The sequence below is a fragment of the Pseudomonas atacamensis genome (assembly GCF_017167965.1).
Lineage (GTDB): Bacteria > Pseudomonadota > Gammaproteobacteria > Pseudomonadales > Pseudomonadaceae > Aquipseudomonas > Aquipseudomonas atacamensis.
The window spans coordinates 169114-226784 of the sequence record NZ_CP070503.1 but is presented as its reverse complement, the minus strand read 5'-3'; the positions used below and the strand labels follow the sequence as shown (position 1 = coordinate 226784).

The window sequence follows — 57671 nt, the reverse complement described above, 5'->3', positions numbered from 1 at the left end:
CCGACCTTGGCGGTCGAACCCAGCGGCAGGCCGGCCACGGCACGCAGGTGGTTTTCGAACTGGCTGCACTCGGCACCTTCGGTGGTCCAGTGCCCGGAGTTGTGCACGCGCGGGGCGATTTCGTTGGCTTTCAGGCCACCGTCGACTTCGAAGAACTCGAAAGCCATCACGCCGACGTAGTCGAGGTGCTTGAGCACACGGCTGGAATAATCTTCGGCTAGCGCCTGCAACGGGTGATCGGTGCTGGCCACCGACAGCTTGAGGATGCCGCTGTCGTGGGTGTTGTGCACCAGCGGATAGAACTTCGTTTCACCATCGCGGGCACGCACGGCGATCAGCGACACTTCGCCGGTGAATGGCACGAAGCCCTCCAGCAGGCAGGCAACGCTGCCCAGTTCGGCGAACGTACCGGCAACATCTTCCGGCTTGCGCAGGACTTTCTGGCCCTTGCCGTCATAACCCAGGGTGCGGGTTTTCAGCACGGCCGGCAGACCGATGGAAGCGACGGCGGCGTCCAGGTCGGCTTGCGACTGGATGTCGGCGAAGGCCGGGGTCGGAATGCCGAGGTCTTTGAACATGCTCTTTTCGAACCAGCGGTCACGAGCAATGCGCAGGGCTTCGGCGCTCGGGTAGACCGGCACGAATTGCGAAAGAAACGCCACGGTTTCGGCCGGGACGCTTTCGAATTCGAAGGTCACCAGATCGACTTCATCGGCCAGTTGGCGCAGATGATCCTGATCGCCGTAATCGGCCCGCAGGTGTTCGCCCAACGCAGCGGCGCAAGCGTCCGGCGCAGGGTCGAGAAAAGCGAAGTTCATGCCCAGCGGAGTGCCCGCCAGAGCCAACATGCGACCCAACTGGCCGCCACCGATTACACCGATCTTCATCTCAACAACCTCAGGCAATACGTGGGTCTGGATTGTCCAGGACGCTGTCTGTCTGCTCGGCACGGAAGGTTTTCAGTACCGCATGAAATTGCGGGTGCTTGGCGCCGAGGATGCTCGCCGAGAGCAGGGCGGCGTTGATTGCGCCGGCCTTGCCGATGGCCAGGGTGGCGACCGGAATGCCCGCCGGCATCTGCACGATCGACAGCAGCGAATCGACGCCCGAGAGCATGGCCGACTGCACCGGCACGCCCAGCACCGGCAGGTGGGTCTTGGCCGCACACATGCCTGGCAAGTGGGCGGCGCCACCGGCACCGGCGATGATCACCTCGATGCCGCGGCTTTCAGCCTCTTCGGCGTACTGGAACAGCAGATCCGGGGTGCGGTGGGCGGAAACCACCTTGACCTCGTACGGGATGCCGAGCTTTTCCAGCATATCGGCGGTGTGGCTAAGGGTGGACCAATCGGACTTGGAGCCCATGATCACGCCAACCAGTGCACTCATCGTCGCGCCTCTTCTCTCTGGAGCGCCCGCAGGCGCATCATAAAACAACAAGCCACGCAGGTTGCGTGGCTTGATTGTGCGAAAAATGGCCGGACGTGCCGGCCGAAGGCCGCGCAGTATACCGCAAAGAAAGCAATAAACAGCCCCCGAAACGACCATCTGTCAAATGAGCGAAACGCCCGGTTTTATTGACCTTGAGGTCAGCGAAAGAACAGCGCAAAAATCCCCCTGTGGGAGCGAGCCTGCTCGCGAAAGCGTTGTGTCAGACGATACCTCAGGGCCTGACACTGCGCATTCGCGAGCAGGCTCGCTCCCACATTCGATCTTCATCAGCTTCAAGCGCTTTGTGCGGCGCCGCCTTCAAGCTTGCGCCACAGCAACCGCACGTTGGCCTTGCGCACCAGGGCGCAGCGGTACAGGCGGATCTCCAGCGGCACATGCCACTGCGGGCCGCCGCACACCACCAGTTCACCGCGAGCCAGTTCGGCGCGCACACTCAATTGCGGCACCCAGGCGATGCCGAGGCCTTCCAGCGCCATGCTTTTCAGGCTGTCGGCCATCGCGGTTTCGTAGATCGTGGTGAAGCGCAACTGGCGCTGGCGCAACAATCCATTCACCGAACGCCCAAGAAACGCACCGGCGCTGTACGCCAGCAACGGCACGCTCGCCTCGCCTTCCAGATCGAACAGCGGTTTGCCATCCAGATCTGCCGCGCACACCGGCAGCATTTCGGTCTGGCCCAAATGCAGCGACGGGAAGATTTCCGGGTCCATCTGCATCGCCGAATCCGGGTCGTAGAACGCCAGCATCAGATCGCAGCCACCTTCACGCAAAGCGTGCACGGCGTCGCCAACGTTGGTCGCCACCAGCCGCGTGGCGATGTTCAGCCCTTCGTTGCGCAACTGGGCGATCCAGCGCGGGAAAAAGCCCAGCGCCAGCGAGTGTGCCGCCGCCACCTGCATCACCTCGCCCTGCCCGCCTTCCAGATGATGCAGATGGCGCAGCACTTCGCCGAGCTGTTCGACCACGGTGCGCGCGGTCACCAGAAACAACTGCCCCGCCGCCGTCAGTTCGACCGGCGTGCGCGAGCGATTTACCAAGGTCAGCCCCAGCGCCGCTTCGAGGCTGCGGATCCGCCGGCTGAACGCCGGCTGGGTCACGAAGCGCCGTTCGGCCGCCTGCGAGAAGCTGCGGGTGGCGGCCAGGGCACTGAAGTCCTCGAGCCATTTGCTTTCCAGATTCATCACGTCCTCCCGGACACGCACCAAAACAGGTCACACGTCTACCGCACAGGCGGCGTCACACGGGCATTATGCCGAATGTGCATAGGGCAGTGCTGAACAGCATTGGCCCAAAAATCCCCACAAGCCTAGCATTCGCAGCGTTCCGGCACAGACCGGGTCCTTATCGAGATGATTTCTATCATGTCCTCCGCTGCATCTTTCCGCACAGAAACCGACCTGCTTGGCGCCCTCGAAGTACCGGCCCATGCCTATTACGGCATCCAGACCCTGCGAGCGGTGAACAATTTCCGCCTCTCGGGCGTTCCGATTTCGCATTACCCGAAACTGGTTGTGGGCCTGGCGATGGTCAAACAGGCCGCCGCTGACGCCAACCGCGAGCTGGGTCACCTGAGCGAAGCCAAGCACGCTGCCATCAGCGAAGCCTGTGCCCGATTGATCCGCGGCGATTACCACGAAGAGTTCGTGGTCGACATGATTCAAGGTGGCGCCGGCACCTCCACCAACATGAACGCCAACGAAGTGATCGCCAACATTGCTCTGGAAGCGATGGGCCACGAGAAAGGCGAGTACCAGTACCTGCACCCGAACGACGACGTGAACATGGCGCAGTCGACCAACGACGCCTACCCGACGGCGATCCGCCTGGGTCTGCTGCTGGGTCACGACGCGCTGCTGGCCAGCCTCGACAGCCTGATTCAGGCGTTCGCGGCCAAGGGTAAAGAGTTCGACCACGTCCTGAAAATGGGCCGTACCCAGCTGCAAGACGCCGTGCCGATGACCCTCGGCCAGGAATTCCGCGCGTTCGCCACCACCATGGGCGAAGACCTCGCGCGTCTGAAGACGCTGGCCCCGGAGCTGCTGACCGAAGTCAACCTGGGCGGCACCGCGATCGGCACCGGCATCAACGCCGACCCGCGCTATCAGGCACTGGCTGTTCAACGTCTGGCTTTGATCAGCGGCCAACCGCTGGTACCGGCCGCCGACCTGATCGAAGCGACCTCCGACATGGGCGCCTTCGTGCTGTTCTCAGGCATGCTCAAGCGCACTGCGGTCAAGCTGTCGAAGATCTGCAACGACCTGCGCCTGCTGTCCAGCGGCCCACGCACCGGCATCAATGAAATCAACCTGCCGGCGCGTCAGCCAGGCAGCTCGATCATGCCCGGCAAGGTCAACCCGGTGATCCCGGAAGCCGTGAACCAGGTCGCGTTCCAGGTCATCGGTAACGACTTGGCGCTGACCATGGCAGCCGAAGGCGGCCAGCTGCAACTGAACGTGATGGAGCCGCTGATCGCTTTCAAGATCCTCGATTCGATCCGCCTGCTGCAACGCGCCATGGACATGCTGCGCGAGCACTGCATCGTCGGCATCACCGCCAACGAAGCGCGCTGCCGCGAACTGGTCGAGCATTCGATCGGTCTGGTCACCGCACTGAACCCGTACATCGGCTACAAAAACGCCACCCGCATCGCCCGTATCGCCCTTGAAAGCGGCCGCGGCGTGCTGGAACTGGTGCGCGAAGAAGGTCTGCTCGACGAAGCCATGCTCGCCGACATCCTGCGCCCGGAAAACATGATTGCCCCGCGTCTGGTTCCGCTCAAAGCCTGAGCCGACGCGAACTTGTAGCACCGCTCACCAGGTCGAGGGACTAGACACCTCTCACCTTTTGAGGGCTTGGGGATTTTGTCCCCGAGCCCTTTTTTTTAACTGTTTGATCCTGAAACCCGAACGTAGAGGACTGAACAATATGCAGGTGAGCCCTTGTGGCGAGGGGATTTATCCCCGCTGGGCTGCGAAGCGGCCCCGATAGCAACAATAAGGATGTACCAGAAACACCGCGTGCAATGGTTTACGACTGCTTCGCAGCCGAACGGGGATAAATCCCCTCGCCACAAACGCCAAGTGTTTCAAAGCTTCGTTTCGTCGCTTGCACCACTACCGTGCAGACGGGCGCGCCACTGATCGGTATAGTGCCGCCCCTCTTCGCGTGAGCGGTCGTCGGTAACGAGGCCATAACCCATGCGAAACCCGAACTAATAACAAAACCCGCGATATGGATCCGGGACGAAACCTTCGCCTCACCCGTCGTGCCGCGTGCGTGCCGGTGTAACACGATGTTTCTCCGATCCAGCATTTGCACCCACAAAAAACAGCGAGGATAAATCCATGCTCGAAGTCATCAACGACTTCCTCTCAGGGAAAGTACTGATCGTGCTCATTGTCGGGCTCGGTAGCTACTTCACGATTCGCTCGCGTTTCGTTCAACTGCGTCATTTCTTCCACATGTTCGCGGTGTTCCGCGACAGCCTCAAAGGCAGCGCCGGGCAACTCAGCTCGTTCCAGGCCTTGATGCTCAGCCTCGCCGGCCGCGTCGGTGCAGGCAACATTGCCGGTGTCGGCATCGCCGTGACCCTCGGTGGTCCGGGTGCGGTGTTCTGGATGTGGGTGACCGCACTGGTCGGTATGTCCAGCAGCTTCTTCGAGTGCACCCTGGCCCAGGTCTACAAGCGCGCCGATGGCGACGGCCTGTACCGTGGTGGCCCGGCGTATTACATCCAGCACGGGCTCAAGCTCAAGGGCATGGCGATAGTCTTCTCCGTTCTGCTGCTGGTCACCTACGGCTTCGCCTTCATCGGCCTGCAGTCCTACACCGTGACCCACTCGCTGCAGAACGCCTTTGACTTCAACCCGCAACACACCGGTATCGTCCTCGCGGTGCTGCTGGCCATCACCTTTATCGGCGGGATCAAGCGCATCGCTTCGGTCTCCGACCTGCTGGTACCGATCAAGACCCTGGCCTACATCGGCGTGACCCTGTACGTGATCGGCACCCAGATCGAACACGTACCGGCCATGCTGGAAACCATCTTCAAGAGCGCCTTCGGCCTCGACCCGGCCTTTGCCGGTCTGCTCGGCAGCGCCATTGTCATGGGCGTGAAGCGTGGCGTGTTCGCCAACGAAGCGGGCCTGGGCAGTGCGCCGAACGTCGCCGCTGTGGCCGCCGTCAAGCACCCGGGCGCGCAGGGCGTGGTCCAGGCTTTCAGCGTGTTCCTCGACACCTTCGTGATCTGCACCTGCACCGCGCTGCTGATCCTGCTGTCGGGCTTCTACACCCCGGGCTTCGAAGGTGACGGCATCGTCCTGACCCAGAACTCGCTGGCTGCCGTGGTCGGTGACTGGGGTCGCATGTTCGTCAGCGTCGCGCTGTCGCTGTTCGTCTTCACCTGCATCCTCTACAACTACTACCTGGGCGAGAACAGCTTGCAGTTCCTCAGCCGCAACCGCGCCCTGCTGATGCTGTTCCGCGGCCTGGTGCTGGCGCTGGTGGTGTGGGGTTCGATGCAGGACCTGACGACAGTGTTCGCCTTCGCCGACATCACCATGACCTGTCTGGCCTTCGTCAACCTGGTGGCCCTGGCCATGCTGTTCAAGGTCGGCCTGCGGGTGATGCGCGACTACGATGAGCAGCGTCGCGCCGGCGTCAAACAGCCAGTGTTTGATTCGAGCAAATTCGCCGACCTGGATCTGGATCGCAACGCCTGGCCGGTGAACCCGCCAGCAGCGGCGGGCCAGACTGAAACTGCGCCGCAAGGCGTACCTGCAGCGCAACGCTGACAGGTGAATGACGGGCGCATCCCCTGCGCCCGTCAGTTATTGTGATGCAATAACCTGCAGGAGCGAGCCTGCTCGCTCCTGCAAGGCCCTCATCGTTTCGGAGAATCCTATGAGCTCGTCGACCTATCCCGCCGCTCAACACGTCATGGTGCTCTACACCGGTGGCACCATCGGCATGCAGGCCAGCGCCAACGGGCTGGCCCCGGCGTCCGGTTTCGAAGCGCGGATGCGCGACTATCTGCACAGCCAGCCTGAGCTGGTAGTGCCGCAGTGGCAGTTTCGGGAAATGTCGCCGCTGATCGACAGCGCCAACATGACCCCGGCCTACTGGCAGCAACTGCGCGAAGCGGTGGTCGATGCCGTGGACGTGCAAGGCTGCGACAGCGTGCTGATTCTGCACGGCACCGACACGCTGGCGTACAGCGCGGCGGCGATGAGTTTTCAGTTGCTCGGCCTGCATGCCCGCGTGTGTTTCACCGGCTCGATGTTGCCGGCGGGCGTGACCGACAGCGATGCCTGGGAAAACCTCGGCGGCGCGCTGGTCGCCCTCGGCCAGGGCCTGGCGCCGGGCGTGCATTTGTACTTCCACGGTGAACTGCTGGCGCCGACCCGCTGCGCGAAAGTGCGCAGCTTCGGCCGCCATCCGTTCAAACGCCTGGAGCGTCAGGGCGGTGGTGTGAAGGCGCCGTCGATCCCAGTCGCGCTGAACTACAACCAGCCGAAGCAACTGGCGAAAGTCGCGGTGTTGCCGCTGTTTCCCGGGATCAGTGCCGAGGTTCTCGACGGTCTGCTCGACAGCGGCATTCAAGGTCTGGTGCTGGAATGCTACGGCAGCGGGACCGGGCCGAGCGACAATCCAGAGTTCCTCGCCAGCCTTGGCCGCGCACGGGATAACGGCGTGGTGGTGGCTGCAGTGACGCAATGCCATGAAGGTGGGGTCGAGCTGGATATCTACGAGGCTGGCAGCCGCTTGCGTGGGGTCGGCGTGTTGTCCGGTGGCGGCATGACGCGCGAGGCGGCGTTCGGCAAGTTGCATGGTTTGCTGGGGGCCGGGCTGGAAACGGCGGAAGTGCGACGATTGATCGAACTGGATCTCTGCGGCGAACTGAGCTGATCTGTCACAACGCAAATCCCCCTGTGGGAGCGAGCCTGCTCGCGAAAGCCATGACACATTCGGCATTCGTGTGCCTGACACACCGCTTTCGCGAGCAGGCTCGCTCCCACCAGGGATTTTTGTACGGCATATAAATTGCTGCGTTCCAGCCACCTCCAGGCTGGAAGATCCCATGCTCCACTCCCACCTCACCACCCTCAACGCGGTCTCGCTGATCCTCAACACGTTCAAGGCCGAAGGCCTGTCGAGCGAGGCGCTGCTGGCTGGCAGCGGCATCGTGGCGGCCGATCTGCAGCGTGCCGATACGCGCATCACCACCCATCAAGAGATGCAGGTCTGCACCAACGCGGTCGCGCTCAAACGTGACATCGGCCTTGAGTTGGGCCGGCGCATGCACGTGTCCTGTTACGGCATGCTCGGTTACGCCCTGCTGACCTGTGCCACCTTCGGTGACGCTTTGCGTCTGGCGATCCGTTATCCGGCGCTGCTGGGCACGTTGTTCGAACTGAGCCTGGAAGACGATGGCGAGCAGGTGTGGTTCGTCGCTGCTGATTACCGTGAAAGCCCGGCGATGGCGGTGTTCAACGCCGAATTCTGTCTGGTGTCACTGAAAGTCATCTGCGACGACTTGCTCGGCCATCCGCTGCCGCTGCGCGCCACGCGCTTCGAACATGCAGCGCCGGACTATCGCGACAGCTACGCCGAACCCTTCGACTCGCCGCTGCACTTTTCGGCCAAGGACAACGCCTTCGCCTTCGACCGCCACTGGCTCGAGCAGCCGCTGCCGCTGGCCGACGCGATCACCCATCAGGCGATGGCAGAGCGCTGCCGCAAACAGAATCTGGAGTTCACCGGACGCCAGGCCTGGCTGGGGCGGATTCGGCAGTTGCTCAGCGCACAATTGAATGCCGCGCCGGGACTGGAAGGTCTGGCACAGCAGATGAAGTGCTCACCGCGCACCCTGCGTCGGCATTTGAAAGACATGGGCAGCAGCTATCAGGAACTGCTCGATGAACTGCGCTTCGAACGGGCCAAGCAGATGTTGTGTGAGGATCAGCTGCCGATCTATCGGATCGCCGAGACGCTGGGCTTCAGCGAGACCGCGAGTTTCCGCCATGCGTTTGTGCGCTGGAGCGGCGTGGCGCCGAGTCAGTTCAGACCGCATTGATGGCTGCTCCAGGCATGAGCCTGCATGAACAAGGGGCGAATTTCGGTCAGAGGTTTTGGCCATATCTATCCCCTTTTGGCCGCTCCCGACGTTCTCCGATTCAACTTGCGCCGCAACACTGAAGACCACCGAATCAGCCTTGCGGAGAACAACAAATGCTGACGATCTACTCAGACGATCACCACTTGCACCATGGCCGCTGCGAACTCATCGATGGCCAGCTCAAGCCGTGCTTCGAGATGCCGTCGCGTGCCGACCATGTGCTGCAACGCGTGCACAAGCAAAACCTCGGTGCGGTCGAAGCGCCGAAGGATTTCGGCCTGGAGCCGATCGCGCGCATTCACAGCCGCGGCTATCTGGAGTTTTTCAAAGGTGCATGGCAGCGCTGGACCGAGTTCAACACTGACGGCGACTTGCTGCCTTACACCTGGCCGGCGCGCACCCTGCGTGCGATCAAACCGACCAGCCTGCATGGCCAGCTCGGTTATTACAGCTTCGACGGCGGCGCGCCGATTACCGCCGGCACCTGGCAAGCGGCCTACAGCGCAGCGCAAGTGGCCCTTACCGCGCAGGCTGAAATCCAGCGTGGCGCACGCGCGGCCTTCGCCCTGTGCCGTCCGCCGGGACATCACGCCGCCAGCGACTTGATGGGCGGTTATTGCTACCTCAACAACGCCGCCATCGCCGCTCAGGCCTTTCTCGATCAGGGCCACAAGAAAGTCGCGATTCTTGACGTCGACTACCACCATGGCAACGGCACTCAGTCGATTTTCTACGAACGCAGCGATGTCCTGTTCACTTCGATCCACGGCCACCCGGAAGCGGAGTTTCCGTTCTTCCTCGGCTATGACGACGAGCGCGGCGAAGGTGCCGGTGAAGGTTTCAATTTCAACTATCCACTGCCGGCCGGTTCCGGCTGGGATGTGTGGAGCGCGGCGCTGGATCAGGCCTGCGACGAGATCGCTCGCTATGGCGCCGACATCATCGTCGTCTCCCTCGGCGTCGACACGTTCAAGGACGACCCGATCTCGCAGTTCAAACTCGACAGCCCGGATTATCTGGCCATGGGCAAACGCATCGCCGCCCTCGGCAAGCCGACCCTGTTCGTCATGGAAGGTGGCTACGCGGTGGAGGAAATCGGCATCAACGCGGTGAACGTGCTGGAAGGTTTTGAACAATGAAAAAGCGACTGATCGCCTCGGCGCTGTGCGCGGCTCTGCTCAGCGCTGGCGCCTACGCCGAAGAACGCACGCTGCGCGTCTATAACTGGTTCGACTACATCACGCCCAAGGCGCTGGACGACTTCAAGGTACAGAACAGCCAGACCAAACTGATCTACGACATCTTCGACACCAACGAAGCGCTCGAGGCCAAGCTGCTCACCGGCAACTCCGGCTATGACGTGGTGGTGCCGTCCAACGTGTTCCTCGCCAAGCAGATCGAGGCCGGGGTGTTCCAGCCGCTGGATCGCAGCAAACTGCCGAACTGGAATCACCTTGATCCGAAACTGATGAAGCTGATCGAGGCCAACGACCCGGGGAACAAGTTCGCCGTGCCATACATGTACGGCACCATCCTGATTGGTTTCAACCCGGCCAGGATCAAGGCGGCCCTGGGCGACAACGCGCCCGTGGACAGTTGGGACCTGATCTTCAAAGAGGAAAACATCAGCAAGCTCAAGCAGTGCGGCGTCGCCCTGCTCGACTCGCCGTCGGAGATTCTGCCGCTGGCTCTGCAACACCTCGGCCTCGACCCCAACAGCGAGAAGCCGGCGGATTACGCCAAGGCCGAAGCGCTGCTGATGAAGATCCGCCCTTACGTGACGTATTTCCATTCCTCCAAGTACATGGCTGACATTGCCAACGGCGACATCTGCGTGGCCGTCGGTTATTCCGGCAGCTTCTCGCAAGCGGCCAACCGCGCCAAGGAAGCGAAAAACGGCGTGGTGGTCGATATGCGTTTGCCGAAAGAAGGCGCGCCGATCTGGTTCGACATGCTCGCCATTCCCAAGGGCGCGAAGAACACCGAGGACGCCTACACCTTCATCAACTATCTGCTGCAACCGGCGGTGATTGCTCCGGTCAGCGACTTTGTCGGTTATCCAAACCCGAACAAGGACGCCACCGGCCTGGTCGATCCAGCCATTCGCAACAACCCGAACCTGTATCCGACCGATGCGGCAATGAGCACGCTCTACACCTTGCAGCCGCTGCCTCGGGATGCCGAGCGTGCACGTACGCGAGCCTGGACGAAAATCAAGTCCGGGACCTGAAACCGGCTCGTTTGCCGAAGACCCGCCGAGGCGGGTCTTTTTTTGCCTGGCAGCTTTATCTACCGCACGGGTCGCTGTCGCGCCTTTTAACTTGCCCTGCTCCGCCGCCCTCGCGGCGTCCCGACAGAGCAGGAAACCAACATGACCGCCATTCCCAAAGCCAGTGCCGTCGATATCGTGACTCAGCTGGTTACCGGCCCCTCGCTGCAAGAAGTCGCATCAAAAACGCTGCGCGAAGCCCTCAAGACGTTGTATCCGAATCTCGACATAGACCCGCGTCTGGCGATGGTCGTGCAACCCACCTGGGCCATTGTGGAGGGTCGAGTAGTACCCGACGGGTATCAGGCTGGATCGCTGACCAACGCCCTGGTGCGGCTCGGCCTGTCCGGTACCACGGTGACGTACCTCGATGGTGAGCATTACCTGACCCTGCAACCCGGCGTGCCAGCCCCTGCGCATCTGCCGGTGAAGATCGATGCGATCGGCCTGTTGCTCAACGAACTGGCACCGCTGCTGTTCATCGCCTACAAGGAACAGCACGTCGACTACTGGGACGAGTTCACCTATCCCGGGCAACCGCGCTGGCAGCAATTGTCCGAGGCACTGCGCAACCTGTGGAACGTCGATGCCAGCGTCGGCTGGGATGCCGATGAAATCGCCATGGCCCAGGCGATTTTCAAACAGCCCGACCCGCAACAACGCCTGGCCCCCGCCCCGTACTCGGCAAAGGCATATCTGATTGATCTCGATCGGGGGAACGCCGACACGCAAAGCCACTTGACCCTGCTCGACGCCGCAGTGTTGGTCGGCAGCATCGCAGACCGTACGTTGATTCTCACCCACGCGATTACTCAGGGCTTTCAGCGTTTCGATTCACTGGAGGAACTCGGCGAGGCTCTGTTGCGGATATATGGCGCAAGCGCCTCGGGCGAAGATCTCAAGTGGCGGCTGGTCGAACCCCAGGGCAATTTCTTCGACCAGCAGGCCTGCACCCTGATTTCCCTGGAAGCGGATGCCTTGGGCAAAATCAGTTTTTTTCAGGACTCCCCTGATAAACGCGTCTATCCGCATACCGGCACGGCCGGCAAACCGGCACAACCGACACCGCGCCTCGAAGCGCACTTCGAGCGTTTACAGCCGATGCTTCCGGACTGGCTGAACGACGCCTTGCCCATCGATCAGACACGTTACAGCCGGCACCTGCTGGACCTGACGACGCTGCAGCACGAGAACAACGGCAAATCCTTTCAGAATGAAATCACCAGCCTGCAGGCGTTCACTCGGGCAGCGCTGATCAAACAGATTCTCAAGGAGCAGCCCGACGCCAAAGACCTGGACATCGACAACATCGAAATCACCATCACCAGTCTCGTGGTCTGGGGCACGTTTGTGTTGCCGGGAAATACTCAGACTCAGACATGGACGCTGACCGAGCTTGCCCTGCAAAACCTCGCCGGCCTGCCCTTGGGCAACAAGACTGTGCGGTACAAGGATGGCAGCCCCGTACCCGAGTGGATGAGCGCGACTTTTCTGGAGAAGCTGGTCAGCACGGTCGACATCGGCAAGACCTACCCGGCGCATCTCAAGGCCGTACTGATAGACGACTCAGTGCAAGCGTCACGGTTGGAAAGGCTGTATACCAGTCAGCTACGCGTCGAGCTGCCATTGCTGGCGTTGCAGCACAAGATCCAGGGCAGAGCCGGCATTGACGAATCGGGTTATCGATACGTGGTTGCCGCATTGGCCACGACTGACGCAGAACGCTACGTCGATGGCGAGGAAATCGTCATTCGCCCATTGGCGTTCGTGGCCCATCGCAGTCGCTCCACCGCAGACACTGTCGACAACATGTATGTCATAGGCCCGCGCGATGCCGACAAAGGGCCGTGCGTGCTGTATCGACCGTTGTTCGACAAGGCTCTGCTGCAATATCCGGGATTTGCCAATCTGCTCTTTGCGATCCAGCATTCGCGACATCTGCGCGATTCGGTACTGGCCTGGTTGCCGGACGATGTGCGCTTCAATTACAGCCAGTTCGTCTTCACCGCCAGGCTGCCGTCGGTTTGGACGATCCCGCAACTGATGATCAACCCGACCACAGCACTGGACATGTCCGGCGCGGTCGCGCTGGGCACTCAGGTGATCGCCAGCGATGTCCTCGCCACCCTGCACGAACGCAACGTCAAGGCGCTTGTCACTCAAGCCGACCGGCAATCGGTCTCCGATGCAGAAGCACGCTGGGCCTCGCTGAAACAGGGTGGATGGGTGATGCTCAATGCCGCACTGCCGTTTCTGGGCCGCAGCGTAGGTACAGCGGCGTGGATCTGGCAGATCATGGATGATCTGCAGGAAATCACCGACGGCGCCAACGAGCAATCGGCGAAAGTCGCCTGGACGGCCATCGCCGATATCCTTCTGGCGCTGGGCATGGTGCTCGCCCATCGTGCGGCAATCGGTGATGCGCCATCGACGCCCGTGGCCACGACGCTCGAAGAGGACACAGCGACGAGCAAACCTGCCGCCAGAATCGTCAAAGCGCTGCGCCAGCCGGACATCACCGGCCCGCAATTGACCGAAGCCCATGGCACATCGATCGACAGCATCACGGCGCTGAAACGATCCCCGTTGGCCCTCGCCAAGCTGTTGGATACGTTCAAGGTCGGCAAGCCCAAAGGGCTTGGCGCTGCCACCAGAGAGGGTGCGCAGCGAGGCCTCTACGCCCACGCAGACAAATGGTACGCCCGCGTCGGTGAACGCTGGTTCGAAGTCGCGCGCAACGCGCATGGCGATGTGCACATTGTCGATACGCGTCAGCCCACCCGACCTGCCGGACCCAGGCTGGCCTATACCGCCAACGGCCAGTGGGTAATCGATCTGCGCTTGCGTCTGCGCGGCGGCGGATTGGAAGAAGGTCGCCAAGCCGCGCAAGGCATAAGAACCAAGGAGGTGGCCGTATTGGCCGAGCAGATTACTGCGTTCGATTTGACGATGGAGAGCAAAGGGAGCCGTCTCGATGCAGACCGCAACAGCCTGCACGATGCCCCTGCGCAGGCACGCGAGCAAGCGCTTGCGCAGTACCTTGCCACGCTCGATTCACAGCACAACGAATATGCCGCAAACATTAAGCTGATCAAGAAACTCAACTGCAAGCAATCCATTCCCAACTACCGCACGGTAATGCCGGAGCGGTTGGACATGCAGTTGTTTCTGGGACAGGAGTGGCTGAGTAATAACGCTTCGGATTACCAGCAGCGGGTACTGGCGGTGCAGGCGATACTCGACGACGAACTGCGCAGCGAATCGCAGGCAGCCACCTCTGCGTTCGAACAGTTGAACGATGTCACTCAAACCATTATCGAGAAAATGGAGTCGGCTGAAGCCTGCATGAAGGAGCTCACCAGGCTGGGACCGGATGGCTTTGATGTAAAGCAGAAATACAACATCAGCCTTGCGCCCTACCCGCTGGATGATCTGAAGACTTTGCAGATCAGTCTCGGCCAGTACACCTGCATCAAGCCCGGCGATTCCACCGCTCATGTCGAGGCACAACAAGCGCTGGCCGGTCTGTTCGAAGATGCTGCGCTGAACGTTCAGAGTTCACGGGACCTGAGCGCCGATGAAAGCCTCAGTGATCTGCGCATACGCATCGACGCCCTGAGCCAGGTGAGCGAACAGTTTGCTTCCGTGGACAAGCGATTCGATGACCTGGCGAGTGAATATTCCGAACACATACACACGGAGCGACTCAAGCAGTTGCAGGCGCGAGTGGCCGCATTCAAGGAAAGCGCCGACAATCGACTCGCCGATCTGTTGCGCTACCGGCATTTACTGGTGCCGCAAGCCGGTCCGTCGAGACCTTCCACGTCATCTTCGAATCGGCAGATCATCAAGACGCGCAACAAGGGCATCCTGGTCGGCGAACGGAAAAAAAGCCTCGACGGCAAAGACACCGATCTGGTCGAGGTCAGTACAGCACTGACGAGAGTCATCGCGACATTCAAGGAGGAGTCGCCAGGTATCTGGGTCGAACAGAATGCACGGCCGGCACCGTCGCCAAAAGCCCGGCCCAACCTCAACAACAGCATCAGCGCAGGGCAGGCCTTGATCGACGGGCTGGCGGCGTTCCATCGGCGCATCGAGGCGCGCCTCAAACGCGGCTCGCGCATTCCGGTGGAAGTCGAAGAGGAATACCACAACCACGCCGCCCTGTTGCGCAAGGCCGGTGCCGCCATCGATGAAGCGTTGACGGCGAGTAACCTCACCGCTGCTCTGCATGAACCGTCCGAGACGCTCAACCACAAGCTCGACGCTGCGGCTACGACGCTGGAGGAAAAGGGCACCAGCACACGAATCCGTCTGGTCAAGCAACAACTACCAACAGCCGCCGGGGTCGAGTGGCTCAAGGACAAGGGCGAAGTGAACATTTCGAAAACCCTGACCCGACGGCGCCTGAGGCGCCATAAGAATGACTTCCTTGACGAGTATCAGATTCGTGATACGCATACCGACAAGGTCCTCTGCTATGCGCATTTCCATTACAGCAGCGCCGACGCGCCCGATGGCGCATTTTTGCGTGGACACATGAAGACAGTTGCCCAGCACCGCCTGGGAGGCACCTCTGAAATAACCGATGTGGATAATCAGAGGCTGATCGAAATCCATCGCAGCGAAATTTCCAGTCGCAGCGCCGAAACGCTGTTCTTCAATCTCGCCAAGCCTGCCGCAGACGCGACAGCGCCGCTTTGATTGCTGGCTCTGGTACAGCAGCGAACCCCAGCACCAGGCCGGCGCGCTTATCCATGGGCGTAGTCGAATCGGGGAGCCAGTAGCTGCTCAGGCCGTTGATTTCGACATCGACCTCAGCGGCCTGAGCGATCAATTGCTGCTCGCGCTCGATGCTGTCCACGGCGACGGTCAAGTGCAGCCCGGCCGGCACGGCGGGCAGTTGACCGACGCCGGCGACCGTCGGCCAGCCTTCGAGCAGGCAGTTGCGTCGGCTCAGCGCAGCCCGGCGCATGCGGCGGATATGCCGCTGGAAATGCCCGGCGGCCATGAATTCGGCCATCACCGCTTGCGTGCTGACCTCCGAGTGCCGCACATCGACGGCGCGGCGTTGCGCGAACGCCTCGACCAGCGCGGGCGGCAGCACCAGATAGCCCAGGCGTAACGCCGGAAAAGCGACTTTGCCAAACGTGCCGACATAGAGCACACGCCCCTGACGGTCAAGTGCCGCCAACGGTGCCAGCGGTGCGCCGGTGTAGCGATACTCGCCGTCATAATCATCCTCGACGATCCAGCCGCCGACACGTTCGGCCCAGGCGAGCAACTCCAGACGCCGGGCCAGGCTCATCACCACACCGGTCGGGTACTGATGAGACGGCGTCACGTAAGCCACCCGACAATCGCTGAGCTGAGCCATGGCGCTGCAATCGATGCCGTCGCTGTCCACCGCCACCCCATGCAATTGCGCCCCCGCTACAGCGAAGGCATGTCCGGCCGCGCGATAGCCCGGATTCTCGATCGCCACGCCGTCCCCAGGCTCGACCAGCAGCTGTGCACAAAGGCTGATGCCCTGCTGCGCGCCACTGGTGATCACAATTTGCTCAGCCGTGCACTGCATACCGCGCGAGCTGCGCAAATACGCAGCAATCATGCCGCGCAGCCGCGCGTCACCGGCCGGGTCGCCGTAACACAGCTGCTGCAGATCCGGTTTACGCCAGAAAGCCGCGTTGAGCTTGGCCCAGACCTCGAACGGAAACAGATCGAATGCAGGCACACCCACCCGAAAAGCACGCGGCGGACCGCTCGGTGGTCGCGGCAAATGATGCTTTTCAATGCGGGAAAATCCGTCGCTGTGGATAACTTTGCTGGATGAATTTACAGGTAAATCCAGCCAATTTGTGGATAAGGCTGTGGGTAAGGATGTTGACAAGCCTGTGGATGAATTTGTGGATAGTTTTTTCTCAGGCGTGGATGCCTGAGCCAATTGCGCCACGTAAGTACCGTCGCCCACGCGCCCTTCGATAAAGCCCTCGGCATACAACTGATCGTAGGCGCGCACCACGCTGTTGCGGGAAATGCCCAGCGCCGAGGCCAGATCTCGGCTGGCCGGCAATCGCGTGCCACTGGCCAGACGTCCATCCAGTACCCGCAGGCGCAGAGCCTGATAGAGCTGGCGGCTCAGGCCCTGACGGCGATCAAGCTCGATTCCGGCCGGATTGAAAGGCATCGACAAGGGTGGCAGATCAGGCATGGCGAATGGACCTATGAAATGGCTCAGCAATGGCTCTTACAACGGACCAATAGCCTGCCTAGGATGCAGGCATTCGCCAAGGAAAATCTGTCCATGTACACGCCACGCGCCTTTGCCATCGAAGACTTGTCCCAACTGCACGAACTGATCCTCGCCACGCGCCTGGCCATTCTGGTCAGCCACGGCGAAAGCGGCCTGCAAGCCAGCCACGTGCCGGTGCTGCTGCATCGCGAACAGGGCGAATACGGCACGCTCTACGGCCATCTGGCCAAGGCCAATCCGCAGTGGAAGGACCTGCGGGACGGCGCCGAGGCGATGCTGATCTTCGCCGGCCCGGACGCCTACGTCAGCCCAAGCTTGTATCCGAGCAAGGCCGAACACGGCAAGGTCGTGCCGACCTGGAACTACATCGCCGTGCACGCCTACGGCCAGGCCGAGACCTTCAGCGATGGCGGCCGGTTGCTCGACATCGTCAGCACCCTCACCGACCGTCACGAGGCAGGCCGTGCCCAGCCGTGGTCGGTGGACGATGCGCCAGCCGATTACATCGACACCATGCTCAAAGCCATCGTCGGTTTTGCCATTCCCATCGACCGCCTCGAAGGCAAACGCAAGCTCAGCCAGAACCGTAGCGCCGAAGATATCGCCGGGGTGCGCGAAGGCCTCGCCGCCAGCCCCGACGCCAACGACCAAACCCTTGCCAGCCTGATGCGCTAAGGATCTACCCATGACCCAGATCGACATTCGCCCGGTCAGCGCCAATGACCACGCCGCTTGGCTGCCGCTGTGGCAGGCGTACCTGCGCTTCTACAACACCGAACTGCCGGGCGCCGTCACCCAAAGCACCTGGCAGCGCTTTCTCGACCCGAATGAACCGACCCACGCCGCCCTCGCCTGGGCTGAAGGCAAAGCGTTGGGCATGGTGCATTACATCTATCATCGCTCGAACTGGAGCATCGAAAACTCCTGCTATCTGCAGGATCTGCTGGTGGTGCCGGAAGCCCGTGGCACCGGTGTCGGTCGGCTGTTGATCGAGCATGTCTACGCTACCGCCAAGGCAGATGGTTGCTGCAAAGTCCACTGGCTGACCCATGAAACCAACGCCACCGCGATCCAGCTCTACGAGCGCATCGCTGAACGCCCGGGCTTCATCCAATTTCGCAAGGCACTGTAAGGAGACGCGCACATGACCGCTTCACTCGCTGACTGGAAAGGCGTCCCCGCCCCCTGCGCCACCCTGCTCGAGGGCCGTTTCATTCGTCTGGAAAAACTCGACCCGGCGCGGCATGCCGAGCAACTGTACGCCGCCCTCGAAGGGCCCGGTGCCGATCCGAAGCTCTGGGATTACTTGCCTTACGGTCCGTTTCGCGAGCGCAGCGCGTTCAACGACTGGCTGAACAATCATGCGGCCAACAGCGACCCGTATTTCTTCAGCGTCATCGACCGCGCGACTGGTCAGGTGCAAGGCATCCTCAGCCTGATGTCGATCGTCCCGGCGCAGGGCCGCATCGAAATCGGCCACGTCACTTTCGGTGCGCCAATGCAACGCTCGCCGAAAAGCACCGAGGCGGTGTACCTGCTGGCCAAGTATTCGTTCGAGCTGGGTTACCGGCGCCTGGAATGGAAGTGCAACAACGGCAACGCCCGCTCCAAATACGCAGCCGAGCGTCTGGGCTTCAGTTTCGAAGGGGTGTTTCGCCAGCACATGGTGGTCAAGGGGCAGAACCGCGACACCGCGTGGTATTCGATTCTGGATTCGGAATGGCCAGCGATTGGTGCTGGGTTCGAGCGCTGGCTGAGCGATGAAAACCAGACGCCTGATGGCCAGGTGAAAGGCTTGGCCGAGTGCCGTAGCTGATCGTCACAAAGCCCCTGTGGGAGCGAGCCTGCTCGCGAAGGCGCTGTGGCAGTCACTGAAATATTGACTGACTGACCGCTTTCGCGAGCAGGCTCGCTCCCACAATTGGCGGGGTCAGGCTTATCGACGCAGCTTCTGCGCCAGCACCGCAATGTGCTCCGGGCCGATCCCGCAGCAACCACCCAGATGACTGGCGCCGCGCTGTTGCCAGTCCAGCGCCCAGTGCAGATACCCCGGCGGATCGAGATCGTCACGCAACGGGTCGAGCCCGTCGTTGGCCGTGGCTTCTTTCGGTTGCGGAGGAAACGCGTTGGCATACGCGCCGATATTGATCGTGACGCCGAGACGCTCAAAGGTTGCGCGCGCCGCGTCGATGGCAGCGCCAATCACTTCGGGCTGACTGCAGTTGAACAGCAGGGTTTCGACGCCAAGTTCAGTCGCCAGCGCAGCCGCTTCGGCTACCGGCTCACCGGAGCGCAGGCGTGGCACTTCATCGGTGTCTTCATCCTTGAGGGTGAACGACAGCCAGAACGGTTTGCCGTCCTTCGGCAACCCGGCGTGAATGGCCCGCGCCTCGATAATCGAACTCTGGGTTTCCGCCAGCCACAGATCAACATGCGAGGCCAGCCCATTGATCAGCGGCGTCAGCAGCTCGCTCACGCGATCCGCTTCGAACAGATCCGGACGATACGAACCAAACAGCGGCGGCAACGAACCGGCAACACGCACTGACTTGCCGGATGCCTGCACCGCCCGCCGTGCCAACTCCCCCGCCAGTGCAGCAAGCGCCTGGCCTTCAGCCGCAAAGCGCGCCTCGCCAATGTGAAACGGCACCACCGCGTAACTGTTGCTGGTGATCACGTCCGCGCCGCTGTTGATGTACGCGGCATGCACCGCTTCGACCGCCTGCGGCGCTTCACTCAGCGCCAGTGCCGACCACTCCGGTTGGCGAAACGGTGCGCCGGCGCGTTGCAACTCGCGGCCCATGCCGCCATCGAGAATGACCCTGTTCGCTGCGCCCATATGCTTTTCACTCATATGCTTATGAAAATAACTCACTATCAGAGTCGTTCTTATAACTATTTAATACGCACCACTCAGTTAATAACAACCTCTTTTTTCAACAGGAAGCGACTGTGAAACTCCAACCGCTATTGGCCCTGGGCCTGACCATTCTGGCCTCCACCCAAGCCTTCGGCGGCGCGACGCTGGACCGCGTCGAACAGAAAAAAGAGCTGGTCGGCGTGCTCATGGAAAGCTATCCGCCCTTCTCGTTTCTCAATGAGCAGAATCAACTCGACGGTTTCGATGTCGACGTTGCCAAAGCGGTGGCGGACAAGCTTGGCGTCAAACTGCGTCTGGAAACGCCGTCCTGGGACGTGATCGCCGCCGGCCGCTGGAGCGGGCGCTACGACATCTGCATCTGCTCGATGACCCCGAGCAAGGCCCGCGCCGAAGTGTTCGACTTCCCTGTCGAGTACTACGCCTCACCAGCGGTGATCGTGATCAACGCCAAGGACGAGCGCATCCACAGCGCCAAGGATCTGAGCGGCAAAAAGGTCGGCCTCACCAGCGCCTCCAGCTACGAAAGTTATCTGAACAAGAACCTGGTCATCGAAGGCGCCGAGGATACGCAGTTGGAGTATCCGTTCGAGGATGTGCAGATCGCTCCGTACGACACCGACAACGTCGCCTTCCAGGATCTGGGCCTGGGCGCCGGCGTGCGCCTGGATGCGATCCTCACCAATCTGGTCACCGCACAGCCGCGCCTGAATCAGGACCAGCGCTTCAAACTGGCCGGTGAACCGCTGTACTCGGAACCCAACTCGGTGGCCATCGAAAAGGGTGATCCGCAGTGGGACGCCAAGGTGCGCGAGGTGTTTGCCCAACTGAAACAGGACGGCACCCTGAGCAAGCTGTCGCAGAAATGGATCGGCGCCGATATCAGCCAATGACTTCCTTTCCGACCCCGCCCCAGCCACCGCAACCGGTGGCTGAAACACGCCTGCAAAAGCTCTTTGGTTTCCGAACGCGCCTGTACCTGACGTGGGCGGCGCTGTTCTGCCTGTTTGCCGGATTCTTCCTCAGCTTCGACCTGAAGTTCGCGATCATCCTCGACAAGCTGCCCAACCTCGTTGGCCTGAAGCTGGCGCCGAACGGCTTCCTGCAAGGCGCAGCGCTGACGCTGTTTCTCTGCGCATGCTCGATCATCGCCTCGTCGCTGCTCGGTTTCATCACCGCGCTGGCGCGCCTGTCGAACAGCGCCGTGGCATTTGGCATCGCCAGTTTCTACACCTCGTTCTTTCGCGGCACGCCACTGCTGATCCAGATCCTGCTGATCTACCTCGGCTTGCCGCAACTGGGCATCGTCCCCGGCGCCATCGTCGCCGGCATCATTGCCCTGTCGCTGAATTACGGCGCCTACCTGAGCGAAATCTTCCGCGCCGGCATCCTCGGCGTCGATCACGGCCAACGCGAAGCATCCTTGGCGCTTGGCCTGCGCGAAAGCGTGATCTTCTGGCGCATCACCCTGCCCCAGGCCATGCGCACAATCATTCCGCCGACCACCAACCAGTTCATCTCGATGCTCAAGGACTCGTCGCTGATCTCGGTGATGGGTGTCTGGGAAGTGATGTTCCTCGCCCAGTCCTACGGGCGCTCAAGCTATCGCTACATCGAAATGCTCACCACGGCGGCGATCATCTACTGGCTGATGTCGATCGGGCTGGAGCTGATTCAGGCACGGATGGAGCGGCATTACGGCAAGGCGTATGTGCGCCGTAGTTGAGGTGCATTCAAATGGTGTCCCGGCGAATCCGCACAACGCCCATTTTCATGCCGAACGGGCGGAACACCGCGTTCAGCGACTTCAGGGTCTGATTGCCTTCGCCATGTTCGATATGCACCAGCGTGCGCACTGAAATCTTGCACATCTTCGCGAACTGAGTCTGATGCAGACCGGTGACTTCGACCCGTAAACGGCGCACGGCGTCACCGATTTCCAGAGTGCCTTCGGCCAGCGCTTGCTGAATGCTTTCGATGAGCGCCGTGCGCTCGAGGACGGTCAGACTCATTGCAGGTCCCACTCTTTCAAACGTTGCTCGAGTTTTTTCAGATGAACGCTCGGGTGATTCATGGTTCTGGCGGGAAAACCGCTGGCGGCAAGAATATCCGGCAGTGCGGCCAGACGGCGGGCATCCGCGCGCAGGCCCTCGAACAGCGCCGAGGCATCCAGCCCCGCCAACGAATCGTGCGGATCTACGCTATCGGCCAATACGCGGCAGACACCTCGCCAATCGACATCGCCCGCCCGCTCCAACTCTCTTGGCCATTTGGTCGTACGAGTCACGCCTTCGTCATCCATGACCATCGGGGCAAGGTCATAAATAGGCGCGAGCTGGAAAGCGTTCTCTTGCCGGATGATCGCCGTATTACGACCGTGGTTATCGGAGTTTCCGAGGATTTTATTGATCAGGTCGCGACGCAGATAATCGGTGACGAGGCCGGCAATCTGGCTGGCCTGACCCGCTTTGCGCCAGAGCCCGGCGAGCATGCGGATCACTTCCAGATGATTCATGGCGCTGCCTGGCGTCGTCACTTCAGCCAGCGAATAAATCGATTCGACGGCAAAACGCGACACCGCTCCATCTTTCACTTGTCGATCAAAACGCCGCATCCACAAACTCGGTTTGTTCGCCTCTTCCAAGGCCAAGCCTTCTGCCGCGACCGTTTCGATGCCTAATGTCTGCAGCGCTTTGTAGTAATGGAATTCGCTGCGCAGGATGTCCTGGTCGGTCTGCCCGCCCCTGTTTCTGGCGAATTTCACGAACCAGTGCTGTCGCACTTCTTCATCGTCCAATACTGCATCGGGATACAGAAGCCCGGCGCTGTTCTCTGCCAGTAATAGCTTCGGAGCTTCACCACCTGCCCCCGTCGCGCCACCAATGGCCGCGCCTAGCTCGTAGGCATATTCAAGAAAGCGGTTGTCGCGGCTAATGACCTCCTCGCGCTTGAATCCGATCGGCTTCCTCTCATCGACTGCTTCCGCCGATTCCTTTATTCGCATGTTGCCAATGGGAGCCGGTGTACTGCGACCCAGCAGAAACAGATCGGCGCTGATCTCGGCGGGTCTTTCCTGACCCAAGCGGGCGAGCAGAAACCGCTTGGCTGCGCCTGCCGGTGCGATGTCGTGGACAAAGGCTGGCGTCTTCGCGCGCCGACCTTCCCAATCCAGCGGATACAGGGCACTCACGGCTTGGGAAAAAGGCGACCCGATCAACTCGATGTTTTCCACCAGATAGTCCGCTTCATAGCCAAAACTGCAGCGGCTTTCGAAGCCCTTTTCCGGATCATCGAAGTCAAGAATCATCGCGTCGTGCCATTGCCCGGCGGTGAAGATCTGGAGTGTCAGGTTGTACATGTTGATTCCGTATGCATTTAAATGCAGCTGGACGAGAGAAAACTGTCAATAAATGCAATATAGTGCATTCGCGGAGTTTCAGTTGCAGGATATCTGCAACAAAATGCAGTTCTATCTTAGCCATTGACAAGGTGCATGCAAAATAATGCAGGTAAGCGCCTGACCTCACTCCGATAAGAATGCGCTAACAGTACCAAGCCGTAGGAAAAAGAACCGGCGATGCTGCGTAAAAGCTCTGTTTGCGAAATCCCGCGAGGATTTTCGACAGAACGATCCGACGTCGCCTGCACAGCATCAGGAACCGACCGACATCGTTTTTTGCAACGCAGCAATAGAGTTGAGCCTTTCATACAAGGAGGTTGAACTCGATGCCTGCCCTACACAAATACCGTCCCCATCACCTCGCTTTGGCGATCGCGCTGACGATCGGATCTGCCGAGGCGTCCATCGAACAGCTGCCCGACGTCCAGGTTTCTGCGCAGATCAGCGAAGACAAAACCGCCAAGCCTCGAAAGAAGAAAACACCCACACCGAAAGTGGATCCTGATGACTTGTTTGCGATCAAGGAATTCATCGGCCCGCTGGAGCACACTTCTCCGTCGCCCACTCAGGCCTCTGACGCGCCTTCGGTCGATGCCGTACGCGCGACGGTTGCGATCGAGGATTTCAGTCCGGCCTTTTATGAAGGGCTGGAGTTTCCAGAGTTCGTAGTGGTGGAAACCGGCGATGAGGAATTCGATCTTGTCGACCCGTTTGAACGCGACATGTTGGCGATCACGACGCAGCGCTCTTTTGTCTCGAGCCCGCTCGAGAATATCGGCGGCGTATCCCTGCAACTGGGCGATGGAGATGACTTGCTGGTGATCAATAAGGGCGCCCGTTGGGACGGTCGCCTGGACGGTGGCAAAGGTGCGAACGGGTTGCTGTTCAATGCCGTAGAAGGCGGCGAGATCGGTGAGACGCGCAATTTCTCAGCCATGCGTATCGCACGTGGACAGTGGACCCTGCGTCACGCTTTCGAGGGTGATGCTGACGTCAAAGCCGACGCCGTGCTGCTCAACTACGCATCGATCAATGGTGTCGATGTCGACCCGGGAGCGGTTTTTGGCGGTTATGGACACGTGACGGGGCTATATGTCGCAGGAACCCTGCTTGCCAGCCAGCAACACGGCTCTCCCAATATCAAAGGCAATCTGACGCTCCATGAGGACGCTTTGTTTTCTTACGCCGTATCTGCCGACCGCGGCTCAGATCCCGTGCATGTTCAGGGCACCGCGAGCCTGGGAGGTGCGCGTGTCGAGATTTATGGCGTACCGGGCGACTACGCTCGTACCAATGAGTATCGGCTGTTGTCTGCAAACGTCATTGATGGCGAGTTCGGTGAGGTCACCACCAATCTGGCCTACATGACACCAACGCTCTCCTATGAGCCAAACGCGGTGAACCTGCACTACGTGCGCAACGATGTAGGGTTCGAACAACTGGCCCGAACACGCAGTGCTCGTTCGATTGCGCAGAGCTTGGATAATCGAGGGGCTTCCACTCAAGCTTTCGATATCGGCACCAACAGGGCCGTCGCCGCACTGCTGACCAGCGATAAAACCACCGCGCCCATCGCCCTCGATCAACTTGCCGCAGGCAGCAATGCCAACCTCGCCAAAGCCACGCTGAGCAGTATCACGCCGGTCAGTGCGAGCATGCTTTCGGCGATGCGGCAGCTGGACAATCATTCCGCCTCGACCTACGGCTCGCGCAGTTCACCGCGTCAGGCCGCAGGCAACGAAGACTCCGGGCGGGTGTGGATTCAGGCGTTGGGCCTCGGCGGCAAGGTTGATCGCGACGCTGACGGTATCCTCCAACATGCCACGCAAGGGCTGGTCGTGGGCGCTGACTGGCGACTCGACGAGCACTGGCATGTCGGCCTGCTTGGCGGCAAATCGCAGACGAAATTCGATGCCCGCCAGTACGACGGCGACCTCGACAGCTGGCACCTCGGCGCCTACGCCATGCGTCAGGATGGCCCGCTGTCACTGCGCCTCGGCGCGACCTACGCCAACCATGACGGCAGCAGCACACGGCGGGTCGCGTTCAAGGGTTTCAGCGATCGTCTCAAGGGCAACTACGACGCCCATACTCAACAGGCATTCGCCGAAGTCGGGTTCAATCTGGGCCGGGATAGCGTCACCCTCGAGCCCTACGCCAGCCTCGGCTATCAGCGTTATCAGCGCGACAGCTACAACGAAAAGGGTGGCGACGCGGCGCTGAAAGTCTTCGGTCAGACTCGCGACAACTTCAGCAGCACCTTTGGCCTGCGGCTTGCGCAGATCAATACGCTGGATAACGGCATGCATTTGACCCCGCGCTTGAGCGCAGGTTGGAAACATACCTTCGGCGAGATCGACAGCGACACCCGCCAGCAACTGCGCAAGGGCGGCAAGCGCTTTGAAGTGACCGGGGCGGCACTGGATCGGAACAGCCTCGCGGTGGATGCGGGGCTCGACCTTGGTCTATCGGCGGCGCACACACTGGGCGTGGGCTTAACGGGTGAGCTGGGTAATGACAGCCGAACGTATGGCGTGGCGGGTCAATGGCGCATGGCGTTCTGATGGATTAAGCACGCCTGCTGTGGGAGCGAGCCTGCTCGCGAAAGCGGTGGATCATGCAAAGATGCTATTGGCTGACCTGGCGCATCCGCGAGCAGGCTCGCTCCACATATGGTCCCTGATGACCTGAGAAGGTAGGAAAATCACAGGCAAAAAAAAGGGGAGCACATGCTCCCCCGAGGTTTAAAGCGTTGGATCGCGACTGTTATCTCAGCCTTCGATCTCGATGAGGATTTCGCCCGGGTTGACCCGGTCGCCCTTGGCCACATGAATCGCGGTGACCTTGCCGGCAATGGCGGCCTGGACTTCGGTTTCCATCTTCATCGCTTCGGTGATCAGTACCGCCTGGCCAGCCTTGACGGTGTCGCCCTCCTTAACCAGCACATCGACGATGTTGCCCGGCATGGTGGTGCTCACGTGGCCCGGCGCCGAGGCCTGTTTGCGTTTGCTGCTGCCGCCGCCAACGAATTCGTTGAGCGGCTCGAACACCACTTCTTCCGGCATGCCGTCGATGGACAGATAGAAGTGGCGCTTGCCTTCAGCCTTGACGCCGACACCGGTGATGTCGACGCGATAGGTTTCGCCGTGGACGTCGATGACGAACTCGGTCGGCACGCCTTCGCCGCCCGCCGAAGCAACGGCGCCCGCTTCCGGGATTGGCAACAGCACTTCCGGCGTGAGGGTGCCGGCGGCACGCTCCTCGAGGAACTTGCGGCCGATGTCCGGGAACATGGCGAAGGTCAGTACGTCCTCTTCGGATTTGGCCAGTGCGCCGATATCGGCACGCAGCTTGGTCATTTCCGGCTTGAGCAGATCGGCCGGGCGCACGTCGATGACGTCTTCGCTGCCGATCGCCTGACGGCGCAGTTTTTCATTGACCACGCCCGGTGCCTTGCCGTAGCCGCCCTGCAGATACAGCTTCACTTCATTGGTGATGGTCTTGTAGCGCTCGCCGGCCAGTACGTTGAAAAATGCCTGGGTGCCGACGATCTGCGAGGTTGGAGTCACCAGCGGCGGGAAGCCAAGGTCTTCACGCACGCGCGGGATTTCTGCGAGCACTTCGCTCATGCGGTTCAGAGCGCCCTGCTCTTTCAACTGGTTGGCGAGGTTGGAAATCATCCCGCCCGGCACCTGGTTGACCTGCACACGGGTGTCGACGGCGGTGAATTCGCTTTCGAACTGGTGGTACTTCTTGCGCACGGCATAGAAGTACAGGCCGATTTCCTGGAGCAATTCCAGATTCAGGCCGGTGTCGTACTCGGTGCCCTTGAGCGCGGCGACCATTGATTCGGTGCCCGGGTGGCTGGTGCCCGAGGCGAAGCTGGAGATCGCGGTGTCGATGTGGTCGGCACCGTTTTCGATCGCCTTGAGCTGGCACATGGCGGCCAGGCCAGCGGTGTCGTGGGAGTGGATGAACACCGGCAGCGACTGCTCGGCTTTCAACGCGCGCACCAGTTCACCGGTGGCGTATGGCGTGAGCAGACCGGCCATGTCCTTGATCGCCACCGAGTCGCAACCCATGGACTCCATTTGCTTGGCCTGGGTGACGAAGGCCTCGATGGTGTGCACCGGACTGGTGGTATAGGCGATGGTGCCCTGTGCGTGTTTGCCGGCAGCCTTCACCGCTTCGATGGCCACGCGCAGGTTACGCACATCGTTCATCGCATCGAAAATGCGGAACACGTCGATGCCGTTCACCGCTGCCTTGGCGACGAAAGCTTTGACCACGTCGTCGCTGTAATGGCGATAGCCGAGCAGATTCTGCCCGCGCAGGAGCATTTGCAGACGGGTGTTGGGCAACGCCGCACGCAGTTGGCGCAGGCGCTCCCACGGGTCTTCCTTGAGAAAGCGCACACAGGCGTCGAACGTCGCGCCGCCCCAGCATTCCAGCGACCAGTAGCCGACCTTGTCGAGCTTGTCGCAGATCGGCAGCATGTCTTCGGTGCGCATGCGGGTGGCGAGCAGCGATTGGTGAGCGTCGCGCAGGATGGTGTCGGTAACGAAGATCTTCTTAGTCATTGGTATCTCCTCATAGCGGCAAGCTTCAAGCTACGAGCAGCAAGAAAAAGCCAATGTGCTTTTACTTGCCGCTTGCAGCTGAAAGCTCGCAGCTGCTTCATTCATAGGCCTGCGTGGGCGGCGATGGCGGCGGCGATGGCCAGGGCCAGCTCTTCGGGTTTGCGCTTGATCGAGTAGTTGGTCAGTTCCGGGTGGCTTTCAACGAAGCTGGTGTTGAACTGGCCGCTACGGAACTCCGGGTTGCGCAGGATTTCCTGGTAGTAGGCGGCGGTGGTCTTCACGCCCTGCAGACGCATGTCATCAAGGGCACGCAAGCCACGGTCCATCGCCTCTTCCCAAGTCAGCGCCCAGACCACCAGTTTCAGGCACATCGAGTCGTAGAACGGCGGAATGGTGTAGCCGGTGTAGATTGCCGTGTCGGTGCGCACGCCCGGGCCGCCGGGGGCGTAGTAACGGGTAATTTTGCCGAAGCTCGGCAGGAAGTTGTTCTTCGGGTCTTCGGCGTTGATACGGAACTGCAACGCAAAGCCACGGTGCTGGATGTCTTCCTGCTTTACCGACAGTGGCAGGCCGGAAGCGATGCGAATCTGTTCGCGGACGATGTCGATGCCGGTGATTTCTTCGGTGATGGTGTGTTCCACCTGCACCCGCGTGTTCATTTCCATGAAGTACACCTCGCCCTCGGCGAGCAAAAACTCCACGGTGCCGGCATTCTCGTAACCCACAGCCTTGGCCGCACGAACCGACAGGTCGCCGATGTAGGCGCGTTGTTCCGGGGTCAGCTGCGGACTCGGCGCGATCTCGATCAGCTTCTGATTGCGGCGCTGGATCGAGCAGTCACGCTCGAACAGATGCACGACGTTGCCGAAGCTGTCGCCAAGGATCTGCGCTTCGATGTGCTTGGGATTGACGATGCATTTTTCCAGAAACACTTCCGCCGAACCGAACGCCTTGGTGGCTTCGGAGATGACCCGGGGGAAATTCTGTTCGAGTTCTTCGCGGCTGTTGCAGCGACGGATACCGCGACCGCCACCACCGGAGGTGGCCTTGAGCATTACCGGGTAACCGATGCGGTCGCCCTCAACCAAGGCTTCTTCGATGCCGGAGACGTTACCCTCGGTGCCGGGCGTCACCGGTACGCCGGCCTTGATCATGCTGCGCCGCGCTTCGGTCTTGTCGCCCATGCGCCGGATGACTTCCGCCGACGGGCCGATGAATTTGATGCCGCGCTCAGCGCAGATTTCCGCCAGCTCGGCGTTTTCCGACAGGAAACCGTAGCCGGGGTGCAGCGCATCGCAGCCGGTTTCCACGGCGAGGTTCACCAGCTTGCGCGGGTTCAGGTAACCGGCCAGTGGCTCGGCACCGACGCTGTGGGCCTCGTCCGCACGCTTTACATGCAAGGCATGGCGATCGGCATCGGAGAAAATCGCAACCGAGCGAATGCCCATTTCGGCGCAGGCTCGTACGATGCGTACGGCAATCTCACCACGGTTGGCGATCAGGATCTTTTTTATCACTTGGAAATTCCCTTGAGCCGGTGGCACCACGACCTGCTGGAGCCAGGTCGACGCGTGACCAAATGTTTCAATTCAGTCGCAGGTCCACACTAGCGCTGCTGAGGGATTAACAAAAATGAATAAAAATTGGGTCAGGCATAAGTAAACACTTATAGTCGGAACATCCGTGCACCGTGAGAGCCTGAATAAAATGCGTAAGTCGTTGATGCGTATGACATTGCGTCAGTTGCAGATCTTCAATGAGGTGTGTGATTTACGCTCCTACAGCCGCGCCGCCGAGGAAATGTCCCTCACACAGCCGGCGGTGAGCCTACAGATTCGTCAGCTTGAAGAGCTGATCGGTCAGCCGCTTTTCGACTATGTCGGCAAAAAACTCTACATGACCGAGGCGGCGGAAGCGCTCCAACGTGCCAGTCGCGACATTTTCGGGCGGCTGGAAAACCTCGATATGCAACTGTCGGACATGCAGGGTTCGCTGCAGGGTCAGCTGAAACTGGCAGTGGAATCGAGCGCGAAATATTTCGTGCCGCATCTGTTTGCTGCGTTCAAGCGCCAGCATCCGGAAGTCAATTTGCAGCTGACTGTGGTCAACCGTGGCCAGGTCATTCGCCGCCTCTCGGACAATCGCGATGATCTGGTGATCATGTCGATGGTGCCGCAGGACATGGGCCTGGAATTTCTGCCGTTTCTCAACAATCCGATTGTCGCCGTGGCGCGCCCGGATCACCCGCTGGCGCACATGGGCCCGCTGCGCTTGCAGGATCTGGAGCCGTATACGCTGCTGATCCGCGAGCCGGGCTCGGGCACGCGTCTGGCCTGCGAAGAATATTTCAAGGAAAAGCGCGTGCATTTCACCCAGACCCAGGAAGTAGCGTCCGCCGAAGCCCAGCGCGAATGCGTGGTGGCGGGTCTGGGCCTGGCGCTGTTGACGCGCCACGCCCTGAACCTGGAGCTGGCGACCGGCGGCTTGGTCGAGCTGCCGGTCGAAGAGTTGCCGCTGCTGCGCAGCTGGTGTCTGGTGCAGGCCAAAGCCAAGCGGCTGTCACCGGTGGCGCACGCCTTCCTGGCGTTTATCCGCAGCGAGCGGGCGCAGATTATTGCGATGGTTGAGCGTTTCGACGGGAAGCTGCGGGGCTCGCCTGCCAGTGCGTGATCTCGGGAAAATCGCCGATCTCGGCCTGAAGCTGGCGAAGTTCGAAGCGATCTTCGATTGCGCGGCGAAATTCCATGCGGCGCTGATCTTCCTGCTGACGACGGGTTTTCGCGGCGCTGTTGCGTTCTTCGTAGGGCTGAGCCATTTCGAGTCTCCCAGGGCGAGTACGGGAGTTTCACGATAGGCGTGGGGGATGACGATTTGGCTGCGCGGGGATGACAATGTGATGAAATGTGCGCAGGGATGTGCTGTTGTTGAAGACGCTTTCGCGAGCAGGCTCGCTCCCACATTTGATTCCGTTATGACCCAGAATTTATGTTCTCAGGAGATCTCCTGTGGGAGCGAGCCTGCTCGCGAACAAGGTCGGAACGACCTTGCTCAATCATCCAGGGCTTTCACGGCTTTTGGAGACAAACGCAAACTGCGCAGACTGCGCTTCACGCTTTTGAGGTGATTGACCAGGCTCGGCCCGCGCGCCATGGCCACGCCCATTGCCAGCACGTCGATCACCACCAGGTGGGCGATTCGCGAGGTCAGCGGCGTGTAGATCTCGGTGTCTTCGTGCACATCGATCGCCAGATTGACGGTCGACAGTTCGGCCAACGGCGTCTGGCTCGGACACAGGGTGATCAACGATGCCCCGCTCTCGCGAACGAGGTTAGCGGTGATCAGCAAATCCTTGGAGCGCCCTGACTGGGAAATACAGATCGCCACATCGGTAGGCTTCAGCGTCACAGCCGACATCGCCTGCATGTGCGGATCGGAATACGCCGCTGCGGTCAGCAGCAAACGGAAGAACTTGTGCTGTGCATCCGCGGCCACCGCACCGGAAGCACCGAAGCCGTAGAACTCGACACGCTGCGCCTGGGACATCAGCGTCACCGCGCGCTGCAACTCGACCGGGTCGAGCTTCTCGCGCACTTCCATCAGGGTGTGCAGCGTGGTGTCGAAAATCTTCAGACTGTAGTCGGCGACGGAGTCATCTTCGTGGATCGCGAACTGGCCGAAGCTGGCGCCGGCGGCCAGGCTTTGCGCCAGTTTCAGTTTGAGATCCTGAAAGCCGGAACAACCGATGGCGCGGCAGAAGCGCACGATGGTCGGCTCGCTGATGCCGACACTGTGAGCCAGGTCGGCCATGGAACTGTGCATCACTGCCGCAGGGTCAAGCAGCACGTGGTCGGCGACCTTGAGCTCCGACTTGCGTAACAGGTGACGTGACTGGGCAATGTGTTGCAGCAGATTCAAGGGGCTGGACTCTTCTTGTGGGCAAGGATGTAGCAAGCTTGTAGTTATACTACATGAATGGGCATTTTGCCTGCTCAATGCGTAACTCAATGTCCCGGCATCAGGCACGCTGCGGTGCATGTAGCCCTTACTGCGGATTTGCCTGATCACGCAAAAGCCCGGCCAGACAAGCAGCGTCTACCGGCCGGCTGATCAGATAACCCTGCACCTCGTCGCAGTGTTCGGCGCGCAGAAATGCCAGCTGATCCTCACGCTCGACGCCCTCGGCCACGACTTTCAGGGCCAGTCCGTGGGCCATGGCGATGATCGCGCGAGTGATCGCCGCGTCCGCAATGCCCTCGCTCAAGCCGCGAATGAACGCTTGATCGATCTTCACGTAATCCACCGGAATGCGCTTGAGGTAACTCAACGACGAATACCCGGTACCGAAATCATCGATCGCCAGTTTCACTCCCAGATCGCGCAATTGCTGGAACGTCGCAATGATGTGTTCGACGCTGTCGAGCAAATGACTTTCGGTCAGCTCCAGCTCGAGGTAGTGCGGCGCCAGCCCGGTTTCTTCCAGCACCTGCCGGACCAGACTGACCAGTTTGCCCTGACGCAGCTGATGCACCGACAGGTTCACCGACACGCGGATCGGCGCCAGGCCCTGGCGCTGCCATTCGCACGCTTGCCAGCACGCCTGGCGCAAAACGAATTCACCGATCGGCCCGATCAGACCGGTCTCTTCGGCCAGGCCAATGAAGTCCGCCGGCGGCACTTGGCCCATGCTCGGATGATCCCAGCGCACCAGCGCTTCAGCGGCATTCATGCGGCCGGTTTGCAGGCACAGTTTCGGTTGGTAGAACACCGTCAGTTGCTGTTCTTCAATGGCTCTGCGCAGGTGGTTTTCCAGCTGCAAACGTTCGAGTGTGCTGGCTTGCAGACTGTCGGTGAAGAACTGGAAATTGTTGCCGCCCAGATGTTTGGCATGCTGCATGGCCATGTTCGACTGGCTGACCAGCGCCGAGATTTCCCGCGCGTTGTCCGGCAACAGGCTGATGCCCATCGAAGCGCTGACTACCAACTCATGCCCGTCGACACTCAGCGGCAAACGCAGCTTGGCCGACAACCGCGTCGCCACCCGCGCCAGGCTCGACAGATTGCCGTAGGCATCGAACAGCACGGCAAATTCGTCACCGGACAGGCGCGCAATGGTGTCGGCTTCCGGCAAGGCATTGACCAGCCGCCGGGCCATCTTCTGCAGGAGCTGATCGGCGACTTCATGGCCGAGGCTGTCATTGAGCAATTTGAAGCGATCGAGATTGATGTGCAGCAACGCCAGACTGCGGCGCCCGCCCTGGCGCACCCGCTGATGGGCTTCGTGCAGGCGTTCGCGGAACAGTGAACGGTTGGCCAGGCCGGTGAGCTCGTCGTAATGGGTCAAATAGCGCATGCGCTCTTCCGAGGCCCGCCGCGCCGAGAGATCGGCGAAGAAGCCGACGATATGGCTGACATTGCCACGGCTATCACGCACGGCATTGAGTTGCAGCCACTGCGGATACAGCTCGCCGTTCTTGCGGGTTTCCACGAGTTCGCCCTGCCAACTGCCGTGCTGCTCCAGCGCATGACGGATCGCCACATAGTGACGACGGGCATCGCGGCTGCACGGCAACTCGACGACGTTGCGCCCGAGCATGTCGTCTATCTCGTAACCGGTAACCCGGCTGAAAGCCTGGTTGATCGCGATCAGCGCGTATTCCGGGTCCAGAATCACGATGCCTTCGCTGGCCGCTTCGAACACCGTCGCCGCCAGCCGCTGCTGCTCTTCAAGGCTTTTGCTGGCGCTGATATCGCGACGGGTGCCGACCATACGGATCACCCGGCCGCTGGCGCTGCGCTCCACGGCGCGGCCACGGTCCTCGATCCACACCCAGTGACCGTCGCCGTGGCGCAGGCGATATTCGACCTGATAATCCTCGGTGCGCCCCTTCAGATGCTCGACCAGGGCGAACTTGAGTGACGGCACATCTTCAGGATGCAGTCGTGGCTTGAGGTCGCGCAGCAGCGCCGTGACGTATTCCGGGGCGAGGCCGAACAGTTCCTGAATCTGCGTGTGATGGACCTCGTCGGTCTGCAGGTTCCAGTCCCACAATCCGAGCTCACTGGCCTTGAGCGCCAGCGCCAGGCGCGCTTCGCTTTTGCTCAGGGCCTGATTGGCGGCATCCAGTTCGCGGCTGCGCTGGGCCACGCGATCTTCGAGATCGACCTGCGCTTCACGCAACTGCGCCTCGGCACAGCGGCGCTGTTCGATCTCTTTGCCCAGCTCCTGATTGAGTTGTTCGCTGCGCGTCTGCGCTTGCTGCAAATGCTCGATCAGGTGCTGATTCTGGAAACGCCGAAGCAATCCACGGTCGATCAGCCGATTGACCTGCCACGCCACCACGCTCAACGAACCGAGCAGGATCAGACCCAGCCAGCCCCAGCCCCGGGCCTGATCGTCGCCGCCCCAGAACAGGTAGCCGATCGCTGGCAGCAGGCACGGCAAGGTAAACGAGAGGAACGCCGGCAGGCTCACCGCGTAGGCGACACTGGCGGACAGCGTTGCCGCGCCGATCAGGCCAAACACCCAGGCTTGCTGCATGAAGTTGTCAGCGGGTACCAGAGCGATGCCGGCTCCCGCCAGCGTCAGGCCGGTCATGGTCGAACCGAGCAGGAACATGCGGAACCAGATCGGCTGGGCCTGACGATCGGGAATCGCCGAATCGAACGCAGCTACCTGAATCACCCGCAGCGCGACCAGCGACAGCAGCCACACCAGCCAGACGCTGACCACGAAGTAGCGCTGCGGGCTCCAGAGCAAAGCGGCGCAGACCAGACCATTGATCAACATGAACAGCGTGGGCAACAACGAGCCCTGATACAGCAGACGCGTGCGCTCCACCGCCATTTCGACGGCATAGTGCTTGCGGATCACCCGGGGGTCCACGGAGGGCCCCGACAGTTCGGCGCTGAGGATCATGGGCAACGTTCTTGTTCTTATAGGAGGGCGTGCGCCCGAAACGTGCACGGAGCATACACAAGCCGATCCCGATGCCAAACTGCTGCCGATCACAATTGCGGGGAAATTTTCCGCCGCTTGCGCACCGCTGCAACCCCTCAGGCGAGACGGGCCGAAGCCTGCAGCCAGTGACCGACCGGTCGTCATCGGCAGCACTTTCATCGGCTAATGCAACGCACGGTTTGCCCGGGCCTGCGGCGCACCCTAGAATGCCCCGATGCGCGATGATCTCTCCCTTCTGCTGAACTCCCTCAACGATGCCCAACGCCAGGCCGTAGCAGCCCCCGTTGGCCGTCAGTTGGTCCTGGCCGGCGCCGGTTCCGGTAAAACCCGAGTGCTGGTGCACCGTATCGCCTGGTTGATCCAGATCGAAAACGCCTCGCCTCACTCCATCCTGTCGGTGACCTTCACCAACAAGGCCGCTGCCGAGATGCGCCATCGCATCGAGCAGTTGCTGGGCATCAACCCGGCCGGCATGTGGGTCGGCACCTTCCACGGCCTCGCGCACCGCTTGCTGCGGGCGCACTGGCAGGAAGCGGGCCTGAGCCAGACCTTCCAGATTCTCGACAGCGATGACCAGCAACGTCTGGTCAAGCGGGTGATCCGCGAGCTGGGCCTGGACGAGCAACGCTGGCCAGCGCGTCAGGCGCAGTGGTTCATCAACGGCCAGAAAGACGAAGGTCTGCGGCCGCAACACATTCAGGCCAGCGGCGACCTGTTCCTGGCCACCATGCGCGGCATCTACGAAGCCTACGAGGCGGCGTGCCTGCGGGCTGGCGTGATCGATTTCTCCGAACTGCTGCTGCGCGCGCTCGATCTGTGGCGCGATCACCCCGGCCTGCTGGCGCACTACCAAAAGCGCTTCCGGCACATTCTGGTCGACGAGTTCCAGGACACCAACGCCGTGCAGTACGCCTGGTTGCGCCTGCTCGGCAAGGGCGGCGACAGCCTGATGGTGGTCGGCGACGACGACCAGTCGATTTACGGCTGGCGCGGGGCGAAGATCGAGAACATCCATCAGTACTCTTCCGACTTCCCGGACTCCGAGACGATTCGTCTGGAGCAGAACTACCGCTCCACCGCCGGGATCCTCAAAGCCGCCAACGCGCTGATCGCCAACAACACCGGGCGTCTCGGCAAAGAGCTGTGGACCGACGGCGGCGACGGCGAAGCGATCAACCTGTACGCCGCGTTCAACGAGCATGACGAAGCGCGCTACGTGGTAGAAACCATCGAAAGCGCGCTGAAAACCGGTCTGGCCCGTAGCGATATCGCCATTCTGTACCGTTCCAACGCCCAGTCGCGGGTGCTTGAAGAAGCCCTGCTGCGCGAGCGGATCCCGTACCGCATCTATGGCGGACAGCGCTTCTTCGAACGCGCGGAAATCAAGAACGCCATGGCGTACCTGCGTTTGCTTGAGGGTCGCGGCAACGACGCGGCGCTGGAGCGAGTGATCAACGTACCGGCGCGGGGCATCGGCGAGAAAACCGTCGAAGCGATTCGCGAGCATGCGCGACACAGCGACGTATCGATGTGGGAAGCGATGCGCCTACTGGTGGCCAACAAAGGCCTGACCGGTCGCGCCGCGAGTGCGCTCGGTGCGTTCATCGAACTGATCGAGAACCTCGCTGCCAAGTGCGCCGAGATGCCGCTGCACCTGATGACGCAAACCGTCATCGAGCAGTCCGGTCTGATCGCTTATCACGAAGCGGAAAAAGGTGAGAAAGGCCAGGCCCGGGTGGAAAACCTTGAGGAACTGGTCAGCGCCGCACGCAACTTCGAGAACACCGAAGAGGACGAAGAACTGACGCCACTGGCGGCCTTCCTCGGCCACGCTTCGCTGGAGGCCGGCGACACTCAGGCCGACGAGCACGAAGACAGCGTTCAGCTGATGACCCTGCACAGCGCCAAAGGCCTGGAATTCCCTTACGTGTTCCTCGTGGGCATGGAAGAAGGCCTGTTCCCGCACAAAATGAGCCTGGAAGAACCGGGGCGTCTTGAAGAGGAACGGCGTCTGGCTTACGTCGGTATCACCCGGGCGATGCAGAATCTGGTCATGACCTACGCGGAAACCCGGCGCCTGTACGGCAGCGAAACCTACAACAAGGTGTCGCGTTTCGTCCGCGAAGTGCCGAAAGGCCTGATTCAGGAAGTGCGCCTGTCCAATAGCGTCAGCCGACCGTTCGGCGGCAACCAGTCGATGAGCGGCAGCAGCCTGTTCAGCGGCAGCGAGATTCCGGAAACCGGTTTTGTGCTCGGTCAGGCCGTACGTCACTCGATCTTCGGCGAGGGCGTGATCCTCAACTTCGAAGGCTCCGGCGCCCAGGCCCGGGTGCAGGTGAACTTCAGCGAAGGCAGCAAGTGGCTGATGCTCGGCTATGCCAAGCTGGAAGCGATCTAACCACCGGCACTGAACCCATGTGGGAGCGAGCCTGCTCGCGAAAGCGGTGTGTCATCAAGCATTCGATTGCCTGACACGACGCCTTCGCGAGCAGGCTCGCTCCCACAGATTATGCGGCGCAAAGGTAACAATCCCTCTGAACCTATCGCCTTTTCCTACAGACAAAAGTACATCGGCTGATTGCCTCGCCAAGCTGAACGCGACCTGTCAGGCAAAAGCCCGAAACACTCTCTCGCTAGCCAGTAACACTTCAGCTGTGCAACATGGCGCGCGTGTCTCCACAAAACGGGAATACCCTTTATGAAACGTTTTCTTAGCATCGCCATGGCGTTGTGCATCGGCCTGACGATGAGCCTCGACGCCAACGCCAAGCGCTTTGGTGGTGGCAAAAGCGCCGGCGCTGCGCCGACGCACCAGACCAGCCAGATGGCTCCTTCTTCTCCAGGCGTGGGCGGCGCAGCAGCGACCGCTGGCGCTGCCGGTGCTGCTGGCGCCGCAGCCAAGGCCGGCGGTGCGTCGCGCTGGCTCGGCCCGCTGGCGGGCATCGCCGCCGGTGGCCTGCTCGCGTCGATGTTCATGGGCGACGGCTTCCAGGGCATGCAGATCTTCGACATCCTGATCATGGCCCTGATCGCGTTCGTGATCTTCCGCTTCATCGCCGCCCGTCGTCGCAAGCAGCAGGAGCAATTCGCTCCGGCCGGCGCGCCGATGCAGCGTGAAGTGTTCGAGCAGAAGCCTGCCGCCATGGGTTCGATCTTCGGTGGTTCGGCCGCTCCGGCTGCTGCCCGTCCGGTGATCAATGCACCGGCCTGGTTCAACGAAGAGCGCTTCCTTGAAGCCGCGCGCAGCCACTTCCAGTCGCTGCAGCAGCACTGGGACGCCAACGAAATGGACAAGATCGCCGAGTTCGTGACCCCGCAAATGCTTGAGTTCCTCAAGCGTGAGCGTGCGGATCTGGGTGACGGCTTCCAGTCGACCTACATCGACAACCTGCAGGTGCAGCTGGACGGCGTCGACGATCGTGCCGACAAGACCATCGCCACCCTGACCTTCACCGGCGTGTCGAAAACCTCGCGTTTCGACCAGGGCGAAGTGTTCAGCGAAAGCTGGAACATGGAACGTCCGCAGGGCGACAACCAGCCTTGGCTGGTCGCCGGTATCCGCCAGAACGGCTGATCCCTGCTGCGCTTCACTTGCAGTAACAGAACCCCGGCCTCGGCCGGGGTTTTTCATTTCACGGTTGCATCTATGGCGAGCTACTGTATAAACCGGCCCATATAAACCGCGCCATTCAAGCAAGAGGATCCCGGACGTGGAAGAAATCATCGAACAACTGCGCGAAGCCAACGAACCCGTGCCGGTTCCATTGGAATTGCCAGACGAAGACCAATTGGTGGAGATCGAAGAAGAACTCTTCATCAACATTCCGTTCGTCTTCAAAGAGTTTTTGCTGACCGTCAGCGACGTGGTCTATGGCAGCCTCGAGCCGGTGACCGTCACCGACCCGCAATCGCACACCTATCTGCCGGACGTTGCCGCCAATGCCTGGGACGCCGGCGTGCCGCGCGACCTGATCCCGATCTGCCAGGACGGCGACGACTACTACTGCGTTGAAGAAGACGGCACCGTGGTGCTGTGGTCCGGCGAAGAAGAGCTGATCACCGAAGAATCATGGGAATCGGTGTGGCACTGGGCGCGGGACGTCTGGCTGGAAAGCTGATCCGCCACACGCCCCGGCAGGTCAATGCCCCGACGACTCCTTGTGGTTGTCGAGGGTTTCCAGCAAGGCCACCTGCATCCGCGTATGCACGCGGATGAACCAGCGCCACAGCAGCGCCGCCACGGCGGCCGCGACGACGGCGATCAGCACCAGCAGCTTGTTGGTCGGCAGGATACTGGCCGACAAGGCTGCCAACAGCAGGAAAATCACCAGCAGCGAGATAATCGGGATCACTTCGGCGATCACCCGGCGCACTCGCTGCGTGTGACGCCCGGCCATCTCCGGCTTGACGCCCATCTCCGCCAGCAGCATCGACAGCGCCTTGAGCTTGCGATAAGCCGCGATCAGAAATGGTAGCGAGACCAACAACGCTCCGCCCCAGATCAATGCCTTCTGCCAGCTCGGATCGCTGATCCAGTCCTGCAGCCACAACGACATGCGCTCGGCGAAGTATGCGCCGGCAAAGAAGATCGCAATCACCAGCGCCAGATTGACCCCGACCTGCAACAGGATCCGCCGGATCATCGACGCCAGCAGCGCACCCTCGCCCTGCGGTTGAATACTGCGCAACCATTCGCCATACATGCCGAGCACCCGCCCGAGCCGCTTGGGCACAGCGGCCGAGAGCTTGATCGACAACGGATCCGCCGCGCGAATCAGGTACGGCGTCAGCAGGGTGGTGATCACCGACACGGCTACAGCGACCGGATAGAGGAAGTTGCTGGTGACCTGCAAGGTCATGCCCAGCGCCGCGATGATGAAGGAAAATTCGCCAATCTGTGACAGACCCATGCCGACCCGCAGTGAGGTCCGTCCGTCGTTGCCAGCGATAAACGCACCGAGGCCGCAGGACAACATCTTGCCCAGCACCACGGCCACGGTGATCACCGCAATCGGCCAGGCGTATTCAATGAGAATCAGCGGGTCGAGCATCAGCCCGATGGCGACAAAAAAGATCGCACTGAACAGGTCGCGAACCGGCTCGACCAATCGTTCGATTTTCAGCAATTGCCGCGACTCAGCCATGATCGCGCCGATCAGGAAAGCGCCGAGCACCATGCTGTATTCAAGCTTGACCACCAGCAGGCAGAAGCCGAAACACAGGCCGAGTACGGTGATCAGCAGCATCTCGTTGCTTTCGAATTTCGCCACATAAGCCAGCAGACGCGGTACCAACAGAATGCCGATGACCAGCGCGACGATCATGAACAGCGACAGCTTGCCGACCGTGGAAAACACTTCCCCCGAGCTCACCGTGCCGCTGACGGCGATGCTCGACAGCAGCGCGATGATGCCGATGCCAAGGATGTCCTCGACAATCAGCACACCGAAGATCAACTGCGCAAAGCGCTCGTTCTTCATCTTCAGGTCATTCAGCGCTTTGACGATGATGGTGGTTGAGGAGATCGCCAGAATCGCGCCGAGAAACAACGAATCCATGGTGTTCCAGTCGAACCAGCGACCGATTTCGTAACCGATCCAGATCATCAGGATGATTTCGAGAAACGCGGCAATGAACGCCGTTGCCCCAACCTTGAACAACTTGCGCAGGCTGAACTCCAGGCCAAGGCAGAACATCAGGAAGATCACCCCGAGTTCGGCCAGGATCTTGATGGTTTCTTCGTCGTGAATCAGGCCGAACGGCGGCGTATGCGGGCCGATGATGAAGCCGGCGACGATGTAGCCGAGCACCACCGGTTGCTTGAAACGATGAAACAGCACGGTTACCACGCCCGCGACCAGCATGATCACTGCCAGATCCTGAATGAAACTGATGGCATGCATGGCGTGGGCTCCTTGATGACGAGGCGCGCGGACAGACGTCAGACGTTCTGCGCGAGCAGGGTAAAAACCCGCTTTTAATGTAGGAATTGCCCTTGGGCAGGGCTTTTGCAGGTTAACACCGCGACTTCGCTCTGGAAGCCGGTGCAATATATGGAAACAGATCGCTACCGGCGTGACGGCGGCCCGCCGCGCGGCGTCCCGATAACGGTGCTTTTTGAAAAGCCACCAGGTGCCCGCAGAGGCGCTTCCTGCAATCAGCCTTGATCCGTGAGAACGTTATGGAACCCGGAAACGCCCAGCTGTCGATGACGGTACTGATGACCCCCGACATGGCCAACTTCTCTGGCAATGTCCACGGCGGCACCCTGCTCAAATACCTCGACGAAGTGGCTTACGCCTGCGCCAGCCGTTATGCCGGGCGCTACGTGGTGACCCTGTCGGTGGATCAGGTGATTTTCCGCGAGCCGATTCATGTCGGCGAACTGGTGACGTTCCTCGCCTCGGTCAACTACACCGGCAACACGTCGATGGAAGTTGGCATCAAAGTGGTCACCGAAAATATCCGCGAACGCTCGGTGCGCCACACCAACAGCTGCTTCTTCACCATGGTCGCGGTGGATGATCAGCGCAAACCGGCCGCCGTGCCGCCGTTGCAACCGCAGAACAGCGAAGACAAACGCCGCTTCATGCAGGCGCAGCAGCGCCGACAGATTCGTCAGGAACTGGAGAAGCGTTATCAGGAGATCAAGGGCGACGCCTGATCAGCCTTGATTGATGTTGCCTGACAAATGGCTTTCGCGAGCAGGCTCGCTCCCACATTTGGAATGCATTCTTCCTGTGGGAGCGAGCCTGCTCGCGAATAAAGACGACCCGGTCTCAGAGACTGATCGCTGTAGCCTCGAATTTCACCCGCGGATGCGCAATGCGATCCTGCGCCCGCACCAGTTGCAGCTCGTAACTGGCGCACGCCTGGGTTTCCAGCAACACCTCATGCACTGCCGCTGCGGTGAATTCGAACGCTGCCAGCAGGCTGTCGCCCAGCAGCACCCGCGCCAGGAACAGGCCGGACGTCAGGTCGCCCACGCCCACCGGCTGACGCGGAAACGCCAGCAACGGACGGCGCAGATGCCAGCTGCCCTCGGCGGTCACCAACAGCATTTCAAACCCATCCGCCGGTTTGCCCGGGTAATCCAGGTGCTTGACCAGTACCGCTTTCGGTCCGCGCGCCAGCAGCGCTCGTGCCATCGCCAGGCAATCGAACAGCGACTGCGGCTTGCGCCCGGAAAAACTGTCCAGCTCCAATTGGTTCGGGCACATGATGTCCGCCACGGCCGCGGCCTCATCAAGAAGGAAATCGCTGACCTCGGTGGGCACGCTGCAACCCTTCTCTGGATGGCCCATCACCGGATCACACAGGTACAGCATCTTCGGATTGACCGCTTTGATCCGCGCCACACCGCTGAGAATCGCCCGTCCCTGCGCGGCGCTGCCGAGGTAGCCGGACAGCACCGCGTCGCAATTGCCCAACTCGCCAATTGCGGCGATGCCTTCGATCAGCTCGGGAATCTGCTGCGGCGCCAGCACTTCCCCGGCCCACTGACCATACTGGGTGTGGTTGGAAAACTGCACGGTGTTGAGCGGCCAGACATTGACCCCGACGCGCTGCATCGGAAAAACCGCAGCGCTGTTGCCGGCGTGGCCAAACACCACGTGGGACTGGATGGCGAGCAGATGAGGCGTACGTTTCATTCGGGTCATTCCGTAAAACGATTGAAATTCAAGCCGCGCAGTATGCGACGAAACACAGCCTGTACGACAGACCGGCGAGACAGTTAAGCTGACGCCATCATTTGGAGTTCGATGTCGATGCTGACCTTGGAAAACATCTTCGTGCTGATGCTGTTCGCCGCCGCTGGTGCCTGGCTATGGCACAACCACGGCTTGCGCGAGCGCGCGCTGGAGCGGGTCAAGCAGCATTGCACCAATGTTGGCGTTGAACTGCTGGACGGTAACGTCGCGCTGAAAAAGATCGGTCTGATCAGGGATGCCAACGGTCGCCGGCGACTGGCACGGGTCTACAACTTCGAGTTCACCGTGACCGGCGAAAGCCGCCACAACGGCACCGTCACCCAATTTGGCGCGCACAGTGCGCAGATTGAACTGGCACCCTACCCGGCGCCGTTCGACGATACGCCGCCGGTAGTCGAAGTCCACAAGCCTCGCGCCGAAGTCATCGAGCTGAGCCAGTGGCGCCAGGAACATACCAAGTGGAAGCCTTGAGCTGACTCACTGAATCCGGCATTCAGCCAAACCGGCTTGCAGCTGTTCGATGTTCTGCGGTTCAGCGAAGATCAGCTCGATTCTTGAGTCTTTTCGCCATTCGCTGGCTTGCCAACTCAGCTCGGCATGCTCCAGCGCATTGCCCGAAACCCAGCCATCCGTGCTGTGGATAACCAGTTTCGCCCGCATCCAGTCGAGCGCGCTCAGCCAATCGGCGATGCGTGCGTGATCAAATACCTGCCGCGGATGCCAGCGCCAACCGATGCTCCACCCACCCTCCTGCGCCTGACTCAGGCAAATCGGTTCGGCCGGATCGCTCCAGACCGCTGGCAGCTGTGCCAATCCAGTCGGCAGCGGCAGATGCCCTGCGCCTTCGTTCGCTTTTACTGCCAGCCCCGGCAGCTCGCTCAGAGGCAGTTGCGCTTGCTGCGTCCAGATCAGCCTGACGGGCGGCAACTGGCTGGCGATTTTCTCTCGAACCGCTTCATCGAGATCTTCGGCCTTGTTCAACAACAGCAAACCCGCGCTGGCCAACGCTTGCTGCTGAGCGTCCGGCAGGGTTCTACCCGCGTGCAGTGCCTGAGCGTCCAGAACCAGCACACAGGGCTGAACCGCCAGCACGCCCAGCCACGGCGCCTCGTTCAATTGCTTGAGCAACTGCGCCGGATGGCCCAGCCCGGATGGCTCGATAAACAGTCGATCTGGCCTGGCCTTGCGCAGCAGGCGGCCGAGGCCGATCTGGAATGGCGCGCCATTGACGCAACACAGGCAGCCCCCGGCCACCTCACCCAGTGCGATACCATCGGCGTCATTCGTCAGCAATGCACCATCCAGACCGATCTGGCCGAACTCGTTGATCAGCACCGCCCAGCGCTCGTCCGCAGGCCGTTGCGCCAGCAACTGGCGAATCAGGCTGGTCTTGCCGGCGCCCAACGGGCCGGCGATGACGTGGGTCGGAATGTTCTGCAACATGGCGGGTACTTTCTGCGGACAGTTATTGAGGAGATCGAAGATGCGCTGGTCGGGATGGTCGTTGCTGTTGGCGCTGCTGTCGAGTGAAGCGTGGGCTCAGGCCTGCGTGGTGCACACACAGGGCGAACGGCTCGACGTCAAAGTCTGTCAGCAGAACCGGACGATTCCGCAGAAATTGTTCAATGACGGCTTCTGCCAACCGACGCTGGCCGGGCAGAAGGTCGAGGTGCAATACGTCGACCAGTGCCCCAGCGGCGCTTTCGGCGTGTGCAGCAACGCGCAAGTCGCCAATATGCCCTATCGCCAGGATATCCACTATTACGGCGTGGCCACTGATGCGGCGTATCTCAAGCCTTATTGCGAAGGCCAGAGCCAGGGCGCCTGGCGCAAGCCCTGATGTGTCAGCCGAGCCAGTCGAGGGTCAGCAACAGACGGCGTTCACCGGGTGCCGGTTGCGGCGAACGATGGATCAGGCCGAAGCCTTCATTGCCGTGCCATTTTTCGCCTTTGAGCAGCGCGACGTCGCCGCTGTTGAGCTGACGAATCGACGCTGCACCTTGCGGTTCGGCATTGGCCTGGCCAAGTTGCAGGCGATCCATCGCGCCCTCCTCAAGCCATTGGCTGCCGATGCCAGCGTAAGTTGTGATCAAGCGCACCGGCACGTGATCGACGTGGAAGCGCGGACACATGGCCTTGTCCAGCACACGCAAACGCACGCCGATACGCCGCGCACCGAGCAGGCAGGCGAAGGCACTGATCAGCCATTTAAGATCGCTCACGAAACCTTCGAAACCTTGCAGATCACGCAGCCCTGCAGCCAGACCGGCGAGATCCGGTTCGGCATCTTCGTCGGGCAATTCCAGACACAGCGACTCGGCCAAGGGCTCGTTGAGTGACAGCACCAATTGCGCAAAATCGGCAATGTGCACGGGCAGCTGACGTTGCCAGGCGGCGAGATTGGTCTGGTCTTCCAGGATTCGCGTCAACGTTTCCGGGGTCACGCCCTGGTGCTGATGACGGGTAAGCAGCGGCTGATCTTGGAGTGCGAGCATCAGGCGGCCTCTTCGTGCCAAGGACCGAATGGATCAGGCAGCGAACGCCAGCCTTCTACACCCATGGCCATTTCTTCGTCGGTCAGCAGACAGGCATCGAGTTCGGCGGAGAGCTGTAGGAAATCTATGTTCTGACCGATGAAAACCAGCTCCTGGCGGCAATCTCCTACGCTTGGAATCCAGTTTCCCATGATCGCCTGGACACTTTCCTGATCCTGCGGCCATTGATTCTTTGGCACAAAACGCCACCAGCGACCGGCGAATCCATGCCGCATCAAGCCGCCTGCCTGGGACCAGCTACCGGCATCGGTGGGTTTGCTGGCGAGCCAGAAGAAGCCTTTGGAGCGCAGCAGCTTGCCGTTCAGCCAAGGCCGATCGATGTAGCTGAAGAAGCGTTGCGGGTGAAATGGCCGGCGCGCGCGGTAGGCCGTCGAGGCGATGCCGTATTCCTGTGTCTCCGGGACGTGCTCACCGCGCAATTCCTGTAGCCATCCGGGCGCTTGTGCGGCCTGATCGAAATCGAAACGACCGGTGTTGAGGATTTTCTCCAGGGGGATTTCGCCCATCACCATTGGAATGATTTCAGCCTGGGCATTGAGGCGCTTGAGGATGGCGGTGAGTTCTTCACGCTCGTGCTGGCTGATCAGGTCGATTTTGCTGATCAGCAGGACGTCGGCGAACTCGATCTGCTCGATCAACAGATCGGTGATGGAGCGCTCGTCTTCTTCACCGAGAATCTCGCCGCGAGAGGCAAGGCTTTCGGCCGCCTGGTAATCGAGCAGGAAATTCACACCGTCGACCACGGTGACCATGGTATCGAGGCGAGCAATGTCGGCGAGGCTTTGCCCCTGTTCATCTCGGAAGGTGAAGGTTTCAGCAATCGGAAGCGGTTCGGAAATGCCGGTGGATTCGATCAGCAGGTAATCGAAACGATCCTCGCGAGCGAGTTTGCTGACTTCTTCCAGTAAATCTTCACGTAACGTACAGCAGATACAGCCATTGCTCATTTCGATGAGTTTTTCCTCAGCGCGGTTCAGGCTGACATCGCGCTGGACTTCACTGCCATCGATGTTGATCTCGCTCATATCGTTGACGATCACCGCAACGCGCAAGCCGTCTCGGTTACGTAGTACGTAATTCAAAAGTGTACTTTTTCCGGCACCGAGAAATCCTGAAAGTACGGTTACGGGTAATTTGGCTGACACTGGATAATCCTCATAAAAGGCAGCCGATTTACGCTTTTAGGTGTGCGCTTGGCGTGTTGCGCTTCATTTAACCGGGTCAAAGAAGGCATACGATTGTGATCGGCAGCTCAGGCTAGTTGCGATTTATGTTATAGTATAACAACTTGATTTTGCCAGTCCGGCAGAGGAGATTTCGCAAATTGCTGCACCACCGATCGTGGAAACTCGCAATGAACAAGGGGTTGAAATGCCTGCTTTTGAGCTTTGCCATGTCGCTGGCCAGCCAAGCACAGGCGCACATGCCGGGGCCGGCGCACTGCACACGCAGCGCTAATCTGCTGGCGTGTGTAGACGTCGACGGCAATGCCTACAGCGTCAATACGGTAGGCACCACGCTTTACCTGCGCGGATTCGAGAAGGACGGCCATCGCTATTGGGCGCAGACCAACAGCCGCTTCGGCCAATTGACCTTTTTTACCGGCATTGCCTCCGATGGCGAGGCTTGGGTTGGCTATACCCGCCGTGTCGGTTGGACAACCATCAACCGCTTCTCCAGCTCGGGAGGGAGCAGCGCAAGGTTCACTTGCAGCCGGCTGACGGGCTGCTAGTGAAATCCTTTTCATGAAAAAAGCATCGCTGAATGGACTGTTATAATGTAACGTAAATAGAGATCAATACGACGGTCTCAACCATGAATGCTCTTACTCTCCCGGATATCGCCGCCCAATCTGCACGCTTGGCACTGCCCCTTGACTGGGTAGGCATGCGTGGGATTGCTCTACCCGTTGTGCTTGAAGGCCAATGCCTCAGCGCCAGAGTCGACGCTGGCGTGAGTCTCGATGATGGTGAAGCGCGTGGTATTCACATGTCGCGCTTGTATCTGGCACTCGAAACCCTCGAAGAGCGAAGTCTTTCTCCCGCTTTGCTGCATCAGGTACTCAAGTGTTTTCTGACAAGCCATCAAGGTCTTTCCGCCTGCGCGTATCTGAATATTCACACCGAATTGTTGCTGAAACGACCCGCGTTGGTCAGCCCCTTGGCCGGCTGGAAATCCTATCCGGCGTCCATTTCAGCGAGCCTGAAACAGCAAATGTTCCACGTGGAACTAAAAATTGAACTGCCCTATTCCTCGACGTGCCCATGCTCCGCAGTCTTGGCAAGGCAATTGATCCAGCAGCAATTCGTCGACGATTTCGCCAACAAAACTCTGCAACATGCCGATGTTTTGGCATGGCTTGGCTCAACCAAAGGGATCGTAGCCACTCCGCACAGTCAGCGCAGCTATGCGCAACTGCACCTGCATCTCGACAATTTCATCGACGAGCTACCGCTGACCGCGATCATCAATGACGCTGAAGCAGCCCTCGGCACCGCCGTGCAGACCGCAGTGAAGCGCCGCGACGAGCAAGCCTTCGCACTCGCCAATGGGCAAAACCTGATGTTCTGCGAAGACGCCGCGCGCCGCCTCAATCTGGCACTGCAGCGCACGCCCGGCATCTACCAATTCCACATCCGCGTGATCCACGCCGAAAGCCTGCATGCCCATGACGCCGTCGCCGAAAGCAGCTGGCGACGGGAGCAAAAATGATCCGCTGCCAATCCTTGGTATGGGGCGCACCCGGCCAACCGCTGACGACGCCTTTGAGTCTTGAGTTCGAAAGCGCCAGCCTGACCGCAATCATCGGCGCCAACGGCTGCGGCAAAAGCAGTCTGCTGAAAGTCATCGCCGGTTTGCAGAAGCCCTTGGCCGGCAAGGTGGAAATGGCTGTTCCACGCCAAAGCGGCATTTCCTTTCTGCCGCAACAGCAACATTTGGATCGGCAGTTTCCAATCAGCCTCGAAGAGCTCATCGCCGCAGGTTTCTGGGGCCGTCGGCTCTCGACACAGCTGCGCACGCAGCGACTGAAAAACGCATTGGAAGACTGGCATCTGAGTGGACTCGAACAGCGCCCGTTGATGGCCCTGTCCGGCGGTGAGCTACAACGTGCCCTGCTCGCGCGACTGAGCCTTGCTGACGCCCCGGTGCTGTTGCTGGACGAACCGCACGCCGCACTCGACGAACTCGGCCAGCAATTGCTCTGGCAGCACATTCACCACTGGCACGCCGAAGGCCGGACACTGCTTGTGGTCTGCCATGACCTGGCGGCTGTCCGCCAACACATTCCGCATACCCTGCTGATCAAAAACGGCCACTGCGTGTACGGAACCAGCAGAGAACTGATCCAGCCAACACCGCACATGCAGGTCGCCTGATGCTCGCCACCGTCAGCCATTTCTGGCAGCCGTTCAGCGAATTCGTGTTCATGCGCCGCGCCTTGCTCGGCGGCCTGGTGCTGGCATGCAGCACGGCGCCCTTGGGTGTTTTTCTGATACTCAGGCGCATGAGTTTGATCGGTGACGCCGTCGCCCACGGCATTCTCCCTGGTGCAGCGCTGGGATTCTGGTTTGCCGGTTTGAGTCTTCCCGCACTCACCCTCGGTGGCTTGGGAGCCGGTCTGAGCATGGCCGGACTTGCAGCCTGGATAACCCGGCGTACGGGTTTGCGCGAGGACGCCAGTCTCGCCGCGATCTATCCGATCTCACTGGCCAGCGGCGTTTTGATCCTTGGCATCGCCGGCAAGCGCCTCGACCTTCTGCACTTGCTGTTCGGCTCAGCGTTGGCCGTAGACGGGCCGACGCTGACCGGCATGCTGTGGGTCTCGGCGGTCAGCCTCATGGCGATGGCGGCGATCTACAAACCTCTGCTGCTGGACACACTGGACCCATTGTTCTTGCGCACGGTCAGTCGCCTCGGGCCGCTGGCTCATGGGGTGTTCCTGACTCTGGTCGTGCTGAATCTGGTGATCGGCTTTCAGGCCATCGGCGCACTGATGGTAGTCGGCCTGATGATGCTTCCGGCTGCTGCGTCGAGATTTTGGAGTCGCCGCCTACCGCTACTGATCGCCATCGCCGCGGTCATGGGCTGCGTGTCTGTGTGGCTCGGCTTGCTGCTGTCGTTCTACTACTCGCTGCCCAGCGGCCCGGCCATCGTGCTGGTCGCGGGGGTCGGCTATCTGCTGTCGGTGGTGTTCGGACCGGTTCACGGTTTGCTGCGCCGCCCGCCTTTGCTCACATCCCAATGAGGTGTTTCCCGATGCGCGCTCTACTCGTGCTGTTCAGCCTGATGCTGTCGATGTCATTGTCAGCCTCCGAAAAACTGCCGGTGGTCACCAGCTTCAGCATCCTCGCCGACATGGTTCATCAGGTCGGCGGCGAGCACGTTCAGATCACCAACATGGTCGGCGCGGACGCCGATGCGCACACCTACGAGCCAACCCCGGACGATGCCAAGGCGTTGCTCAAAGCAAAAGTGATCATCAAGAACGGCCTCGGTTTCGAGCCTTGGCTGGATCGCCTGGTGACCAGCACCGACAGCAAGGCAACGGTGATCAGTGCCAGTCGCGGGGTGATTCCACGTTCGCTCGATGAAGGCGGCGAAACCGTTGCGGATCCACACGCCTGGCACAATCTGGCGAACGCTGAGTTGTACGTCGCCAACATTACCAAGGCGCTGATCGCCGCCGACCCGGGCAACAAGGCTGACTACGAGCGCAACAGCCAGACCTACCTCAAGCAGATCTATGCCCTGCTCGCCGAAGCCAAAAACAAACTCGGCGCGCTGCCGCCGGGCAATCGCAAGATCGTCACCAGCCACGATGCCTTTGGCTATCTGGGTCAGGCTTATGGCATCGACTTTATCGCGCCACAGGGTTTATCCACCGAACGCGAACCCTCCGCCGCCGAAGTCGCTGCGCTGATCACGCAGATTCGCCAGGCAAAGGTCAAAGCGGTGTTCATGGAAAACATCAAGGACGCGCGCCTGCTCAAGCAGATCGCGGATGAAAGCGGCGCGCACATTGGCGGCACGCTGTATTCGGATGCACTGGCGGCGCGTGGACCGGCGAGCACCTTTACCGGGCTGTTCGAATACAACCTCAATACGCTGTACAAGGCGTTGAGTCAGCCATGACTTGAGGTGCACTTCCGATCTATTCGCGAGCAGGCTCGCTCCCACAGTTGGAATGGCTTCCAACTGTGGGCGTCGCAGAGGGTTCAAGCGCGGGGTTTTACCGTGCCGCAATCCTGACCCAGCCACACGGCACGGGTTTCCAGACTACCCTTCTGGTTGATACCGATGGCGTTGAAGGTGCCATTGGCAACGGTGGTGAATTCGCGGTCACTGAGGAATGTCGCGACGCCGGTGCCTTGGGCTTTCGGGCAGCTGAAGCGGAATTTCCACTGGTTGCCGGTGCGCTCGGTGATCTGTTGCTTGCAGCCCGACTGCGGGTCGGCCAACGGGATGTCGTTGGTCGCCACCTGCTGGGGCGTCAGGCAAGCGCGGATCCCTTTGCCGCCGATGTTGATGCCGTTCTTCTCCAGCGCAGCGCGCTGCTGCGGGGTGATCTGGCCTTGAATCTGGCCAAGGATCGATTGCACATCCATGGCCTGATCATCGACCTTCAGATTGCTCGAAGACATTTCCCACAACCCCGGCTGCAGCATTTGCGCCTGCGCAACCACCGGCAATGCCAAACCCAGGCCCAGCGCCAAACCCAGCAGACGAACGTTCATCGAGAAACTCCTGATCAGTTGTGGCCGTTAGACGCCGGCCGGTTGCGTCGGTTCATGCACCGATTAAATAGAGACATTCGCCGCAGAAAATGGTCTGTTAAGCATTGCATCTCACGGAGCAAGGCTGCCCCATGGATTTTTTCGGACCGCACATTTTCGGTTACCTGATCGCCCTGTTGCACACGCTCGGTTCGATCGCTGCGATCCATGCGGTGCTCACCGTGCGCACTGCGCAAGGCTCGATCGCCTGGGCATTGTCGCTGATCTTCATTCCCTACCTTACGCTTATTCCATATCTGGTATTTGGTCGCAGCACCTTCGATGGCTACATCAAGGCCCGGCGCCAGGCCAACGAGCAGATGCGCCTGGCCATTTCCGAATTGAACTGGCGCCCGTGGGTGGAAGAAGCCTTGGCCGCTCGCGCGTCGAGTGCCTACGCCTCACTGCGCGCAATGCCGAAACTGGGGCGCATGCCGTGCCTGGCGAACAACGAGGTGCAACTGCTGGTGAACGGCACCGCGACCTTCGATACGATTTTCCAGGCGATCGCACAAGCGAAGGAAGCCGTACTGATCCAGTTCTTCATCATCCACGATGATCGGCTCGGCCAGCGCTTGCGTGATTTGCTGTTGAAGAAAGCCGCCGAAGGCGTGTCGATTCATTTGCTCTACGACCGCATCGGCAGCCATGCCCTGCCCCATCATTACGTGCAGGCGCTGCGTGATGCCGGCGTCGAGGTAAAAGCCTTTGCCACGCGCAGCGGCTGGCTCAACCGCTTTCAGGTCAACTTCCGCAACCACCGCAAAATCGTTGTGGTTGATGGCGTAGTCGGCTTTGTCGGCGGGCATAACGTCGGCGATGAATACATGGGTGAGAAGCCACCATTGGCGCCGTGGCGTGACACCCACGTCAAAGTCCGCGGGCCGGTGGTGGCCTGCATGCAGGAATCGTTCGCCGAAGATTGGTTCTGGGCTGCTCGTACTCTGCCGCCGTTGATCCTTCCAGATGCGTATCCGGAGGATGGCGTGCTTTGCCAATTGCTCGCCAGCGGCCCAGCGGATGCCTACGAAACCTGCTCGCTGTTTTTCGTCGAAGCCATTCACGCAGCAACGCAACGCGTATGGATCACCAGCCCTTACTTCGTCCCGGACGAAGCGGTGTTCGCGGCATTGAGGCTGGCGGTGTTGCGTGGTGTCGATGTGCGCCTGCTGTTGCCGTCGCGGCCTGATCATCGCATCGTCTATGCCGCGTCCAGCCTGTATGCCTTCGAGGCGGTGCGTGCCGGCGTGCGGGTGTTCCGCTATCGACCGGGTTTTCTGCATCAGAAAGTGGTGCTGATCGACAGCGAAATCAGCGCTATCGGCAGCGCCAATCTGGACAATCGCTCGTTCCGCCTGAATTTCGAAGTGATGTTGCTGACCGTCGACAGCGAGTTCGCCGCCGCCGTGGAACACATGCTCAATGACGATTTCGCCCAAGCCGATGAGGTGGCCAAAGAAGAAAGCCGGGAGATCCACCGCCTGCAACAGGTCGGCATGCGGATCGCCCGGCTGATTTCGCCGATTCTCTGAGCGCCCCGTTTCAGGGGTGGTAGATGTCGTCGCGGGTCCAGGGCAGTTCGTGGCTGCCATCCGGATGCGCTTTCACGGCGAGGATCTGATGCAGATTGATCCAGCCACGGGCAAAGGCATACGCGCAACCGGCCAGATACAGACGCCAGATACGCAGTGCTTGCTCAGGCACCAGTTTCGCAGCAGCTTCGAGGTTATCCTCCAGTCGCTCACTCCAGTGATCGAGCGTGCGCGCGTAGTGCAGGCGCAAGCTTTCGACATCGACGATTTCCAGCCCGGCTTCACTGATCTCGGCTGAGATCATCGCCAGATGCGGCAACTCGCCGTTGGGGAACACGTATTTTTCGATAAAGTCGCCAGCGCCGCGTCCAACCGGGCGGCCATCGGTGTGTTTGGCGGTGATGCCGTGGTTCATCACCAGGCCGCCCTCCTTCACCGCGCCAAACAGCGTTGCGCAATACTCGGCGAGATTGGCATGACCAACGTGTTCGAACATGCCGACGCTGACAACCTTGTCGAAGCGGCCGTCCTGCGGCAGATCGCGGTAGTCGAGCAATTGCAGTTCGACCTGATCTTCCAGCCCTTCGGCCTTGACCCGCTCCTGCGCCAGCGCCAACTGTTCCTTGCTCAAAGTAATACCGAACACCTTTACGCCGAACTCTCGCGCCGCATACCGCGCCAGACCGCCCCAACCGCAGCCGACATCCAGCAAATATTCGCCCGGCTGCAAGCGTAGCTTGCGGCACAGATGGCGGAATTTGGCTTGCTGCGCCTGTTCGAGGGTTTCGCTACCGGTTTCGAAATAGGCACAGGAATACGCCATGTCGCTATCCAGCCAGAGCTGGTAGAACGCATTCGACAGGTCGTAGTGATAGGAAATGGCTTTGGCATCGGTGTCTTTGTCGTGATGCGCACGCACCGGCTGACTGCCTTCGTCTTCGTCGAGCAGCGCATTGCTCAACTCGTCGCAAACCCGAATGACCTCGCTGATCGAGCCCTCCAGTTCCAGCTTGCCTTCGACGAACGCCGCACCCAGCGCATCCAGGCTTGGGTGGGTGAATTGAGTAACCATCTGCGGGTCCTTGACGACGATGGTTACGCTGGGCGTCGGGCCCAGATTGAACTCGTGGCCGTCCCAGAGTCGCAGGCGAAGCGGTAACTGCAGATTCTGTAAGGCCGGTGGAAGTTGCGCGAGCATGGAAAATCCCCCCTTGTTTCAGACGTCTGATCTGAGGGTAGACCAACCTGGAAAAATAGCAGGCTATCGATTCGATCGGCCTTATCTATCGTGATCGGCACATCGGCTGAACGCCACAGACGACGCGCCTTACGATAGATGACTGCCTGCGCACTCGGCGGTTCGATGAATTTTCTTTCATTTAGCCTGAGCGTCGAGCCTGAGCAATGGCTCCTGAAAGCGCAGCAAACGTCCGGCGTTGCCCAACACCAACAGGGTGCTCAGGTTATGCAGCAGCGCCGCGATCATAGCCCCGGCCGCACCAAGCCAGCCGAACGCCGCGAAGACCACGATAGCCAGCGTCCAGCCGAGGCCGATAATCACGTTGACCTGCAAAGTACGCCGGCACTGACGACTCAAGCGCACGCAAGTACCGAGGCGACGCAGATCGCTGCCGATCAACACGATGTCGGCTGACGCCAGAGCAATGTCGGCACCGCCAGCGCCCATCGCCACGCCGACCACGCCGGCTTTGAGCGCGAGTGAATCGTTGATGCCGTCACCGACCACCATCGGGCGGAAGCCGTGATCGATTTCCTTGAGCACGCGATTGAGTTTGTCCTCCGGAAGCGCTTGCGCCTGGACTTCGTTCAGCCCGACTTCCTGTGCCAGGGTCAGGGCAACGCTCTGACGATCACCGGTCAACAGGAGTTGGCGTCCCAGCCCCAATTCGCGTAACTCGTTCAAGGCAAAGCGCGCTTCCGGTTTGATGCTGTCTGCTAGCAGCAGCCAGGCGAGGAATTCGCCGTTCAGGGCCAACCCGGCGATCGGGCCATCGTGCTCAGGAACAAGGGTGGTTGTGATACCCAGTTGCGTGAACAACTCTGGACGACCGAGCGCGGCCTCGCCCTTTTCTGTCGTCGCCACTACGCCCAAGCCTTGGCGCTCATGGATGTTGGTCAGAGGCCAATAGGCCTCCTGATCGGCCATCCCGGCGAGTGCCCGGCTCACCGGATGACTGCTCGCCGCGCCAAGACTGGCGGCCAGTGTCTGCACTTCGGCGGTGTCCGCATTCAGGCTGTCGATCGACTGCAAACGCAAGGTGCCGTAAGTCAGCGTGCCGGTCTTGTCGACCACCAGCGAGGTCAGATCGGCGAGTTCTTCGAGGAACGCCGAGCTGCGAATCAGAATCCCGTGACGCGCGGCGACGGCGACACCGGCAATCGCCGTGGCCGGCGCCGACAGCACCAACGCACACGGACACGCCGCCACCAACACCGCGAGCATCGCCTGTGCATCATGGGTGACGAACCAGGTCACCGCCGCCAGCAACAAGACCAGCACCATGTAGCTGCCGGCATAGCGTTCGAGCAATCGCGTGATCGGCGGTTTCGAGCGCTCGGCGTTTTGCATCAGGGCGATGACTTTGCCCAGGGTGGATTCGTCGCCGGTACGGGTGACTTCGACGCGCAGCAATCCATCGAGGTTGATCGCGCCGCCGAACACCAGCATGCCGACGCCAGCTTCCACCGGTACCGACTCACCGGTAATCGACGCCGTATCGAGACTCGCTTGGCCGGACAATACCCGACCGTCCGCCGGCACCCGATCACCGGCCCGCACCTCGACAACATCGCCAGCGCTGAGCGTGCCGTTGTCCACTTCGATGATCGAACCGTCTGCTTGCAGCTTGCGCCCATGGCTGCGGGTCAACTGGCCAAGCGCATTAATCGCCTCCTGGGAGCCGATCACGCTGCGCTCCTCAAGCACATGGCCGAAGATCATGATGATCGGCAGCAACGCCGCAGTGAGCAGATCACCGGTCGCCCAGGCACCGAGCATGGCCAGCGCGATCAACTGATCGGTGATGCCGTGCAGGCTTGGGTAACGCAGGCTGTACCAGGCCGAACGCATCACCGGAACCGCTACCAGCAACGAGGCGAAACCGAGCAGCAGTTGGCTGGCACCGGTTTGCTCCGGGAGTGTCCAGCGCCAGACCAGCCCCAGACCCAGCAGCCCGAGCGCAAGCATCGCCAGGGTCAATTGGCGCGCGGCGCGACGTTGTTCGGCCGAGGACAACAGGCCTGGGGCAGCGGTGGTCGCCGTCATTGACTGGCTCCTTGAATGATCAACCGGGAATCGTCTTTCGGGTTGACGGTGGTGACCGACCCGGCCTGACCGAGAATTTTCGGCAGGCGTTCGCGATACAGACGCAGGAGCATTTGCGGGTCGCTAGACGTGGCCAGACTCGAGACGGTTGCGGTATCGGTCGAGGCTTTGGCACGACGCTCGCCTGCCTGCGCGTGAGCCACCTGGAGCGTGCGGTCTGCCTGTTCGTTGGCGGACTGGGCAAGTTTCTCGGCATCGGTGCGCGCGTTAGCCACTGCTTTGTCAGCCTGCTGACTGGCGGTCAGAACCGCATTGAAAGCACTGATCGCTGGCTCCGGCAGACTCGATTGCACATCGACCCGCGACACCTCGATACCGATGCCCTGCCCGCTCGCGTTCAGATCAGCGAGACGCGCGTTGATGCCTTGCACCAGATCACCGCGCAATCGCTCACGACGCTCGGCCGCCTGATTGTCGGCGCCGATCAATTCCGGGCGAGCGACCAGAATGGTGTCGAGGTCTCGCGCGGCGGTCAGGGCCACAGCGCTGCGCGTCACTAGCCGATCGAGTGCTGGCAGCACATGCTCGCCTTGCAACACGAATTCGTACGGATCGGAGACTTGGTAAAACACTCGCACGTCCAGTTGCACTACGCCGGCATCGCCGGTCAATAAATAACCAGACCCGGCGAGTGCATCACTCAATGGCGTGGCGAAGGAAGCCACCCGGTCTGCCTTCAGCGCTTCGTCACTGCGCAACAGATTTTCCACTCGACGCTCGATCACCCGATCCGCCGCCGGCAACAGAATCACCTGCTCAAAAGGTTGCGGCCACGCCCATAACAGCCCCGCATTCTGAACGCGATCCAGCGCGCCAAAGTGCAGCACCAGGGCGCGGTTTTGCGGATCAATCTGCCGGACATTCGAGACCGCCCATGCTAATGCGGCCAAAACAGTGATCGCATACAAGACGATGAAGGTCAGACGGCCGGCCTGAATCCACGGACTGTTAAACGCATGTGTTCCACGTGGAACTTCTTCGCTCATGGTTGCGATCCGGCTTTGTTGTCGAGCGTCGGTGGGCCGTCGACCAACACACGGAAAGGTGCGGCATCGGTGCGCAGAATCAATTTGGTGTCCGGCGTAACGATGGTGCCGAGGGTATCGAGGGAGCGCAGCAGGTTATAGAGCTGTGGCGAGCTGGCGTAGGCGCGCCCATAAATCTGCGCAGCCTCGACCCGGGATTGCGCTTCGATATCGGCGGCTTTCACCGTCGCATCGGCCTGGACGATCCGCGCATCGCGTTCGGCGGCAGAACGGATTTGCGCCGCTTCGCGTTTGCCAACAGCCGTGCGTTCGGTAGCAATGGTTTCACGCTCGGCGCGCATGCGGTCGACCGTGGCACTGAGCGTGACCGAGGGCAAAGTCAGCCGCTCGATACCGACCTGCACAACGCGCACGCCATATGTAGCGAGCAACTGTTGGTCGATCTGCTGACGCAACTGCGTTTCAAAATCGCCGATGCGCACTTGTTTGGCATCAGTGTTGACCAGATTGGCCAGATCGAAACTGCTGGCCGTGGTCTCCAGCGCTGAGCCGACAAAGGTGCGAATCTGCCGCGCCGCTTCGTCCGGCTGATTCTGCACGGCACGCATGAAACGCTGCACGTGTTCAGGATCACCCTGCACCTGCCACGCCACGTAGGCCTGAACGATGATGCGCAAACCGTCCTTGGTGCCGACGTCCTGCAAACCACTTGAGGTGGTACGTAGACGCAAGTCCACCGGGATCGCCGCTTCGAACGGTGCAGGCCAGCGCCAGCTCAAACCGGGATCAAGTAAGACCCGCGAAGGATTACCGAAACGGGTGATGACCGTGGCTTCACCGGAGCGCACTTGCACCA

48 protein-coding genes (2 of these 48 only partly in view) are annotated in these 57671 nt (G+C 60.7%); 26 read left to right on the top strand and 22 right to left on the bottom strand.

Annotation, left to right across the window (positions count from 1 at the left end):
* The 3 genes from JWU58_RS01030 to JWU58_RS01020 all read right to left on the bottom strand — a co-directional run.
* Window positions 1–887, bottom strand: partial view of a 5-(carboxyamino)imidazole ribonucleotide synthase gene (locus tag JWU58_RS01030; protein WP_073470876.1) — the 5' portion only. Its footprint begins 196 nt before the window's first position; the window shows 887 of its 1083 coding nt (coding positions 1–887); its start codon is at window positions 885–887; the stop codon falls past the left edge of the window.
* A 10-nt stretch (window positions 888–897) separates the two neighbouring features.
* Window positions 898–1389: a 5-(carboxyamino)imidazole ribonucleotide mutase gene (gene purE / locus JWU58_RS01025; protein ID WP_007920220.1), complete on the bottom strand. Its 492-nt coding sequence runs from the start codon at window positions 1387–1389 to the stop codon at window positions 898–900.
* A 335-nt stretch (window positions 1390–1724) separates the two neighbouring features.
* Window positions 1725–2633, bottom strand: coding sequence for a LysR substrate-binding domain-containing protein (locus JWU58_RS01020; protein WP_024014837.1), 909 nt, complete (start codon window positions 2631–2633; stop codon window positions 1725–1727).
* Between the two features lie 180 nt (window positions 2634–2813).
* Between JWU58_RS01020 and aspA the strand changes: the two genes are divergently transcribed.
* The 7 genes from aspA (at window position 2814) to JWU58_RS00985 (ending at window position 15545) form a co-directional block, all read left to right on the top strand.
* Window positions 2814–4238, top strand: coding sequence for an aspartate ammonia-lyase (aspA, locus tag JWU58_RS01015; RefSeq protein ID WP_016772472.1), 1425 nt, complete (start codon window positions 2814–2816; stop codon window positions 4236–4238).
* A gap of 558 nt (window positions 4239–4796) precedes the next feature.
* Entirely contained in the window at window positions 4797–6245 is a 1449-nt protein-coding gene (locus tag JWU58_RS01010; protein WP_016772471.1) for an alanine/glycine:cation symporter family protein, read from the top strand.
* A gap of 109 nt (window positions 6246–6354) precedes the next feature.
* Entirely contained in the window at window positions 6355–7359 is a 1005-nt protein-coding gene (locus JWU58_RS01005) for an asparaginase (RefSeq protein WP_206421360.1), read from the top strand.
* Window positions 7360–7531: 172 nt separating this feature from the next.
* Entirely contained in the window at window positions 7532–8527 is a 996-nt protein-coding gene (locus tag JWU58_RS01000; protein ID WP_122880274.1) for an AraC family transcriptional regulator, read from the top strand.
* A 155-nt stretch (window positions 8528–8682) separates the two neighbouring features.
* On the top strand, window positions 8683–9708 hold the full coding sequence (locus tag JWU58_RS00995) for a histone deacetylase family protein (RefSeq protein ID WP_206421359.1): 1026 nt from the start codon (window positions 8683–8685) through the stop codon (window positions 9706–9708).
* The gene (locus JWU58_RS00990; protein WP_206421358.1) at window positions 9705–10799 is read left to right on the top strand and encodes a polyamine ABC transporter substrate-binding protein; all 1095 of its coding nucleotides are present in this window, start codon (window positions 9705–9707) and stop codon (window positions 10797–10799) included. Before JWU58_RS00995 ends, JWU58_RS00990 begins: the two co-directional genes overlap by 4 nt.
* A 141-nt stretch (window positions 10800–10940) precedes the next feature.
* Complete coding sequence (locus JWU58_RS00985) at window positions 10941–15545, top strand: dermonecrotic toxin domain-containing protein (protein WP_206421357.1); 4605 nt, start codon at window positions 10941–10943, stop codon at window positions 15543–15545.
* Here the strand turns inward: JWU58_RS00985 and pdxR are convergent.
* The gene (gene pdxR / locus JWU58_RS00980) at window positions 15502–17052 is read right to left on the bottom strand and encodes a MocR-like pyridoxine biosynthesis transcription factor PdxR (RefSeq protein ID WP_206421356.1); all 1551 of its coding nucleotides are present in this window, start codon (window positions 17050–17052) and stop codon (window positions 15502–15504) included. The genes JWU58_RS00985 and pdxR overlap by 44 nt on opposite strands.
* Before the next feature lie 93 nt (window positions 17053–17145).
* On the opposite strand from pdxR, the gene JWU58_RS00975 reads away from it, so the two are divergent.
* The 3 genes from JWU58_RS00975 to JWU58_RS00965 are packed head-to-tail and all read left to right on the top strand — an operon-like array spanning window position 17146 to window position 18910.
* Window positions 17146–17769: an FMN-binding negative transcriptional regulator gene (locus JWU58_RS00975; protein WP_073471070.1), complete on the top strand. Its 624-nt coding sequence runs from the start codon at window positions 17146–17148 to the stop codon at window positions 17767–17769.
* 10 nt (window positions 17770–17779) lie between these two features.
* Complete coding sequence (locus JWU58_RS00970; protein WP_123441876.1) at window positions 17780–18226, top strand: GNAT family N-acetyltransferase; 447 nt, start codon at window positions 17780–17782, stop codon at window positions 18224–18226.
* A gap of 12 nt (window positions 18227–18238) precedes the next feature.
* A complete protein-coding gene (locus tag JWU58_RS00965) occupies window positions 18239–18910 on the top strand; it encodes a GNAT family N-acetyltransferase (RefSeq protein ID WP_206421355.1) in 672 nt (223 codons plus the stop codon).
* Window positions 18911–19030: 120 nt separating this feature from the next.
* Here the strand turns inward: JWU58_RS00965 and JWU58_RS00960 are convergent, their stop codons facing one another.
* Window positions 19031–19933: a homocysteine S-methyltransferase family protein gene (locus JWU58_RS00960; RefSeq protein WP_206421354.1), complete on the bottom strand. Its 903-nt coding sequence runs from the start codon at window positions 19931–19933 to the stop codon at window positions 19031–19033.
* A gap of 113 nt (window positions 19934–20046) precedes the next feature.
* Here JWU58_RS00960 and JWU58_RS00955 point away from each other — a divergent pair, with 113 nt between their 5' ends.
* On the top strand, window positions 20047–20865 hold the full coding sequence (locus JWU58_RS00955; protein ID WP_206421353.1) for an ABC transporter substrate-binding protein: 819 nt from the start codon (window positions 20047–20049) through the stop codon (window positions 20863–20865).
* Complete coding sequence (locus JWU58_RS00950) at window positions 20862–21698, top strand: amino acid ABC transporter permease (protein ID WP_041476583.1); 837 nt, start codon at window positions 20862–20864, stop codon at window positions 21696–21698. The genes JWU58_RS00955 and JWU58_RS00950 overlap by 4 nt, the downstream gene beginning before the upstream one ends.
* 7 nt (window positions 21699–21705) lie before the next feature.
* Here JWU58_RS00950 and JWU58_RS00945 read toward each other — a convergent pair whose 3' ends face one another.
* Both JWU58_RS00945 and JWU58_RS00940 read right to left on the bottom strand, forming a co-directional pair.
* Entirely contained in the window at window positions 21706–21984 is a 279-nt protein-coding gene (locus JWU58_RS00945; protein WP_039757273.1) for a helix-turn-helix domain-containing protein, read from the bottom strand.
* Complete coding sequence (locus JWU58_RS00940; RefSeq protein ID WP_206421352.1) at window positions 21981–23330, bottom strand: HipA domain-containing protein; 1350 nt, start codon at window positions 23328–23330, stop codon at window positions 21981–21983. Before JWU58_RS00940 ends, JWU58_RS00945 begins: the two co-directional genes overlap by 4 nt.
* A gap of 368 nt (window positions 23331–23698) precedes the next feature.
* Between JWU58_RS00940 and JWU58_RS00935 the strand changes: the two genes are divergently transcribed.
* Entirely contained in the window at window positions 23699–25936 is a 2238-nt protein-coding gene (locus JWU58_RS00935) for an autotransporter outer membrane beta-barrel domain-containing protein (RefSeq protein ID WP_420893273.1), read from the top strand.
* Between the two features lie 207 nt (window positions 25937–26143).
* Here JWU58_RS00935 and oadA read toward each other — a convergent pair whose 3' ends face one another.
* Both oadA and JWU58_RS00925 read right to left on the bottom strand, forming a co-directional pair.
* The gene (gene oadA, locus JWU58_RS00930; protein ID WP_122506268.1) at window positions 26144–27952 is read right to left on the bottom strand and encodes a sodium-extruding oxaloacetate decarboxylase subunit alpha; all 1809 of its coding nucleotides are present in this window, start codon (window positions 27950–27952) and stop codon (window positions 26144–26146) included.
* Between the two features lie 101 nt (window positions 27953–28053).
* Complete coding sequence (locus tag JWU58_RS00925) at window positions 28054–29469, bottom strand: acetyl-CoA carboxylase biotin carboxylase subunit (RefSeq protein WP_024014853.1); 1416 nt, start codon at window positions 29467–29469, stop codon at window positions 28054–28056.
* A 190-nt stretch (window positions 29470–29659) separates the two neighbouring features.
* Between JWU58_RS00925 and JWU58_RS00920 the strand changes: the two genes are divergently transcribed.
* A complete protein-coding gene (locus tag JWU58_RS00920; RefSeq protein ID WP_016772452.1) occupies window positions 29660–30622 on the top strand; it encodes a LysR family transcriptional regulator in 963 nt (320 codons plus the stop codon).
* Here the strand turns inward: JWU58_RS00920 and JWU58_RS00915 are convergent.
* The 3 genes from JWU58_RS00915 to JWU58_RS00905 all read right to left on the bottom strand — a co-directional run bounded on the left by JWU58_RS00915 (window position 30564) and on the right by JWU58_RS00905 (window position 34868).
* Window positions 30564–30767, bottom strand: coding sequence for a PA3496 family putative envelope integrity protein (locus JWU58_RS00915; RefSeq protein WP_081489844.1), 204 nt, complete (start codon window positions 30765–30767; stop codon window positions 30564–30566). The two genes, JWU58_RS00920 and JWU58_RS00915, sit on opposite strands and share 59 nt — an antisense overlap.
* A gap of 233 nt (window positions 30768–31000) precedes the next feature.
* Window positions 31001–31867 carry a transcriptional regulator HexR gene (gene hexR, locus JWU58_RS00910; RefSeq protein ID WP_007962240.1) on the bottom strand — a complete coding sequence of 289 codons (867 nt, stop codon included), beginning with the start codon at window positions 31865–31867 and terminating at the stop codon, window positions 31001–31003.
* A gap of 127 nt (window positions 31868–31994) precedes the next feature.
* The gene (locus tag JWU58_RS00905) at window positions 31995–34868 is read right to left on the bottom strand and encodes a GGDEF domain-containing phosphodiesterase (protein ID WP_206421351.1); all 2874 of its coding nucleotides are present in this window, start codon (window positions 34866–34868) and stop codon (window positions 31995–31997) included.
* Between the two features lie 256 nt (window positions 34869–35124).
* On the opposite strand from JWU58_RS00905, the gene uvrD reads away from it, so the two are divergent.
* From uvrD to JWU58_RS00890, 3 genes are all read left to right on the top strand, one after another.
* The gene (gene uvrD, locus JWU58_RS00900) at window positions 35125–37308 is read left to right on the top strand and encodes a DNA helicase II (protein WP_206421350.1); all 2184 of its coding nucleotides are present in this window, start codon (window positions 35125–35127) and stop codon (window positions 37306–37308) included.
* Window positions 37309–37608: 300 nt separating this feature from the next.
* The gene (locus JWU58_RS00895; RefSeq protein WP_016772449.1) at window positions 37609–38484 is read left to right on the top strand and encodes a Tim44 domain-containing protein; all 876 of its coding nucleotides are present in this window, start codon (window positions 37609–37611) and stop codon (window positions 38482–38484) included.
* Between the two features lie 136 nt (window positions 38485–38620).
* Window positions 38621–39028, top strand: a complete 408-nt coding sequence (locus tag JWU58_RS00890; protein ID WP_007954245.1) for an SMI1/KNR4 family protein — start codon at window positions 38621–38623, stop codon at window positions 39026–39028.
* A 21-nt stretch (window positions 39029–39049) separates the two neighbouring features.
* Here the strand turns inward: JWU58_RS00890 and JWU58_RS00885 are convergent, their stop codons facing one another.
* The gene (locus JWU58_RS00885) at window positions 39050–40813 is read right to left on the bottom strand and encodes a cation:proton antiporter (RefSeq protein WP_206421349.1); all 1764 of its coding nucleotides are present in this window, start codon (window positions 40811–40813) and stop codon (window positions 39050–39052) included.
* A gap of 278 nt (window positions 40814–41091) precedes the next feature.
* On the opposite strand from JWU58_RS00885, the gene JWU58_RS00880 reads away from it, so the two are divergent.
* A complete protein-coding gene (locus JWU58_RS00880; RefSeq protein WP_016772447.1) occupies window positions 41092–41574 on the top strand; it encodes an acyl-CoA thioesterase in 483 nt (160 codons plus the stop codon).
* A 115-nt stretch (window positions 41575–41689) separates the two neighbouring features.
* Here the strand turns inward: JWU58_RS00880 and pdxY are convergent, their stop codons facing one another.
* Window positions 41690–42562, bottom strand: a complete 873-nt coding sequence (pdxY, locus tag JWU58_RS00875; protein WP_042608042.1) for a pyridoxal kinase PdxY — start codon at window positions 42560–42562, stop codon at window positions 41690–41692.
* A 117-nt stretch (window positions 42563–42679) separates the two neighbouring features.
* On the opposite strand from pdxY, the gene JWU58_RS00870 reads away from it, so the two are divergent.
* A complete protein-coding gene (locus JWU58_RS00870; RefSeq protein WP_038861179.1) occupies window positions 42680–43093 on the top strand; it encodes a DUF3301 domain-containing protein in 414 nt (137 codons plus the stop codon).
* Between the two features lie 6 nt (window positions 43094–43099).
* On the opposite strand, the gene JWU58_RS00865 is transcribed toward JWU58_RS00870, so the two are convergent.
* The gene (locus tag JWU58_RS00865; RefSeq protein ID WP_206421348.1) at window positions 43100–44065 is read right to left on the bottom strand and encodes a CobW family GTP-binding protein; all 966 of its coding nucleotides are present in this window, start codon (window positions 44063–44065) and stop codon (window positions 43100–43102) included.
* 40 nt (window positions 44066–44105) lie between these two features.
* On the opposite strand from JWU58_RS00865, the gene JWU58_RS00860 reads away from it, so the two are divergent.
* The gene (locus tag JWU58_RS00860) at window positions 44106–44462 is read left to right on the top strand and encodes a hypothetical protein (RefSeq protein WP_016772443.1); all 357 of its coding nucleotides are present in this window, start codon (window positions 44106–44108) and stop codon (window positions 44460–44462) included.
* Window positions 44463–44466: 4 nt separating this feature from the next.
* Here JWU58_RS00860 and JWU58_RS00855 read toward each other — a convergent pair whose 3' ends face one another.
* Both JWU58_RS00855 and zigA read right to left on the bottom strand, forming a co-directional pair.
* A complete protein-coding gene (locus JWU58_RS00855) occupies window positions 44467–45117 on the bottom strand; it encodes a DUF1826 domain-containing protein (protein WP_206421347.1) in 651 nt (216 codons plus the stop codon).
* Window positions 45117–46322 (bottom strand): zinc metallochaperone GTPase ZigA, encoded by a 1206-nt coding sequence (gene zigA, locus JWU58_RS00850; RefSeq protein WP_206421346.1) that lies wholly within the window; start codon window positions 46320–46322, stop codon window positions 45117–45119. Before zigA ends, JWU58_RS00855 begins: the two co-directional genes overlap by 1 nt.
* Window positions 46323–46531: 209 nt before the next feature.
* On the opposite strand from zigA, the gene JWU58_RS00845 reads away from it, so the two are divergent.
* The 5 genes from JWU58_RS00845 (at window position 46532) to JWU58_RS00825 (ending at window position 50310) form a co-directional block, all read left to right on the top strand.
* Window positions 46532–46909, top strand: a complete 378-nt coding sequence (locus JWU58_RS00845) for a glutamine synthetase (protein ID WP_110644561.1) — start codon at window positions 46532–46534, stop codon at window positions 46907–46909.
* 83 nt (window positions 46910–46992) lie between these two features.
* The gene (gene folE2, locus JWU58_RS00840; RefSeq protein WP_206421345.1) at window positions 46993–47889 is read left to right on the top strand and encodes a GTP cyclohydrolase FolE2; all 897 of its coding nucleotides are present in this window, start codon (window positions 46993–46995) and stop codon (window positions 47887–47889) included.
* On the top strand, window positions 47886–48554 hold the full coding sequence (locus tag JWU58_RS00835; RefSeq protein ID WP_122698756.1) for a metal ABC transporter ATP-binding protein: 669 nt from the start codon (window positions 47886–47888) through the stop codon (window positions 48552–48554). Before folE2 ends, JWU58_RS00835 begins: the two co-directional genes overlap by 4 nt.
* Entirely contained in the window at window positions 48554–49423 is an 870-nt protein-coding gene (locus JWU58_RS00830; RefSeq protein ID WP_024014863.1) for a metal ABC transporter permease, read from the top strand. Before JWU58_RS00835 ends, JWU58_RS00830 begins: the two co-directional genes overlap by 1 nt.
* A gap of 11 nt (window positions 49424–49434) precedes the next feature.
* The gene (locus JWU58_RS00825; RefSeq protein ID WP_206421344.1) at window positions 49435–50310 is read left to right on the top strand and encodes a metal ABC transporter substrate-binding protein; all 876 of its coding nucleotides are present in this window, start codon (window positions 49435–49437) and stop codon (window positions 50308–50310) included.
* A gap of 83 nt (window positions 50311–50393) precedes the next feature.
* Here JWU58_RS00825 and JWU58_RS00820 read toward each other — a convergent pair whose 3' ends face one another.
* Window positions 50394–50912: a DUF3617 domain-containing protein gene (locus JWU58_RS00820; RefSeq protein ID WP_016772436.1), complete on the bottom strand. Its 519-nt coding sequence runs from the start codon at window positions 50910–50912 to the stop codon at window positions 50394–50396.
* A gap of 131 nt (window positions 50913–51043) precedes the next feature.
* Between JWU58_RS00820 and cls the strand changes: the two genes are divergently transcribed.
* Window positions 51044–52483 (top strand): cardiolipin synthase, encoded by a 1440-nt coding sequence (cls, locus tag JWU58_RS00815; protein WP_206421343.1) that lies wholly within the window; start codon window positions 51044–51046, stop codon window positions 52481–52483.
* Between the two features lie 10 nt (window positions 52484–52493).
* Here cls and cfaB read toward each other — a convergent pair whose 3' ends face one another.
* From cfaB to hflC, 4 genes are all read right to left on the bottom strand, one after another.
* A complete protein-coding gene (cfaB, locus tag JWU58_RS00810; RefSeq protein WP_122612801.1) occupies window positions 52494–53681 on the bottom strand; it encodes a C17 cyclopropane fatty acid synthase CfaB in 1188 nt (395 codons plus the stop codon).
* Between the two features lie 177 nt (window positions 53682–53858).
* Window positions 53859–55769 carry a cation-translocating P-type ATPase gene (locus JWU58_RS00805; protein ID WP_206421342.1) on the bottom strand — a complete coding sequence of 637 codons (1911 nt, stop codon included), beginning with the start codon at window positions 55767–55769 and terminating at the stop codon, window positions 53859–53861.
* Window positions 55766–56815 (bottom strand): protease modulator HflK, encoded by a 1050-nt coding sequence (hflK, locus tag JWU58_RS00800; RefSeq protein WP_206421341.1) that lies wholly within the window; start codon window positions 56813–56815, stop codon window positions 55766–55768. The genes JWU58_RS00805 and hflK overlap by 4 nt, the downstream gene beginning before the upstream one ends.
* Window positions 56812–57671: the 3' portion of a protease modulator HflC gene (gene hflC, locus JWU58_RS00795; protein ID WP_243432829.1), read on the bottom strand. The gene runs 184 nt beyond the window's last position; 860 of the gene's 1044 nt are visible here — the last part of the coding sequence; its start codon lies beyond the right edge, outside the window; its stop codon occupies window positions 56812–56814. The genes hflK and hflC overlap by 4 nt, the downstream gene beginning before the upstream one ends.

Excerpts from the sequence above, each read along its gene's own strand:
- JWU58_RS00920 (WP_016772452.1), top strand. The coding sequence starts at position 29,660 with ATGCGTAAGTCGTTGATGCGTATGACATTGCGTCAGTTGCAGATCTTC.
- cls (WP_206421343.1), top strand. The coding sequence starts at position 51,044 with ATGGATTTTTTCGGACCGCACATTTTCGGTTACCTGATCGCCCTGTTG.
- JWU58_RS01010 (WP_016772471.1), top strand. The coding sequence starts at position 4,797 with ATGCTCGAAGTCATCAACGACTTCCTCTCAGGGAAAGTACTGATCGTG.
- JWU58_RS00965 (WP_206421355.1), top strand. The coding sequence starts at position 18,239 with ATGACCGCTTCACTCGCTGACTGGAAAGGCGTCCCCGCCCCCTGCGCC.
- JWU58_RS00865 (WP_206421348.1), bottom strand. The coding sequence starts at position 44,065 with ATGTTGCAGAACATTCCGACCCACGTCATCGCCGGCCCGTTGGGCGCC.
- pdxY (WP_042608042.1), bottom strand. The coding sequence starts at position 42,562 with ATGAAACGTACGCCTCATCTGCTCGCCATCCAGTCCCACGTGGTGTTT.
- JWU58_RS01005 (WP_206421360.1), top strand. The coding sequence starts at position 6,355 with ATGAGCTCGTCGACCTATCCCGCCGCTCAACACGTCATGGTGCTCTAC.
- JWU58_RS00880 (WP_016772447.1), top strand. The coding sequence starts at position 41,092 with ATGGAACCCGGAAACGCCCAGCTGTCGATGACGGTACTGATGACCCCC.
- folE2 (WP_206421345.1), top strand. The coding sequence starts at position 46,993 with ATGAATGCTCTTACTCTCCCGGATATCGCCGCCCAATCTGCACGCTTG.
- JWU58_RS00985 (WP_206421357.1), top strand. The coding sequence starts at position 10,941 with ATGACCGCCATTCCCAAAGCCAGTGCCGTCGATATCGTGACTCAGCTG.
- aspA (WP_016772472.1), top strand. The coding sequence starts at position 2,814 with ATGTCCTCCGCTGCATCTTTCCGCACAGAAACCGACCTGCTTGGCGCC.
- JWU58_RS00895 (WP_016772449.1), top strand. The coding sequence starts at position 37,609 with ATGAAACGTTTTCTTAGCATCGCCATGGCGTTGTGCATCGGCCTGACG.
- JWU58_RS00855 (WP_206421347.1), bottom strand. The coding sequence starts at position 45,117 with ATGCTCGCACTCCAAGATCAGCCGCTGCTTACCCGTCATCAGCACCAG.
- JWU58_RS00990 (WP_206421358.1), top strand. The coding sequence starts at position 9,705 with ATGAAAAAGCGACTGATCGCCTCGGCGCTGTGCGCGGCTCTGCTCAGC.
- JWU58_RS00870 (WP_038861179.1), top strand. The coding sequence starts at position 42,680 with ATGCTGACCTTGGAAAACATCTTCGTGCTGATGCTGTTCGCCGCCGCT.
- hflK (WP_206421341.1), bottom strand. The coding sequence starts at position 56,815 with ATGAGCGAAGAAGTTCCACGTGGAACACATGCGTTTAACAGTCCGTGG.
- JWU58_RS00960 (WP_206421354.1), bottom strand. The coding sequence starts at position 19,933 with ATGGGCGCAGCGAACAGGGTCATTCTCGATGGCGGCATGGGCCGCGAG.
- JWU58_RS00915 (WP_081489844.1), bottom strand. The coding sequence starts at position 30,767 with ATGGCTCAGCCCTACGAAGAACGCAACAGCGCCGCGAAAACCCGTCGT.
- JWU58_RS01000 (WP_122880274.1), top strand. The coding sequence starts at position 7,532 with ATGCTCCACTCCCACCTCACCACCCTCAACGCGGTCTCGCTGATCCTC.
- JWU58_RS01020 (WP_024014837.1), bottom strand. The coding sequence starts at position 2,633 with ATGAATCTGGAAAGCAAATGGCTCGAGGACTTCAGTGCCCTGGCCGCC.
- oadA (WP_122506268.1), bottom strand. The coding sequence starts at position 27,952 with ATGACTAAGAAGATCTTCGTTACCGACACCATCCTGCGCGACGCTCAC.
- JWU58_RS00970 (WP_123441876.1), top strand. The coding sequence starts at position 17,780 with ATGACCCAGATCGACATTCGCCCGGTCAGCGCCAATGACCACGCCGCT.
- JWU58_RS00950 (WP_041476583.1), top strand. The coding sequence starts at position 20,862 with ATGACTTCCTTTCCGACCCCGCCCCAGCCACCGCAACCGGTGGCTGAA.
- cfaB (WP_122612801.1), bottom strand. The coding sequence starts at position 53,681 with ATGCTCGCGCAACTTCCACCGGCCTTACAGAATCTGCAGTTACCGCTT.
- JWU58_RS00975 (WP_073471070.1), top strand. The coding sequence starts at position 17,146 with ATGTACACGCCACGCGCCTTTGCCATCGAAGACTTGTCCCAACTGCAC.
- JWU58_RS00945 (WP_039757273.1), bottom strand. The coding sequence starts at position 21,984 with ATGAGTCTGACCGTCCTCGAGCGCACGGCGCTCATCGAAAGCATTCAG.
- JWU58_RS00830 (WP_024014863.1), top strand. The coding sequence starts at position 48,554 with ATGCTCGCCACCGTCAGCCATTTCTGGCAGCCGTTCAGCGAATTCGTG.
- JWU58_RS00845 (WP_110644561.1), top strand. The coding sequence starts at position 46,532 with ATGAACAAGGGGTTGAAATGCCTGCTTTTGAGCTTTGCCATGTCGCTG.
- JWU58_RS00940 (WP_206421352.1), bottom strand. The coding sequence starts at position 23,330 with ATGTACAACCTGACACTCCAGATCTTCACCGCCGGGCAATGGCACGAC.
- JWU58_RS00835 (WP_122698756.1), top strand. The coding sequence starts at position 47,886 with ATGATCCGCTGCCAATCCTTGGTATGGGGCGCACCCGGCCAACCGCTG.
- uvrD (WP_206421350.1), top strand. The coding sequence starts at position 35,125 with ATGCGCGATGATCTCTCCCTTCTGCTGAACTCCCTCAACGATGCCCAA.
- JWU58_RS00860 (WP_016772443.1), top strand. The coding sequence starts at position 44,106 with ATGCGCTGGTCGGGATGGTCGTTGCTGTTGGCGCTGCTGTCGAGTGAA.
- JWU58_RS00935 (WP_420893273.1), top strand. The coding sequence starts at position 23,699 with ATGCCTGCCCTACACAAATACCGTCCCCATCACCTCGCTTTGGCGATC.
- JWU58_RS00905 (WP_206421351.1), bottom strand. The coding sequence starts at position 34,868 with ATGATCCTCAGCGCCGAACTGTCGGGGCCCTCCGTGGACCCCCGGGTG.
- purE (WP_007920220.1), bottom strand. The coding sequence starts at position 1,389 with ATGAGTGCACTGGTTGGCGTGATCATGGGCTCCAAGTCCGATTGGTCC.
- JWU58_RS00805 (WP_206421342.1), bottom strand. The coding sequence starts at position 55,769 with ATGACGGCGACCACCGCTGCCCCAGGCCTGTTGTCCTCGGCCGAACAA.
- JWU58_RS00885 (WP_206421349.1), bottom strand. The coding sequence starts at position 40,813 with ATGCATGCCATCAGTTTCATTCAGGATCTGGCAGTGATCATGCTGGTC.
- pdxR (WP_206421356.1), bottom strand. The coding sequence starts at position 17,052 with ATGCCTGATCTGCCACCCTTGTCGATGCCTTTCAATCCGGCCGGAATC.
- JWU58_RS00825 (WP_206421344.1), top strand. The coding sequence starts at position 49,435 with ATGCGCGCTCTACTCGTGCTGTTCAGCCTGATGCTGTCGATGTCATTG.
- JWU58_RS00995 (WP_206421359.1), top strand. The coding sequence starts at position 8,683 with ATGCTGACGATCTACTCAGACGATCACCACTTGCACCATGGCCGCTGC.
- JWU58_RS00820 (WP_016772436.1), bottom strand. The coding sequence starts at position 50,912 with ATGAACGTTCGTCTGCTGGGTTTGGCGCTGGGCCTGGGTTTGGCATTG.